Annotated in this window: 50 protein-coding genes; 49 read left to right on the forward strand and 1 reads right to left on the reverse strand. The window is 49.5% G+C overall.

Annotation, left to right across the window (positions count from 1 at the left end; translation table 11 throughout):
* Positions 1-238 precede the first annotated feature (238 nt).
* The 49 genes from cpaB (at position 239) to lysS (ending at position 41884) form a co-directional block, all read left to right on the forward strand.
* Positions 239-967, forward strand: a complete 729-nt coding sequence (cpaB, locus tag M2298_RS27280) for a Flp pilus assembly protein CpaB (RefSeq protein WP_173598172.1) — start codon at positions 239-241, stop codon at positions 965-967.
* A complete protein-coding gene (locus tag M2298_RS27285) occupies positions 964-2379 on the forward strand; it encodes an AAA family ATPase (protein ID WP_280649327.1) in 1416 nt (471 codons plus the stop codon). Before cpaB ends, M2298_RS27285 begins: the two co-directional genes overlap by 4 nt.
* A gap of 9 nt (positions 2380-2388) precedes the next feature.
* The gene (locus tag M2298_RS27290) at positions 2389-3882 is read left to right on the forward strand and encodes a TadA family conjugal transfer-associated ATPase (protein ID WP_280649328.1); all 1494 of its coding nucleotides are present in this window, start codon (positions 2389-2391) and stop codon (positions 3880-3882) included.
* A 12-nt stretch (positions 3883-3894) separates the two neighbouring features.
* Positions 3895-4794 (forward strand): type II secretion system F family protein, encoded by a 900-nt coding sequence (locus tag M2298_RS27295; protein WP_173598169.1) that lies wholly within the window; start codon positions 3895-3897, stop codon positions 4792-4794.
* A gap of 273 nt (positions 4795-5067) precedes the next feature.
* Positions 5068-5709: a type II secretion system F family protein gene (locus M2298_RS27300; RefSeq protein WP_280649329.1), complete on the forward strand. Its 642-nt coding sequence runs from the start codon at positions 5068-5070 to the stop codon at positions 5707-5709.
* A 67-nt stretch (positions 5710-5776) separates the two neighbouring features.
* The gene (locus M2298_RS27305) at positions 5777-5953 is read left to right on the forward strand and encodes a Flp family type IVb pilin (protein WP_063227516.1); all 177 of its coding nucleotides are present in this window, start codon (positions 5777-5779) and stop codon (positions 5951-5953) included.
* Positions 5950-6444, forward strand: a complete 495-nt coding sequence (locus M2298_RS27310) for an A24 family peptidase (RefSeq protein WP_122966756.1) — start codon at positions 5950-5952, stop codon at positions 6442-6444. Before M2298_RS27305 ends, M2298_RS27310 begins: the two co-directional genes overlap by 4 nt.
* Positions 6444-6863, forward strand: a complete 420-nt coding sequence (locus M2298_RS27315) for a TadE/TadG family type IV pilus assembly protein (RefSeq protein WP_173598166.1) — start codon at positions 6444-6446, stop codon at positions 6861-6863. The genes M2298_RS27310 and M2298_RS27315 overlap by 1 nt, the downstream gene beginning before the upstream one ends.
* Before the next feature lie 53 nt (positions 6864-6916).
* The gene (locus tag M2298_RS27320) at positions 6917-7369 is read left to right on the forward strand and encodes a hypothetical protein (RefSeq protein WP_280649330.1); all 453 of its coding nucleotides are present in this window, start codon (positions 6917-6919) and stop codon (positions 7367-7369) included.
* Positions 7370-7466: 97 nt separating this feature from the next.
* Positions 7467-8084, forward strand: a complete 618-nt coding sequence (locus tag M2298_RS27325; protein ID WP_122966753.1) for a DUF4046 domain-containing protein — start codon at positions 7467-7469, stop codon at positions 8082-8084.
* A gap of 108 nt (positions 8085-8192) precedes the next feature.
* Entirely contained in the window at positions 8193-8471 is a 279-nt protein-coding gene (locus M2298_RS27330; protein ID WP_122966752.1) for a hypothetical protein, read from the forward strand.
* A gap of 157 nt (positions 8472-8628) precedes the next feature.
* Positions 8629-9390 carry a hypothetical protein gene (locus tag M2298_RS27335; RefSeq protein ID WP_233454195.1) on the forward strand — a complete coding sequence of 254 codons (762 nt, stop codon included), beginning with the start codon at positions 8629-8631 and terminating at the stop codon, positions 9388-9390.
* A 2-nt stretch (positions 9391-9392) separates the two neighbouring features.
* Positions 9393-10265 (forward strand): CpaE/TadZ family protein, encoded by an 873-nt coding sequence (locus M2298_RS27340; protein WP_242773253.1) that lies wholly within the window; start codon positions 9393-9395, stop codon positions 10263-10265.
* Positions 10262-11050 (forward strand): SAF domain-containing protein, encoded by a 789-nt coding sequence (locus tag M2298_RS27345; protein WP_217023423.1) that lies wholly within the window; start codon positions 10262-10264, stop codon positions 11048-11050. The genes M2298_RS27340 and M2298_RS27345 overlap by 4 nt, the downstream gene beginning before the upstream one ends.
* Positions 11047-12165 carry a CpaE/TadZ family protein gene (locus tag M2298_RS27350; protein ID WP_242773250.1) on the forward strand — a complete coding sequence of 373 codons (1119 nt, stop codon included), beginning with the start codon at positions 11047-11049 and terminating at the stop codon, positions 12163-12165. The genes M2298_RS27345 and M2298_RS27350 overlap by 4 nt, the downstream gene beginning before the upstream one ends.
* On the forward strand, positions 12165-13514 hold the full coding sequence (locus tag M2298_RS27355) for an ATPase, T2SS/T4P/T4SS family (protein WP_242773247.1): 1350 nt from the start codon (positions 12165-12167) through the stop codon (positions 13512-13514). The genes M2298_RS27350 and M2298_RS27355 overlap by 1 nt, the downstream gene beginning before the upstream one ends.
* Positions 13511-14410, forward strand: coding sequence for a hypothetical protein (locus M2298_RS27360; protein WP_122966747.1), 900 nt, complete (start codon positions 13511-13513; stop codon positions 14408-14410). Before M2298_RS27355 ends, M2298_RS27360 begins: the two co-directional genes overlap by 4 nt.
* Positions 14410-15249: a hypothetical protein gene (locus M2298_RS27365; RefSeq protein WP_122966746.1), complete on the forward strand. Its 840-nt coding sequence runs from the start codon at positions 14410-14412 to the stop codon at positions 15247-15249. Before M2298_RS27360 ends, M2298_RS27365 begins: the two co-directional genes overlap by 1 nt.
* Positions 15250-15264: 15 nt before the next feature.
* The gene (locus M2298_RS27370) at positions 15265-15411 is read left to right on the forward strand and encodes a hypothetical protein (RefSeq protein WP_167470396.1); all 147 of its coding nucleotides are present in this window, start codon (positions 15265-15267) and stop codon (positions 15409-15411) included.
* Between the two features lie 37 nt (positions 15412-15448).
* A complete protein-coding gene (locus tag M2298_RS27375; protein ID WP_005831465.1) occupies positions 15449-15649 on the forward strand; it encodes a hypothetical protein in 201 nt (66 codons plus the stop codon).
* A gap of 252 nt (positions 15650-15901) precedes the next feature.
* On the forward strand, positions 15902-16225 hold the full coding sequence (locus M2298_RS27380) for a hypothetical protein (RefSeq protein ID WP_254223497.1): 324 nt from the start codon (positions 15902-15904) through the stop codon (positions 16223-16225).
* Between the two features lie 4 nt (positions 16226-16229).
* Positions 16230-16382 (forward strand): hypothetical protein, encoded by a 153-nt coding sequence (locus tag M2298_RS27385; protein WP_167470395.1) that lies wholly within the window; start codon positions 16230-16232, stop codon positions 16380-16382.
* A complete protein-coding gene (locus M2298_RS27390) occupies positions 16382-16798 on the forward strand; it encodes a hypothetical protein (RefSeq protein ID WP_217023429.1) in 417 nt (138 codons plus the stop codon). Before M2298_RS27385 ends, M2298_RS27390 begins: the two co-directional genes overlap by 1 nt.
* Positions 16799-16976: 178 nt before the next feature.
* On the forward strand, positions 16977-17489 hold the full coding sequence (locus M2298_RS27395; protein ID WP_254223494.1) for a hypothetical protein: 513 nt from the start codon (positions 16977-16979) through the stop codon (positions 17487-17489).
* Between the two features lie 231 nt (positions 17490-17720).
* Positions 17721-18062, forward strand: a complete 342-nt coding sequence (locus M2298_RS27400; RefSeq protein WP_063227500.1) for a DUF3870 domain-containing protein — start codon at positions 17721-17723, stop codon at positions 18060-18062.
* A 199-nt stretch (positions 18063-18261) separates the two neighbouring features.
* Positions 18262-19200: an ABC transporter permease gene (locus M2298_RS27405; protein ID WP_063227499.1), complete on the forward strand. Its 939-nt coding sequence runs from the start codon at positions 18262-18264 to the stop codon at positions 19198-19200.
* A gap of 26 nt (positions 19201-19226) precedes the next feature.
* The gene (locus tag M2298_RS27410) at positions 19227-20114 is read left to right on the forward strand and encodes an ABC transporter permease (protein ID WP_370641100.1); all 888 of its coding nucleotides are present in this window, start codon (positions 19227-19229) and stop codon (positions 20112-20114) included.
* A 5-nt stretch (positions 20115-20119) separates the two neighbouring features.
* The gene (locus M2298_RS27415) at positions 20120-21145 is read left to right on the forward strand and encodes an ABC transporter ATP-binding protein (RefSeq protein WP_122966741.1); all 1026 of its coding nucleotides are present in this window, start codon (positions 20120-20122) and stop codon (positions 21143-21145) included.
* A gap of 122 nt (positions 21146-21267) precedes the next feature.
* Positions 21268-22926 (forward strand): peptide ABC transporter substrate-binding protein, encoded by a 1659-nt coding sequence (locus M2298_RS27420; protein ID WP_280649331.1) that lies wholly within the window; start codon positions 21268-21270, stop codon positions 22924-22926.
* Between the two features lie 147 nt (positions 22927-23073).
* On the forward strand, positions 23074-24168 hold the full coding sequence (locus M2298_RS27425; protein WP_122966739.1) for a dipeptide epimerase: 1095 nt from the start codon (positions 23074-23076) through the stop codon (positions 24166-24168).
* 2 nt (positions 24169-24170) lie between these two features.
* Positions 24171-25088, forward strand: a complete 918-nt coding sequence (locus tag M2298_RS27430; RefSeq protein ID WP_280649332.1) for a C40 family peptidase — start codon at positions 24171-24173, stop codon at positions 25086-25088.
* Between the two features lie 25 nt (positions 25089-25113).
* Entirely contained in the window at positions 25114-26073 is a 960-nt protein-coding gene (locus tag M2298_RS27435) for an ABC transporter ATP-binding protein (RefSeq protein WP_122966737.1), read from the forward strand.
* A 252-nt stretch (positions 26074-26325) separates the two neighbouring features.
* The gene (locus M2298_RS27440) at positions 26326-27270 is read left to right on the forward strand and encodes a sigma-70 family RNA polymerase sigma factor (RefSeq protein ID WP_122966736.1); all 945 of its coding nucleotides are present in this window, start codon (positions 26326-26328) and stop codon (positions 27268-27270) included.
* A gap of 155 nt (positions 27271-27425) precedes the next feature.
* Complete coding sequence (gene hslO / locus M2298_RS27445) at positions 27426-28298, forward strand: Hsp33 family molecular chaperone HslO (RefSeq protein WP_122966735.1); 873 nt, start codon at positions 27426-27428, stop codon at positions 28296-28298.
* Positions 28299-28335: 37 nt separating this feature from the next.
* Positions 28336-29238 (forward strand): peptidyl-prolyl cis-trans isomerase, encoded by a 903-nt coding sequence (locus tag M2298_RS27450; RefSeq protein WP_280649333.1) that lies wholly within the window; start codon positions 28336-28338, stop codon positions 29236-29238.
* An 81-nt stretch (positions 29239-29319) separates the two neighbouring features.
* Positions 29320-30252, forward strand: a complete 933-nt coding sequence (gene cysK / locus M2298_RS27455; RefSeq protein WP_122966733.1) for a cysteine synthase A — start codon at positions 29320-29322, stop codon at positions 30250-30252.
* 122 nt (positions 30253-30374) lie between these two features.
* Complete coding sequence (locus M2298_RS27460) at positions 30375-31868, forward strand: anthranilate synthase component I family protein (RefSeq protein WP_280649336.1); 1494 nt, start codon at positions 30375-30377, stop codon at positions 31866-31868.
* A gap of 17 nt (positions 31869-31885) precedes the next feature.
* Positions 31886-32473, forward strand: coding sequence for an aminodeoxychorismate/anthranilate synthase component II (pabA, locus tag M2298_RS27465; protein ID WP_280649334.1), 588 nt, complete (start codon positions 31886-31888; stop codon positions 32471-32473).
* A gap of 131 nt (positions 32474-32604) precedes the next feature.
* On the forward strand, positions 32605-34248 hold the full coding sequence (locus M2298_RS27470) for a PhoX family protein (protein ID WP_242773227.1): 1644 nt from the start codon (positions 32605-32607) through the stop codon (positions 34246-34248).
* 20 nt (positions 34249-34268) lie between these two features.
* On the forward strand, positions 34269-34478 hold the full coding sequence (gene tatA / locus M2298_RS27475) for a twin-arginine translocase TatA/TatE family subunit (protein ID WP_173598161.1): 210 nt from the start codon (positions 34269-34271) through the stop codon (positions 34476-34478).
* Positions 34479-34554: 76 nt separating this feature from the next.
* Complete coding sequence (tatC, locus tag M2298_RS27480) at positions 34555-35289, forward strand: twin-arginine translocase subunit TatC (protein ID WP_122966729.1); 735 nt, start codon at positions 34555-34557, stop codon at positions 35287-35289.
* Between the two features lie 33 nt (positions 35290-35322).
* Entirely contained in the window at positions 35323-36168 is an 846-nt protein-coding gene (gene pabC, locus M2298_RS27485) for an aminodeoxychorismate lyase (protein WP_122966728.1), read from the forward strand.
* A 52-nt stretch (positions 36169-36220) separates the two neighbouring features.
* The gene (gene folP, locus M2298_RS27490) at positions 36221-37408 is read left to right on the forward strand and encodes a dihydropteroate synthase (RefSeq protein ID WP_254223495.1); all 1188 of its coding nucleotides are present in this window, start codon (positions 36221-36223) and stop codon (positions 37406-37408) included.
* 2 nt (positions 37409-37410) lie between these two features.
* Positions 37411-37782: a dihydroneopterin aldolase gene (gene folB / locus M2298_RS27495; protein WP_063227483.1), complete on the forward strand. Its 372-nt coding sequence runs from the start codon at positions 37411-37413 to the stop codon at positions 37780-37782.
* A complete protein-coding gene (gene folK, locus M2298_RS27500; RefSeq protein ID WP_173598158.1) occupies positions 37779-38309 on the forward strand; it encodes a 2-amino-4-hydroxy-6-hydroxymethyldihydropteridine diphosphokinase in 531 nt (176 codons plus the stop codon). The genes folB and folK overlap by 4 nt, the downstream gene beginning before the upstream one ends.
* A complete protein-coding gene (locus M2298_RS27505; protein ID WP_083955635.1) occupies positions 38261-38467 on the forward strand; it encodes a helix-turn-helix domain-containing protein in 207 nt (68 codons plus the stop codon). Before folK ends, M2298_RS27505 begins: the two co-directional genes overlap by 49 nt.
* 69 nt (positions 38468-38536) lie before the next feature.
* Positions 38537-39565 (forward strand): tRNA dihydrouridine synthase DusB, encoded by a 1029-nt coding sequence (gene dusB / locus M2298_RS27510; protein WP_122966726.1) that lies wholly within the window; start codon positions 38537-38539, stop codon positions 39563-39565.
* A gap of 218 nt (positions 39566-39783) precedes the next feature.
* Positions 39784-40260 carry a transcription elongation factor GreA gene (greA, locus tag M2298_RS27515; protein ID WP_063227480.1) on the forward strand — a complete coding sequence of 159 codons (477 nt, stop codon included), beginning with the start codon at positions 39784-39786 and terminating at the stop codon, positions 40258-40260.
* Positions 40261-40363: 103 nt separating this feature from the next.
* Positions 40364-41884: a lysine--tRNA ligase gene (gene lysS / locus M2298_RS27520; protein ID WP_122966725.1), complete on the forward strand. Its 1521-nt coding sequence runs from the start codon at positions 40364-40366 to the stop codon at positions 41882-41884.
* Positions 41885-42006: 122 nt separating this feature from the next.
* Here lysS and M2298_RS27525 read toward each other — a convergent pair.
* Positions 42007-42234 (reverse strand): hypothetical protein (locus M2298_RS27525; RefSeq protein WP_280649335.1); only part of this gene is annotated, 228 nt, incomplete at its 5' end.

The raw sequence follows: 42234 nt of genomic DNA on the forward strand, positions 1-42234 counted from the left end.
GAGCTGACGAATACTAATCGGTCGAGGACTTATCCACACATGCTTAGCAATCATGCGTATTCAGTTTTGAAGGAACAAGCAGAAAAGCTGTATTCCCGATTACTTTTGCGAGTAATGGAGAATGCAGCTTTTTTGTATGAGAAAACCGTGTAGGTAATCTACACGGTTTTTTTGTTGTTTCTTTTTTTGTCCCAGTTCCCTCCTTTACGCTTGTAGCAGGATTGAGAGGAGGGAGAAAATGTCTGTGCATCCACTGCGGTTATTGGCTCTGTTGCTATTGGCATCATGCATGGGGATCGGTGCCTACACGATTTTGAAACCGCATGAAATAACCTTTCTACAGTTGCGATCAACTGTAGAAAAAGAGAGTGGACAACTGCTGGAAGCAAAAGATGTGGAGCCGCTCACCTTGACATTGGGCGGACTTTTTCAAAAAACTTCTGATCCCATACCAGGGTTGATTCCATGGACAGAGGGCCAGCGGTTGATCGGGTTACCTTTTTCACGCTCGGTAAAGGGCGGCCGTCCTTTGCTGCTGGGTGATTTGGAGCTGGTTGATCAGACAGGAAAGGAGGCTTCGCCGAAAGATGTAAGAACAGGGATGAGCATTCCTGTTGATAATGTGGCAGGTGTCTCGCCACACATTTCGACAGGAGAAAGAGTGCATGTCTATGCTTCTTTCGAAGACGAAGCAGGGGCGCACTCCGGTATTCTCCTGCAAAATATGCCGATTTTAGCTGTTCAGCGTGAAATGGAGGGAGATCAACCGAAGCTGCAAGCGGTCACCGTGTCTCTTGGAAGAGAGGAAGCCATTTTATTAACACACGCATTGCATTACGGCAAGATCAGGTTGGGACTGGCTGGAATCATGGACGATCAGCAGTCAGGAATAGGAGATGCAGGATTTGCAGCTGAGCTCATGCGAACAAAAAAACGATGGGCGTTGGAAAAGGGGGAACGTGAGTGAAAAGACGATTGCTGATTGTAGACGATGATCGCGAAGCAACTCGCTCTTTAATCAGTCAGCTTGCGTGCAGTCATCTGATCGAAGTATGCGGCGAAGCGTCCAGCGTAGAGGAAGCATGGGCAAAACTTCACGCGACCCGGCCAGAGCTTGTTCTACTGGGCGGAATTAAAGATACGGAAAGAGGCATATTGAGTCAGCAGTTTCGTCTTGCTTTCCCGCATTTGTCTTTTATCGCGGCGTGCACAGCAAGTGAGCTGATGTGGGAACCGTTTTTTCGCAATCTCGGTATTTGGGTGATTGCAAAACCGATACAACTGGGACAAGTAGAAGCTCTAGCGATGATGGCTCAGGGCCAGATCGCAGCAACTGCCGATTCCAGGCAGCCACAACTGCAACACAATATTTTATCAGAGCATCACGATAACGTACGCGATCTGCCTGACTCCGAGCGACACTGGAAAGGATTGGCAGGATCCGAGCAAAATCCTCGCGTAAAGCCGAAGCATCTTATTACCGTGTACGGCCCAAAAGGTGGAGTGGGAAAAACGTTTATTTCCCGCGAATTGGCTATCTTCTTTTCCACACAAAAAAGGGAAGGTCAACCTTTGAAAGTGTTGGCAGTTGATTTCAATCTCGACCTAGGGACATTTGCGACCACACTAAACCTCCCACGAACACCGAACTTGTATACGTGGGTACAAGACCTTGACCGCCAGCTTCATGCTTACGCAGAGAGCAAAGGGCTCGACACATATTCAATCAAACCAGAAGAATGGCAAGAACTTGCCTCATCATTGCCGCTATTACCACAACAGATTGAACGGTATACCGTCGTTCATTCGGAGTCTGGCCTTGATGTGCTCACTTCCCCCAGAGATATACGCTACAGCTTTGAAATCCGCGACTATCATTTGTATCTCATTTTGGAGACACTCAAGCGCAGCAACTACGATGTCATCTTGATTGATACCGCTCCTGATACGACTGATGCTACCATTCAGGCGCTGTTTTTTGCCGAGCATGTCGTGATGGTGGGAAATCCGGTGGTAGACTCTATTGAAAATATTCAGCGCTTGTTAAAACTTCTCAGAGAAGCAGAGTATCCCGAAGAGCGCATTCAAGTGTGCATGAATCGTCTCCAGCGAAAAGAAATGTTTACGTTGGAGGAAATCAGAGCTTACTTTCAGCTTCACCCAAGCAAAAAAATCTTTTCGATCCCTGACGACAGCGAAGTCAAAAAGTCCATTAACACAGGAGTGCCAGTCATGCTGCAAACAGGGCGAAGTGCAGCCAGAGATGCGATTGAAACGTTGGGGAAAGCATTGTTTCCAGTTGATGAAGTAGCCAAAACACCTGCTGCAAAAGAGAAAAAGAATGAAAAAGCGTCACTTTTTCGCTGGCTGTGGGGATAGGAGGGCGAAATGTTCGATAAACGACAGTTGCTTGGCATATCCAATCACGTACAAAAAAGCCAAGAGTCGCGGCCGATGGGGCGTGATCATTCCAGTTCATCCGCTGCCTTTTTTGAAAAGCAATTAGAAAGTCCAGCTTCCCTAGAACGTTCACAAGAGCGTTGGATTGGCAGCGAGGCAGAGACATTTATTCGTACTCAAATCGTGGAGAAACACGGGAGGCGTCTATGGGAGGACAAACATTCGGCTACCTTCAAAGAAGAGCTGACAGCTGACATCAGAATGCTGTTAGAGTCGCAAATGCCGCTGTCGTCCATTCAGTTGGAGACGGAGGTCAAACGCTTGCTGCATTCCTTGACGGGGTGGGGAGCACTTGATGAACTATTAGAGGACCAAGATATTACGGAGATTATGTTCCATCGCCATAATTACCTGGTAGTTGAGCGGAAAAGTACGGGACGACTGGAAAAAAACGATGCAATCCTGTTTCGAAGCGAAGAAGAAATGCTGCACTTGCTGGAGCAAATGGCTGCGACAATGGGGCGCGAGTTCAATGAAACAAAAGCAGAGCTGCATACACAGCTTCCTGACGGCTCGCGGGTGGCTGCCACGCACCGATCGATTACGCCGGATGGACACACGCTGACCATTCGCAAGCATCGAGAGCTGCTGAGCGAAAGCGACTATTTGCGGTACGGATCGATTTGTGAGCCGATGCTGTTGTTTTTGCAAAGAGCTGTCGGCCTGTCCAGAGCATCCGGGATTGTCAGCGGCGGAACCGGCTCAGGCAAAACGCATATGTTGAACCTTATTTCTCAATACGTTCCTGCTCATTTGAGCATCATTACGATCGAGGATGTTTTGGAGATGAGACTCCAGCATCCGTTTGTGAGAAGGTTGCTGGCAAAGCCGGCTAACTACGAAGGAAAAGGAGGATTCTCTATCAAGGATTGTGTTCGCTTGTCATTGCGCAAACGGCCGGATGTCATTATGGTAGGCGAGACGCGTGGCGGAGAAATTGTCGACATGCTATGGGCGATGAACACCGATCACCCGGGAAGCTGGAGCACAGCTCATGCAAATTCACCACGTGCCTTGGTTGATTCTACATTGCCGATTTTGTTTGGCAAGGCTGATGAAGTGTACAGTGCCCAAGAACGCAATCTGATGATTGGCTCGGCACTGGACTTGATCGTTCAGGTAAAGCGGTTTGACGAAGATGGGAGTCGCAAAGTGGTTGCGATAACAGAAGTTGTCGGAACAGGCCAATCCCATGAAGAGTGGATCAAAAAGGCCTGCAACGTAAAACAGGTTTTGCCGGACAGAGTGTATTTGCAAGATATTTTTGTATTCGAGCCGATGGGTGTACATGACGGAAAAGTCAAAGGACACTTCAAATGGACAGGTTATCGGCCGGAACGGATGATCAAGCGGTGGCTGGAAAAGGGGATGTCACGCGAAGAGATCGAGCAGGTATTTTTTACAACGCCAATATCCGTCTAGGAGGGACTGACGTTGGGAGACATCAGCCTGCCTGTCGCTACGGGAATCGGTGTAGCGATATTGTTGCTCGTGATTCCGCCGAAGCTTTACACGCGGGGAAGATCGGGCAAGCATGCGATTGTGGGCGTACTTCAGCAAGACAGAAAAACGGTATGGAATCGCTTAGAGGAGCGCCTGGCGAAATCACACTCGGGTTTGGGAGTGAACCAGTATGTGACCCTGTGCTTTTTCTTCGGGGCCGTGTCTTTTGTTTTTAGCAGCCAAATCTTGCAATCATGGTGGCTGGCCGCGCCTGCGTTGTTTGCTGGTATTTTGTTTACAGAGCGAGTGGTTAGTGTTTGGGGAGCAAAGCGTCGAGACAAATTTGAGGCGGGGAATATAAAAGCCATTCGCTTGATGGCAAGCTCATTGCGGACGTCGCCATCGTATTTGCACGCTTTTGAGCAGGTGGTTGCAAGTCCTTTTTTGGAAGGGAGCATTACAACAGAGTACAAGAGAATTGTGGAGCTGCTTCGCGCACAGGTGCCGCTTGAGCATGTCATGAATGACTTTTCCCAGCGAACAGGCTCGGCTGATGTCAACTATTTGGCTACTATCGTACAAATTCAGCGAGAAATGGGTGGAGACATGGCGAAGACACTTGATTTGGCGGCTTCGGCCATCTTGCGCCGCAGACAGTCATTTCGTCGGCAAAAAGCAGCCATGGCGCAAATTGTAGCGCAAGTGAACCTTTTGAGTGTAATGCCCTTTGTCTTTATCGTGGCACTTTTCGCAAACAATCCGCATCATTTTGATTCGCTGACAGCGACACTTGGCGGCCGTTTGCTCATGTGGGTGTGCCTGGCGAGTATTTTGTTGGGGGGAGAAGCCATTCGCTACATCGCGCACAAAAGCATACACAGAGGGGGATGAAGAAGTGTGCTTCTGATTGGGCTATTGCTTGGATTGGCAGTGTTCCTCTACGGACTCCCTGCTTGCGTAAGCAAGGGAGACTCCTTTTTTTCCACCTTGTTCAGTCGAATTGAAATTGAGCAACAGGCGGAGCTTGATCAAGCTTTTGAACGGCGACAAGCTCGCTGGGCTTTGGTACGCATGCTAGAGCGAAACGTCCCACTTTTGCATCGATTATGCAGCTGGACAGGCATACAGCCTGTAAAAACGGAAGAAATCTTATTGAGGCTCCACATGCAAATGAGTTTGGCGGAGTTGGTAATCATGAGGCTGATCGGCGTATGCCTGGTCGCCTCTTCGCTTTTCAGCCTGCTATTGAAGCTGGCAGGAGGAGAGATGCTCGGAGTAAAAACGGGGTATCCATTGATCCTTAGCTTAGGGCTTTATTTGCTGCCTACATTGGCTCTTGATTGGGCAGACAAACGGGCCAAAGCCGAAATTCGCGAGCAAGTGCCGATCTTTTTTGGCATTGTCCAATCGTTGGTTGAGGCAGGCATGCCATTGCAAAGCGCGGTAAAACAGACAGCACGTCGTTTCAATGCCAGGCTTGGCAAGGAGCTTTCCTGGCTTGAGGTCGCAGAAAAGCGGCACGGATCGTGGAGAAAGGCGTTGGAAGAGCTGGCGTTTCGCTGGGAGGTCGATTCCTTGAGTACGATCGCTTTGGAGATGAACGAAGCAATAAGCAAAGGAGTTAGCATCTCACACATGTTGTCTGTGCAAATTGAAGAACAGGTAAGACAGCAGGAAGATGAAGCTGCCGCTCACATGAATCGCTTGAATATTCGCCTTCTCCCGCTTGTGATTGTGTTCATGGGCGTTCCTTTGCTATTTCTGGTAATCGGCCCGGCGCTTATGGGCATCGGAGAGCGTTTGTAAATATTTTTGCACCCCTGCACTGTCTTTTGGCAAAGTGAAAATACGATCTGAAAAAGGAGGGAAAGAGATGTCATTTGTCTCTGACTATTTGCGGCGCTTTTGGCGCGAGGAAGACGGTGTAACGATTGTGGAAATGGTCATCATCGTGGCGGTAATTCTCATCTTGATCATCCCGACGCTGGCTTCATTGGGGGAAGCGGAGGACGCCAAACTGAAGGAACTGCAAGAAAAGATCAGCAAATGATCCATGTGATTTTAACAGGTTTGCTGGTTACGTCGGCTTGGTATGACTGGAAGTATCGACGGATTCCTAATGCAGTCACGTTATCGGCAGTTTTGCTGGGGCTATGCTACCAGTGGCACATCGGCTCGCTATGGACAGCAACGATGGGCGTACTGGGAGCATTCGTGTTGACGGTTTTCCCTGTTGCTGCAAAGGGCATGGGGATGGGCGATCAAAAGCTGTTGATGGCTTTGGGTGCATGGACAAGCTGGATGGATGTGTACACGCTTTTTCTGCAATCGATGGGTATATGTCTGTTGAGTGTTTTATTTTTCCCGCGCAGTTGGTCCCGTCTTGCAAGGAACCTCCATGTGATGGCAGCGGGATGGAAGGCGCATCGGCAGCTCTGGCTTCCTGAAGTGGGGAGTTCAGGATTTTCGTTCCCGTATGCAGTGTTTTTGTTGTGCGCATTTTTGCTCCGCCAAGCCATGCGTATGCTGGGAGAAAGCTGATGAGAAACAAGTGCAAACAATGGTTGCGCGACGAACAAGGCAGTCAGTTGATTGAGTTTGTCTTGATCTTCCCTTTGGTTTGGTTATTGATCGTTTTTTCTTTCGATCAATTCACGATTTTGTACAACCGGCAAAAGGCTTTGGCAGCCGCGTACGAAGCAGGAAGAATCGCTGCTGTGCAACCGAATTTCGGCTTGGCCAAATACCACGCCAGAGAACGGGGAGCAGCCGAGCTTGATCAAGGGATGGAGGTTGCGGACAAAGAGGTTGTGCTTGAACTGGATGAAGGCGGCTGGAAAAAAGGGAACCATTTCAAATCAGAGGCGAAAATTACTTTTCGTCTGCTTGCTACCGGAGCTTTGTATGAGTTGTCCGAAAGCTATCACATGATGATAGAAAACGCGGAGGACAAAAAATGAACGGCTTGTGGCGGCGCATTGTGACAATCACAAGAGAAGAGAACGGAGCGACAATGATCACGATGCTCTTTTTTCTTTTTTGCTTGGGCGGTTTGTTGGCTCTGCTGTTGCTTTCGGAGCAGGCTGACTATCTGGAAATGAAAGTTCAACATACTGCTGATCTGATAACAAAAGGAGCACGAGCAGCAGGGATGTGGGAGTACGCCAATTCTGACGGCACATCAGAAAAAAGATTATATGCAACTACAGAGGAAGCCGAACAGGAAAATGCCAGGGTAATAAGGGGCGCGCGTGAAGAGGCAGCCATTTTATGGACAATGAACCAATCAGCATTGGCAAGAAGAGCAGAAGAGATTTCAGTCGTTCATCAAAAGGGAGAGCGCTCCCACTTGTACCGCCAAGGCATTTACCATCTGAAAATGGAGGTAGACCAGAGGATTCCTGCGTTTTGGGAGCAGCTCGATGTAAAAATAGAACGAGTGTCGCAGTCGGGAGTGTATGACTAAAGGCGCATTTTATGGCGACATCCCTGTTATTTTTGTCCCAATCACCCGTGGTAATTTAGGAGTATATTCCAAAAATGGGGATTGGAGTGAGGGGACAGTGCCGTCAAAAATCGTCGATCGGTACAAACGCATTCTTAACGGAGAGCAGAAACGTTTTTCCCCGTATGAATTTGAAGATGCGCAGTACCGCAAGCAGAAGGTCCAGTTAATCGTCCGTTACGCCATAGAAAATGTGAAGAAATGGACGCCAGAACAAGCTAGACGTGAGTTGAGCCTGGAAGATATCAAACAATTGAAGCTGCATTTGATACGAGAGTATATTGAGCCGCCGATCGAAGCCAAAGCGGAGGATGTGTATTATTTTGTCGAATTTGCCTATCCTTACTTGCCGCGGCTAACCGAAAAGCAACGTGCGCTTTGGGTCTATCAGGAGGTGCTATCAGGTATCCGGCGTCATTTTCCCCCGGCGTATTTTCAAAGTGTGAAAGGCGAGGAGCGGGCCAAAATATGCGTCGATTACATGTGCCAACATCTGTTGCAGCTTTCAGATTTGCGTGAACTCCCCAGGTTGTTTAGCAAGACAGAGCGGGCTTATTCGCTCTTGAAGCAATACAAATTGAAAATTCTCGTCGATACCTTGTACTTTTCTCCGTTTGATATGGTGACAGAGATGTATCCCGAGCTAAGTCATCCCTCCTACTGGGAAGAAGAGTAAAAATATTTGCAAACGCCCTCTGTCTTTTTTTACCGTAGAGATAGTTTCATTGGCTTATAAGCACATGAAACGGCCATACTCTACAGGTGAGAGAAGGAGGCGTTGCGCATGGCAACAGTAGAGGCTCACCACAAGTGCTCTGCATCCGTAGAGCAGCTTCTGGGGCGACAGGTACGCTATCAGAAGCACAAGCCCGGCAGGCATCTTTCACTGGAAAGACTCTCGCTGGGAAGTTTCCGAATCGAGACGGTACATCGATTTGGGGACAGAGTTGTACTCAATGACGGGCTGATTGTGATGGAGAATGCTCCGGCCGTCATGGAGCGAGGAGGTAGAATCGCACTTCTTTTCGCTACAGGTGAAGAGCTTTATCTGAACGCAGAATAGTGCGGGATATCGCCTTGCACGGTTGCGTGCAGGGCGATCCAAATATTCACAATACTGTTACAAAATGTGACAAAAAAGATTTGACGAGTGACGAGAGATATTACAAAATGTCTATTATTATAATAATTTGTAAAAAAATAGGGGGTAATTTAACGTGATGGCAAAGAGTGCAATCGAATTGGTCAACCGCTGCTATCAGGAGACAAACGGACTGAGTTTGGTGTCATTGGAAGAACTGAAAGAAGCTTTTATTAAGTATGTCTTTGGGGACTATCAGGAAGAGTTTACGGTTCACTACGATCTCGAAGAGTTTTATGAGCATTTGAATCAACTGCAATTGACCAACTGCCGCAGAGACTTTGATAAGGCGGTAGAGGAATGGTATATCGTCGAATACGGTAGCGGTTATAGCAACGCTAACTATCACGACATTTTGTTCACCTTGGTAAAAGAAGCGGTGGTTCAGTATCAATCACAAAATCGGACAGCACTCATTCGGGACGTAACCAAGCTTTTGACCATGCCAAGCGGATTTGTCGTCAGATGGAGGAGCGGGTTGCTGAAGGAGCGCTCATTGTCTCACTACTTTAAATACTTGATGAAGCTTGGGGTTCGAACTCAAGAAGACATCGAGACATTGGTAGATATGTGGCTGCTAGAATACCCGAATGCCTTTGACAAAAAACAGCAGGAGTTGTTTGCCAATCCTCCACGCAGAGGCAGGCCCAATAACGTAGAATTGGCACTGCTTATCGAGCTGGCTGCCAAAGTTAAGCCGGAAATGACTCAGCAAGAACGTGAGCGTTTGCGAAAAATTTACTACTACCATCGCAAGTCACTCACTGTCAGGGAAATGGTAGAGAAATTCGAGAAATACATCAGGGGAAAAAATAAATCAAACGATTCCCAGGTGGGATAGTCATGTTTCACCAAGTGAGCCGTTTCGTCTCCAAGTTCCGTGATTTGGAACAGCAGGATTTTACGAATACGACTGAGGAAGAACGGCAATGGAGGCTGCTCAAAGAAAAACTGACTTTACCCGATGTACCAGAACCATTAGAGACGGTCACTCGGAAATGTATTGCGGTAACAAGTTTATATCCGCAGGCAGGCGCCAGTTTTATCGCTGGCAACGTCGCTTACGCCTGGGCCGCAAAAGGAATACCCGTTACACTCTGCGAACTGCCCAACCATACTTCTTACTTTTACTTCGCTCTTGATTACGAACGCAGGGTTCGATCATTCAAGAATTTATCTCCGACATCATTGATCCTTATGCAAAATAATCAACTTCGCATCCAGATCGAAATTCCTTCTCATGTTCATCCAGAATCTTCTCAAATCGATATAGCCAGTTGGATACTCCGACTGAACAAAGAAAGCTCGATTGTTTTCATAGATGTATCTTCTAATTGGAATAAAAACGAGGCAAAACAGATTTTTGAGCTGGCCGATGAAATTTGGGTTGTTTTAGACGCGGATATTGCTCGTCTCACTCGGTTATTTCTGATCGAATCAGCTCCCGGCTGGTGGCTATCTGGAAAAAACAAAGTGAAAATCATCGCCAACAAATGGAACGCTCAACTCGCCCTTACCACTGTGTTGAAAAAAGTAGAGGGTACTCTGTCCCTCTGGGGTACAAGTTCTTCGCAAGTAGACTATCAAGTTCCGCTCATTGATCAGGAAAAGGCCGCTGCGGCACATGTAAAAGCCAATTTTTTACTAGAGCTTTTCCCGGAGGAGGAAAGTGAGTTTCAATCCCTGATGCATGTTCATAAAGGAAGGATGCTATGAAAAAGCAAACCATGATTGTGATATGCCTGATTTCATTACTCCTGGCAGGCTCGTCATTTTATGCAGCGACACAGTATATTGACGCGCTGGCGACAGAAAAACTGTTTGCGCCAGTTGTTAAAGTAGCTGCGGGAAAAGAAATTTCCCCTTTTGAGCCGATTACGGAGAATGATGTGGTGCTCGTACAAGAAGAAGTCGATGAAATTTTACCTGAATCTGCGCGTGCGTTGAGTGATGTGATTGGGAAAAAGAGCACGCAAACCATTTATCAAGGTGAACAATTGCTAACGAACAAATTGACTGATTCACAGCTTTTGCCCGGGAAAGGTGAAGCCCGTTATGAGTTTCCGTTGCTTTCTATCCAACCTCTTACAGAACTGCGTAAGGGGGACCGTGTGAAAATCTGGGTCAAATACAAGAATTTCGCCGAATTACAGGATTACCCTGAACCGGCCCAATTCAAAAAGACCAATGATACTGCAGACCTCCTTTTCGAAAGCCAATTAGCCAGCGTGAGGGATAGCAATGGTTCCGAAATCTATACTTTGAAGCCAAACTTGCTTCCCTCTCCGGATCAGATGGACGCCGTATTTCATGGAGCGGGGAAAAAGACTCAGCCTGCCAATGAAAAAAGATACTACGACTATCGCGTACAGCCTACATCACTGCCTGCCTTTCTAGGATTTAATTTGACGGATCAAGAGTACGTGATTCTGAATGAAGCAATGACATACGGCATGCTTCAGGTTGGACATATTATGGTTTCAAAGGAGCAAGCATCATGAAAATATTGGTTTGTTATCCAATGAAGTCGTTAGCCAAAACGTACATGCCAACATCAAGTGAGTTATTGGTGGCTGAATCAGCAGAGGAATTTCCTCGCCTCGCTCGTCTTTATCAGCCAGATGCAACAGTGGTTTTTTCCGAAATGTTTACGAGTCCATCCTGGGAATGGCTTCTATCCGTGAGAACCATGCTTCCTGCCGATTCCCCGCTAATCATCGTTCCGTTGTACCGGGATGAAGCAATCATTGCTAAAGTCTCGGAGGAGCTTGGACTTGAAAGGGTGTATCTCCTTTCTGCTCAGCTTTCACAGGAAGAGATTCGGGATAATATCAGCATGATTTTAGGTTTTATGAATGAAAGGCAGAAAAATGAGGATCAGGCAAGGTCAGGGCAAGTATTCGCTTTAATGAGTTTTGGGGCTTCTGGGATCACTACGTTTTGCATCAATTATCCGATTTTGCTAGCCAGACAAAACCCGACGAAAAGCATTGCTGTTCTGGACATGAATACCGAGAAGCCGGACTTAACCCGCTTTTTCAAGCTTCAACAGCATCAGCTGTCTTTGTTTCGACCAGACTTGATGGATCTGCAAACAGCGAAAAGGCGCAACTGGCGCACGGCTTGCAAGCAAAGCGTTCATTTGCCCAACTTGTACTACGCTCATGCCGCCAGCAGATGGAGGAGTGCTGAGGTAAGCAACATGATTGCGGCGTTTCGTGTGCAATTCGACTACGTTTATGTCGATTGGGGCTATTGCTTTCCAGAGTCGGAAGCCATGCAGCGGCTGCTTTATACGGCTGATCGGAATCTGTTATTTGTACGCGCAGACCCTTTCAGTATTGAGAACGCAAAAGAGTGGCTGAAACAATGGAGAGAAAAAGGAGTGCATTGCGAGGTGTTGTTGAGTCATCAAGAGCCTGGTCAGCCATTTCGAATCGGGGAGGATATCCCGGTCTACGGCGTAGTTCCTCACATATCTTCAAGCAGGCTGATGCAATCCCAGCGGAGCCGCAGCGTGCTCATTGAAGAGCTGTTTCCTCCGAAATCGTACGTAAGCAGCCTCAAAGAACTGGCAAAGGCTGACCACATTGAAAAAAGTGCGGTGTACAACTGATGAGCGCGATCGAATTAAACAGGGGGACGCAGAGTCTGCACAGCATAGAGGATATTAAGCAAGCAGCCCGGGATTACTTAAATCATTTTGGCAAAACTCGTGAAGAGAAGCTGGAAATGCAACATATTCTTTCTCTGGCCGAACAAGGAGATCGTGATAGCCATAACCATATTATTTTACGATTGCAGCATTATTTTGAAGAAGTAGTCAAACGGCCGATTGTTGAAGAAATTGTGCCGCATGTCAATGGATACGAAGGTCTTGTATTTGCAACTTACGGCTGGGGAATCTTGGATGCCGTTCTGCATCTGTCGCCGTGGGTAGAAGAGGTGCGAATATCTGCCAATCGAAAAGTCGCATATCTGGAGCAAGGGGTCAAAAAATTCCTTTCCTACACACCTACCTGGAAAGAAGTTGAGATGCTCCAACAAAAATTGACGAATGCCGCAGGGCTGTCATTTAACGAGAAAAAACCTCGTTTAAGCGGGTATCTCCAAGCTTTGCAAGCACGCCTGACCATGTTTACTTTTCCTTACTCCAGAGTGCCTACCATTCTTGTAAGACGCTTTACAACTCCTTCCTTCTCACTTGAGCAGCTACGCTTGCAGTCTCAACCCACCTTTGATGAACCTGTGCAATGGCTGCTCGAACAGCAAGTACGGGGGAGGGCAAACGTTCTCGTTATTGGTCCGATGGCTGCTGGAAAAACGACCTTGATGATGTGCATGTTGAAGCTGAAAGATCCGTCTACAGAGTACATCACTATTTTCGAAAGTGAGCATGAGATGCGGTTCGCTGATATATGGCCAGGAGAAGTAATTGAACTGCAAAACGTCGAGGAGATCGGCATTGATTTGGGTAGCTGCTTTAAAGACATGTATCGGTCCACAGCCAACACGATTTTAATTGGAGAAATACGAGAGCCGATAGAAGCCTACCACTTTGTTAATGCGGGAATTAGGGGCACAGATGCGACGATTGCAGCGATGCATGAACGTTTTCCTCATAAAGCTTTGCATGACTTGACTGACCTAGTGTATCAATACGGTGGTCGCAGTATCGAGTTGACGCAAGAGCGGATTAGCAGAGCCGTTAATTTTGTAAATTCACTTACCTACCGGAATAACGGTCATCGCTTCATTGATGCTATTCACGCCACTGATTGGAACGACACTTTCAATCGTGTAGAATCAATCCCTTTGGTCAGCCGCAATGTACATACGGGTGTCTACGAATGGACAGGAAGACAACTGAACCCTCATTTGGTCGAGTACATGTGCTGCGTAGGAAAAGCGGATTTGGGAGTATTGAAGGAACTACGTCTGACAGATATGGGCAGGATGCTATGACATATTTGCTGCTTGTGCCGATGGTCGTCTGCCTGTTTGTTGGATTTATGTTTATGGGCAACTATTTTTATCACACTTGGACTACTCCCCGGGTTTTATTCCCGCGTACGGTTGCAGTCTGGAGAGAAAAATTTATGCAACACGCAACCAGGCGGTTGTTGTATGAGCGGTATGACCGCTGGTGTCAAATCGGTGGGGGAACGCCAGAGGCTCATCTTGTACTTTCCTTGATTGGCAGTGTTGCAGGCTTTATGTCGGGTATTTTGTTGGGCAATCTGATTGTCTCTTTATCTTTGTTTCTCTTGTTTCTGTTGATGCCTACGCTGTTGCTGTACGCTCGCTATACAGTGCGAATCAATAAGAAAATAAAATCCTTTTGCCGATTTGTCGAGCTTTTTGCCCGCTATTACAACAGCCGTAAAAATATTGTTCTGACATTCCGGGAGATGATCGAAGAATGCCCCAAAGAACTGTTGCCGGAGTTACTCCTGCTGAATAACAATCTCGCAGATGGGGGCGATCCCATCTTGGCGATAGAACGTTTTGCACAAAGACTGAGTCATCCGTGGGCATTTGATTTTGCTATGTATATATCCAGTGGATTAGAAGGAGAGACAGAGGATATACAAATTCCGCTCAATCGATTGACGAATGAAATGTTCGTTCAACAGGACGAGAAGCACGAGCGGGACAGTGAAATTTACTCCATATGGATTAGTTTGATCATCGTTATTGCCATTTGTATCTGCCTGATTCCATACAACCAAAGCTTGCTGAAAGATTCGTACAGGCTCTATTTTTACACGCTTGATGGACAATCTATTTTAGCGCTTGCGGTAACAGTTTGGTCGTTCTCGATCCTGCTAGCATTCATATGGGGGAGGCGATACCGATAATGCAGCTGCTTGTCATGTACACATGGTTGGGGTCAGGCTCCATTTTTATGTTCCTTGCAGCGTTTTTCGTTGGAAAGTATTTGGTGCAAGGCACAAAACCAGCGCTATTCATCTCTGCAAAGTGGTGGCGAAGGTGGGAGAGCACGGTAGCGTCCAAGGAAGACGATGACTGGGAGCAACTGTTGAATCGCGCGGGCAGGCCATTTGGCTGGGGAAAAGCAGAGTGGTTGTTTGCACAATTAGTATGCGGGAGCGCTGTCTGCATGATGGTGCTTGTATGGGTCATTGTCTGCCGCGTAGAGTCATTCCCCTTTTTATCGATTTGTATTGCTTCAGGTTGTGGCTACTTGTTCCCATATCTGGCGTTGAAAATGTGGGCGGGGAATCGCGAGGATATGCTGAGTACCGATATTGCACGATTCATCAACCGTTATGTGACGTTGCTGGAGAATCAGGTGCCTATCTACAATGCCATGGTGAAAGCCGCAAGACCTACCCGGAAGTTGAAAGAGTATATACCGACATTGTCCGAGTGGAATAAAGACCCTGATGAAGCGCTGGAAAACTTCAAACGCCGATTAGGGGTCGACGATGGAATTATACTCGTCTCAAGCATGCGCACTATTGAGCAACTAAGCGCCGGACAAGTCAGTGTGACGATGCAGCGAATGGAGTGGGCTGTTGATCAGCGCAGAATGTTTCGCCATCGCAAAAAAATCAAATCGCTCGGTATCGGCTACAGTGTTATCGTCTATCCGGCTTTTTACATGGGGCTGTTAGTCGCGATGTTTCCCTGGTACAAGCTGCTTACGGAAATTTTAAGCAAGTATTTGCTCTAGAGGGAGGCTAAATGTTTGACCAAGCTGCTGTCCATTATCATGTGCATCGTATTCACTTTGGGAATCATTGTGTCGAGCCTCTCGCAGATTAATTCAGCGGTCGTTCAAGACGGCGGATTGCGCGATCGAGCTGTCCAGTGGATCGATAAAGCGATACCTTGATCATTTCATTTCTAGAAGAGAAAAGGAGAGTGCAATTATGTCAAAAATGTTTTTTATCTTTCTTGCATGCGTGATGGTTTTGGGGATTGGCGTCAGCTCTTACGGAAACGAATTGTCGCCCGCTGCCAATGATTCTGCCGAAAGCATCAACCGTTCCATTACCTCGCTTAATTACGATACGCGAAATGAAAACATCAACTTCAAGATGCAAAACGGCACGGCATATACGTCCAACTGATGCTGCACCATCATGTCTTTCTCGTCATTATTGTCATGGTAGGGAGTCTGTGCGCGTTCATCTGGAATCTGCATCCAGAAGAGCAGCTACATGAGACACAACAGGAAAGGGTGTATCGAGCTACGACGTTTATCTTTCATTAAAAGAAAAACGGTCGCCTCGGAAGAGATGGTCAAAGCTAAAGTATTTCTCGTATGTATGATAACGCTGCTTTTCGTGATTTCCGGCGTGGGAGCGTATCATTTGTACGCAATGGAGAGAGCCATTGCGCGCAGTATTTATGCAGATGTGCTTGACGATATGCAGGATATCGGCTACCTCAATCAAGCGTTGACCGACTATTATACCAATAAAATGGCTGGACTTGGCTGGGACGTTTCTACCGATGTGTTTGCGGGCAGTTGGCCGCGAGGGGAAGGAGAGCGGGCACGCAAAGAGAGAAAAGAGTCTGTCACACTCGCTATGAAAGTTACTCCGTCAACCGTGGCAAAGTGGTTGAATGCATTTGTAGAAGGAGATACAGCTTTTTCGTTTACAGGAAGCCGTCCCTCCGAATATTTTGACCCGGGGTGGTAGTCGCATGAACAAAATGATCAGTATGTTGGTGTTGCTTGTTCTCGTCTTGCCTTTGACGGTTGGAGTGCTTTTTACAGGGCCAGGCAATATCATGTCTGCTTGCCAACAGTTTTTCGGTGACTTGCTTGTGCAAGTGACGAGATTTGGTGCGACCTGATGGGACAGTTTGTTGCGGTTATTCTCAATATCATGCTGCTGTTGCTGGTGACGATTGGGTTGTTGCAGACTCATGTTGTCGTGCAGACGGAAAATGAATTGATGGAAGTCAGTGCTGCGGCGGTGAAGTACATTAGCAATCATGGAGGAAGCAATGAAGGAGCGCTTCAGGAAGAAGTGCGATCGATTATATCACGGGAGCTTGTGGAAAAGCGGTTCTCCTTGTCGGAACAGGAGATGTCTGTTCGTGTCACGCGCACTCATTCGACCGATCCTGTCTTATGGAGCCATGCAGACGAGTTTTCTCTGGTCTTGACCATTCCATATCCTGGTTTTACGTCATGGATTCCCGTGCCTGCCGATACTTTACAGGTCACACGTCAAGGGACGATTAACGTCATGGATTACGATTTGTAACGGGCTAGGGCACGTAGTCCAAGTCATAATCATCCACACAAAAAAAAGCTAAAGAAGTTAATGAAAAAAGAAAATAACAACGTAGGAGGATAATTGTACGGGCATCAATCTTTTATCTATATCAGCAATCCTGCTTTTTTTGCTGATGGGTACATATGTTGTCGATGCGGATTTGGCCATGCAGAAAAAAACAGAGGTCAAAATGCTTTTGGAGTTGGCGAATCACCACGCAACGTTTGCTGTTGACCCGGTACTCAAGACAGAGGGTGTAATCGATCTTGTCGAAGAAGAGGCAATGCAGCGGTTTGATCGCAGGATGAGCGAAAATGGCGGTTATGCGCGGCAGCAAAAAACATATGTTCCAGGGGAGCAAAGCGTGACGAACGCTCCGATTCATTTTGTGCGTCATTACGTTGATTTTCGTAACTGGCGGCAGGACTTGCATCTGTTGCTGCAATACAACGGAGAAAGCCTCGTGCCAGTGAGTGCAACTCCCGGGGCTGTCCGGCAGGGTGGCGGGCAACTGCTGATCACGGTCGTGACCGAACGCGGAGATCGTTTGCAAATGGCTCCGAAAACGATGATTGGACCGTCGCATATCATGGTGGCTTATGTGGATGAAAAGCCATTCTTGCCAATGCTTCCAGGGCATGCTTTTCCCGTCGTTTCTGTCGAAGAAGTAAAATTTTAACAAAATAGAAATTTATTAAAGGTAAAAAATAACCTCCGATTTTCAGTCTGGGTGCATTATACGAACATATCCACCAAACAAACGAAAGATTAGTCAGACTTATTTACAAATTGCGAATTTGTCTGGTACTATGTAAGAAAGTGCTTAGCCAGCTTGCGATTGTAAGGAGGTAGCACTCCAAACGTCCCGCATGGCCGGCCCGTTAAGCATAGTAAAAGCGGGGTTTTCCACTTGTTTGATAAGGATACCATTTATATCGTAGGTGACGCGCAATCTTCGTCCAACAATCCGATTACGCAGCAGTTCAGCGCCTTCTTTATTGGGCTTGTCGTTGACACTACCAACGACAAAATCGTAGATGCGGCTTGTTCGTCTACGGTGCAGCTGACGTCTGATTTTGCCCGATCCATTTTTATCGGTCATTCCATCTTTGCGTCGGAGGCGATTGGGGAAGAAATTCGCTATCGATATTTTGGATCTTCGCAAAAGACATTGATTGCTGCCTTCAAGGATGCACAGAAGAAGTACAAACAAGCTGTTTCCACGAGAAGTAAAGCAGAAGTCACCAAGTGAATTGAATACACACAAGCTGCTTTATTTATTCGTATGCACGGCATACACGTAAGTAAAACCCAGCAAATGCCATGATAATCGCGCATTTGCTGGGTTTTTTGCTTATACGGAAAGGAAAGACATTTTTCCGACCGGGATGCGAACGAGCTTTTTGCCCATCAAGCTTTTTGACGGATTTTTGATTAAAGGAGGAGATTCCTTGCTATCTTTTGTCTTCCGCAGATTCATCTCCATGATCGTTACGTTGTGGCTCATTATTACCGTTACTTTTTTTCTGATGCATGCTGTGCCCGGATCTCCTTTTGAAAAAGAGGGAAAAGCGCTGAACGAGACCGTGGCGCAAAATCTCAACGCTTACTACAACTTGGATAAGCCGCTCTTTGTCCAATACGGTCTGTATTTGCAAAAGCTGGTGCAATTTGATTTGGGGCCATCTACTGCGAACAGTGCGGATACCGTCAACAAAATGATTGCTCGCGGTTTTCCGGTTTCGTTTCAACTCGGACTGATTGCTGTTCTCTTTGCGATTATTTCAGGAGTAGGGCTGGGCGTGATTGCCGCATTGCGCCACAACCGTTTGATCGATTACGCAGCGATGATCATTGCGGTTCTCGGGATATCCATACCGAGCTTCGTAGTTGCGCCTTTGCTGATCAAGTATTTGGCGGTGGAGTGGAAGCTTCTCCCGACAGCGACCTGGGGCAGCTGGCAGCACGTAGTTATGCCGGCATTGGCGCTGGCGTTTGGCCCGATTGCGATTATTGCCCGCCTGACGCGTACGAACATGTTGGAGGTATTGACGCAGGAGTATATCGAGACGGCCAAAGCAAAAGGATTAAAGCCTGCGACAATCGTGATCAAGCATGCATTGCGCAACGCCATTTTGCCTGTCGTCACCTTGCTGGGGGCGCTGATCGCCAATGTTTTGACGGGGAGCTTTGTCATTGAAAAAATCTTTGCCATTCCCGGCATGGGCAAGTATTTCGTGGCGGGCATCATCAACCGCGACTATTCCGTGATCATGGGAACTACTGTGTTCTACAGCGCCCTCTTGATTTTCTTGATGTTCGTCGTCGATGTTTTGTACGGCATTATTGATCCGCGAATCAAGCTGCATCGAAAGGAGAGCGAAGGATGATCGTTTCTGACGACTTGTTTATTCCAATGCGCAAAGACAACCTCAATTCGGAAGCGATTGTGCGACCTCAATTGACATTTTGGCAGGGAGCCTGGCAGAGACTGAAAGGGAACAAGCTTGCGTTGATGGGACTCGTCATCATTATTGTTCTCGGGGTTATGGCAACGATCGGTCCGATGATTTCAGGACATGAATACTCCAAGCAATCGATAATCATGAAAAATAAAGCGCCATCTGGGACGTACTGGTTTGGTACGGACGATTTCGGGCGCGATGTGTTCACCCGCGTATGGTACGGGGCGCGCATTTCCTTGTTCGTTGGTTTCATGGCAGCACTGATCGACTTTTTTATCGGTGTCTTGTATGGCGGTATCGCTGGGTATATGGGTGGCCGGGTCGATAACATCATGATGCGCTTCGTCGATATCCTGTATGGATTGCCCTATTTGTTGGTCGTTATTTTGCTGATGGTCGTTATGGGACCTGGGCTTGGCACGATTATCATCGCTTTGAGCGCGACTGGCTGGATCGGGATGGCCCGTACCGTGCGCGGTCAGGTGCTTCAGATGAAAAACTCGGAGTATGTGCTGGCGGCAAAAACGATGGGAGCGAAGCCTTTTTACATCATTCGCAAACACCTTTTGCCGAATACAATAGGCATCATTATTGTCTATGTCACTTTGTCTGTCCCATCCGCGATCTTTGGGGAAGCGTTCCTCAGCTTTCTCGGCTTGGGCGTGCAGGCTCCGATGGCGAGTTGGGGCGTGATGGCCAATGACGGACTCTCGACGATTTTGTCAGGGCATTGGTGGAGGCTCTTTTTCCCGGCTTTCTTCATTTCATTGACGATGCTTGCGTTCAACGTGCTCGGTGATGGATTGCGCGATGCGTTCGATCCTAAGGCAAGGAGGTAGACGGCATGGACAAAACGGAAAAATTGCTGGAGGTAAGCGGTCTGCGTGTCACGTTCAAGACGCACGGCGGGGAAGTGAATGCGGTTCGTGATGTGAGCTTTTCCATGAACAAAGGGGAGACGCTTGCCATCGTCGGAGAGTCTGGCTGTGGCAAAAGCGTTACGGCCAAGAGCATCATGCGGCTGATACCGGAGCATATCGGAAAAATTGCTGGTGGCAGCGTCATGTTCAAAGGCAAAGATTTGGCAAAGCTGCCGGAAAAAGAAATGCGCGAGATACGCGGAAAAGAAATCTCCATGATCTTTCAGGATGCGATGACCTCGCTCAATCCGACCATTTCCATCGGCGAGCAGATCATGGAAGGAATCATTCGCCATCAAAAAGTCGGCAAGAGCGAAGCGCGGCGGCAAGCTGTCGAGATTTTGACGCTGGTGGGGATCGCCAACCCGGAAAGCCGTCTGAAGCAGTACCTGCATCAATTCAGCGGCGGGATGCGCCAGCGGATCATGATTGCCATAGCGCTTGTCTGTAGACCTTCTATTCTCATTGCGGATGAGCCTACGACCGCGCTCGACGTGACCATCCAGGCGCAAATCATTGACCTGTTCAAAAGCATTCAGCAAAAAACAGGTGTATCTATCATCATCATTACGCATGATCTGGGCGTAGTCGCCAAAATCGCGGATCGAGTCAACGTCATGTACGCGGGAAAAGTGGTCGAGTCTGGACCTGTGCAAGATATTTTCTACAATCCACAGCATCCGTACACAAAAGGACTGCTTGCTTCCATGCCGCGGCTGGACGCGGATCGCTCCATACCGCTCAGCCCAATTCCAGGAACGCCGCCCGATTTGTTTGCGCCGCCGCTCGGTTGTGCGTTTGCTGCTCGTTGCGACTATGCGCTGGAAGTTTGCCGGAATTATCAGCCAGCCGAGTCGAATGTCCACGGCAAGCACTCGGTATCCTGTTGGCTGCAAGATCCGCGAGCGAAAAAAATGCTGGCCGCCATGCAGGCTCCTACAGGAACCTAGCGGGCAAGGCTACAGGCATGGGTGCATGGGCAAAAGAGTTGGTCATCTGGTGTAAAAGAGGGTGTCGTCTATCGGCGCTATCCTTTTACGACATATAAAAAAATCATAAGGGGGAAGAAACAGTGAAAAAACTATCGACTATTTTGCTTTCCGCTTCGCTTGCTGTTTCCATGTTCGTAACCGGGTGTAGTTCGGGTCAAGCGCCAGCGAACAATGAATCGGCACCACCGGCGACCAACAACCAGCAGACTCCTGCACTGGGAGATCAGGCAGCCAAGCTTTTGCTTTTGAACAACATCAAGGAGCCTACCTCGCTCGACCCGCCAGTCGGCTTTGACGAGCCATCCTACAACATTTTGAACAACTTGATGGAAGGTTTGACGCGACTGGATGAGAACCAGAAGCCTCAGCCTGCCGCAGCTTCCGAGTGGAAAGTTTCCGAGGATGGCAAGACGTATACATTCACCTTGCGCGATAACAAATGGAGCAACGGCGAGCCGGTAAAGGCGCAAGACTTTGAATACGCCTGGAAACGCATGCTCGACCCGGCGCTGGCATCTCCAGCTGCCTTCCTCGCTTTCATTATCGAAGGGGCCGAAGCGTACAACAGCGGAAAAGGTCCTGTAGACGGTGTGAAAGTAAAAGCGTTGGATGATAAGACACTGGAAGTTGTTTTGGCACAGCCAGCTTCCTGGACATTGCTTCTCGCTTCTAACCCGGCGTTCTTCCCGGTTCACAAGGCGACAGTGGAAAAAGATCCAAAATGGGCTGCCGAAGCGAGCACTTTTGTGGGCAACGGGCCGTTCAAGCTGACCGAGTGGAAGCATGACAGCGAATTGAAAATGATGAAAAGCGAGAACTACTGGGATGCGGCAAACGTAACGTTGCCGGGCGCTGTCTGGAAAATGATCGATGATGAAAATACCGAGTACCAAATGTTCACGAATGAAGAGCTGCACAGAACCACAACCGTTCCGGCGGATATGGCTGACCAGTTGTTCAAAGATGGCAAAGTATACGTAAAAGATGGCGCAGGCACAGAGTTCTACCGTTTCAACGTGACAAAAGAGCCGTTTGACAACGTCAACATTCGCAAAGCGTTCAGCCTGGCAATTGATCGTCAAACATTGGTAGACCTCGTGTTGATGCGCCAGCAAAAACCGGGAACCGGATTCGTTTCCTTCGGCTTGCCAGACGCCAACGGTTCGGGCGATTTCCGTCAAGTGGGCGGAGACTTGGTGAAGTTCGATGCCGCTGAAGCGAAAAAGCTGCTGGAGCAAGGCATGAAGGAAAAAGGCTATACTCAGCTGCCAGAAGTAACGCTCACTTACCGCAGCGGAACAGCCAACGAAAAAACAGCTCAAGCAGCGCAAGAAATGTGGAAGCAAAATCTGGGCGTAGATGTGAAGCTGCAAAAAGTAGAAGGAAAAGTTTTGACCGATATGCAAAAACAGCTGCAATATCAAATTGCCCGTTCCTCCTGGTTGCCTGACTTTGGAGATGCGATCAACTTCCTGGACATCTTCCAGTCGAAGAACGGCAGCAACCGCACTGGATGGGGCAATCCTGAATACGACAAGCTGATTGAAGGTGCGTACAAAGAGCCAGACGATGCCAAACGTTTGCAAATGCTGCACGACGCCGAGAAAATCTTGCTGAACGAAGCGCCAGTAGCGCCGCTGTACTTCTACAACACATCGCTGCTCACCAGCGACAAAGTCAGCGGAATCCAAAGCTCGTCGCTCAGCTATACCGATTTGCGAAAAGCAGTCGTGAAGTAAAACATGCTTGCCGGGAGAAGTCATTTCAGGCGGATGAAATGACTCTCCCCCTTTTTTGCCGAATGTTTTAATAATGCTATAATTTAGTTTGATTCAACAAAAAAATAGATAAAGCAAGCATGCGTGCTAGAAAAGATGGAGGAAAACATGATTATTCAAGCCATCGAAGTGAAGAGAATCTCTGTACCTTTGAAAAAGCCTTTTAAAACAGCTTTGCGCACGGTGAACAGTCTGGAATCTGTCTTGGTGAAAATCACTTGCGACAACGGAATGGTAGGGTGGGGAGAGGCTTCTGCTACTGTCGTCATTACCGGCGACAGCATCGAAAGCATCGAATCTGCCATCATGAACACGATGAAGCCGCAATTGATCGGTCTGAATTTGCTTGCTTACGAACGAGTATTTCAAACTTTGCATCAATCGATGGTAGGGAATACAAGCGCGAAGGCAGCAGTTGATATTGCGCTGTACGATTTGATTTCCCAACGGGCGGGAATGCCGCTGTACCAGTTTCTCGGAGGCTATCGCGACCAGTTGGAAACGGACTATACCGTCAGCGTCAATTCGCCAAAAGAGATGGGCGAAGATGCGGCTGCTTATTTGAACCAAGGCTTTAACGTTTTGAAAATCAAGGTGGGTAAGGACAACATCGAGGATGATATTTTGCGCATCCAGGAGATTCGCAAATCCGTGGGCAATCAGGTGAAAATTCGTCTTGATGCCAACCAGGGATGGAATGTGAAAGAAGCGGTTCAATCCATTCGCAAAATGGAGGACATGGGGCTTGGCATCGAACTGATTGAACAGCCTGTAAAAGCTCACGATCTGGAAGGCTTGAAGCGGGTTACGGATTCGGTGGATACGCCGATCATGGCTGACGAAAGTGTATTTTCGCCGGCGCAGGCGTTGCAAGTTTTGCAAAACCGGGCAGCTGACATGATTAACATCAAGCTGATGAAGGCGGGCGGCATTTTCAAAGCGCAATTGATCAACCAATTGGCCGAAGAACACGGTATTCCATGCATGGTTGGCAGCATGATCGAATCGCGGTTGGCTGTTTCGGCGGCAGCGCATTTTGCAGCCAGCAAGAAAAATATTACCCGCTTTGACTTCGACGCACCGCTCATGCTTCTGCATGATGGCATCGATGGTGCTGTGACTTACGATGGCCGTGTGATGACGATGCCGGATGCGCCGGGGCTGGGCATTCGTTCGATCCGTTTGTGGGAAGGGGAAGAGTGAAAATGAAACCAGCAATCGTCTCCGTGTCCGTCGCAACTGTATGGACGAAGCCCGAATCTCCCCGTGACATCGACCAGGCTGCTCTCGCTGTTCCGGTTGATGCGCGCGGTTGGCTTGATTCGCTGACCGTTGAGGAAAAGCTCGGCTTTTATGACAACAACGCGATCCAGACGCAAGTTTTGTTCGGCACTCGCGTAGAAGTAGTGGAAGAGCAGGGCGATTGGGCGCACATTTTGATTCCTGACCAGACGACCAGCAAAAACGAAACGGGCTATCCCGGTTGGGTGCCATCGCGCCAGCTCAGGCCGTGGTCTGCCGCCTTTGCTGTGCAGGATGGACAAAATTTGGCGATGGTTACAGCGGCGTTTACCCATTTGCATTCCACAGAGCAGGAGCCGGGGATCGAGCTTGCTTTCTTGACGAAGCTGCCGCTCGTAGAAGACGGTTCCGAGTGGGTGAAAGTAGCAGTGCCGAACGGCGAAGCTCTTTTGCCAAAAGCGGATGTCGCCATTGTGCGGGCAAACGAGCCGATCGAACTGACCGGAAATCGCGGCGAGGCCATTGTGGAGTCGGGCAAGCGCTTCCTCGATCTGCATTATTTGTGGGGCGGCATGTCGTCATATGGATATGACTGCTCCGGCTTTGCCTACAATATGCACCGCTCTGTCGGCATTCAAATTCCGCGCGATGCTTCTGATCAGGCCAGAGCCGGGGAATTGATTGAAAAAGCCGATTTGCTTCCGGGTGACCTGCTGTTTTTTGCCTATGAAGAAGGAAGAGGCAGAGTCCATCACGTCGGCATTTATATCGGCAACGGGGAAATGATCCATTCACCGGATTCCCGAAGCGCCATCGAGATCGTCAAGCTCGACAGCTACAAGCTGAAAAAGGAACATGCGATCTCCAGACGATACTGGTAAAAGGATAACGGGGAGGAGTAGCCAGATGGAAAGAAAAAAGCTGGTCCAGGTAAGAAACCTGACAAAAACCTTTGCGCTTGGCAAAGGGCTCTCACTGAAGGCGGCTGACGACGTCTCCTTTGACATTTACGAAGGGGAGACGTTTGGACTGGTAGGCGAATCTGGCTGCGGAAAATCAACGACTGGCCGTACGATTATCGGCTTGTATCAACCGACCTCCGGCGAGGTGCTGTTTGACGGGCTGAACGTGCACAAAGCTTCTGCTGCCGATCGAGGCAAGATTACGAAAAACATTCAGATGATTTTTCAGGACCCGTACGCGTCGCTGAATCCGCGGATGAATATCGCCGAAATTATCGGAGAAGGTCTGCAATTGAACGGGCTTTACAAGGGGAAAGAGCGGATGAAGCGGGTAGTCGAGCTGCTGGAGATGGTGGGCCTGCAAAAGGAGCATGCGAACCGTTTTCCGCATGAGTTCAGCGGCGGGCAGCGCCAGCGGATCGGGATTGCCCGCGCACTTGCCGTCAATCCGAAGTTCGTTATCGCAGATGAGCCGATTTCGGCCCTCGATGTATCGGTTCAGGCACAGGTTGTGAATTTGATGAAAAATTTGCAGCGGGAGCAAAACTTGACGTATTTGTTTATCGCCCACGATCTTGCCATGGTTAAACATATCAGCGACAGGATCGGTGTGATGTACCTGGGCAACATGGTAGAAATGAGTACCAGCGAAAAGTTGTATGAGTCTCCCAAGCATCCGTATACGCAGGCGTTGCTGTCGGCTATTCCTGTTCCCGATCCAGACCTGGAGAAAAACCGCGAGCGGAAGATTATCGAAGGCGACGTGCCCAGTCCGATCAATCCGCCCAGCGGCTGTGTGTTCCGTACGCGTTGCCCTGTCGCGACAGAGGTTTGCGCCCAGAAAAAGCCTGTGTGGCAAGAAGTGGACACCAACCATTTTGCTGCCTGTCATCTTTATCAGTAAAGTACAGACTCCTTTTACACTATTCGACATGATTCTTCAGCCGTCCCGCATTCAGGGATGGCTTTTTTGTCGACCAGGCTCGCCTCTATATTAAGGAAGGTTTACAAACAACGCATAAAGGGGAGAACTGTTAATATTCTGTAAACTGGCAGGAATCAAACAAGTTTTGTCGAAATACGGTTACAGTAAACAACTTCGTAAACTCGCCTAACTTCATCGTGAACTCCCATTCCAGAGAAGTGAGGGTTGCATATGACTTTGAGTACCTCCTCATTCCATTCCACTCCCAGTCGTTGGCGGGAAGTAGAAACACAGCTGGGGATCGTGGTGCCCAGATCGCTTCGGTCTGACACGTCCGCCTTGCTGTTTTTGGAAAGCGTCGCTGCAACACCCATGTTGGACAAAGAAGAAGAGTTGGCTTGCCTGGTTCGCTATCAGAAGCATGGCGACATGGAGGCACGTGAAACGATTGTTCGCGCCTATTTGCGCTACGTTGTCAGTACAGCCTTGCGCCATTTGAGAAGAGGCATGCCGTTCCTGGACCTGATTCAGGAAGGTACGATTGGTTTGTTTACCGCCATAGACAAATTTGATGTGGGACGCGGCGTACGTCTCTATCATTACTCGCACTGGTGGATTTCCCAGGCGATCACCCGCGCAATCAATGACAAAGGTGCGTTGATTCGCATTCCTGTCCACATGCATGAGCAAATTCGCCAGTATCAAAAGCAAGTGTTGCATCTGATTCACGCGTTGAACCGGACGCCGGATCGACACGAAATTGCCGGACTGCTCGACATTCCACTGGAAAAGGTCGATGCAATCGAGCAGGCGTTGATGATGAAAATGGAGTCGATTGATGCCGAACTGGACAGCGAAAAATGGCTGGCGGAGCATGAGGACGAGTGTCTGAGCTACGCTGAAATCATGGACGATGGATTGTCCTCGCTGGATGACTGGATTGAAAAGGTGGACTTGCGTTCCCAGATGCATGCAGCGCTGGAGCGGCTTAGCCCGCGGGCACAAGAGATTATCTCCATGCGCTACGGTCTGTATGATGACCATGTGTACACGCTGGAGGAAGTAGGCAAAATGTTTGGCCTGACCCGCGAACGAATCCGCCAGATTGAAGCGACGACGATTGACCGATTGCGAACGCAAAAAGCGTCGAAAGTTCTGAAAGACTATCTGACTTGATGTCATTACCGACCCCTTCTACTACTGGAAGGGGTTTTGCTTTTGCGATCGTCTGCAAGTGTTCGTTTAGCCAGTGGAAAGCGCGTACGTCTGGCTTCTTGTGGTAAACTGATAAAGACCATTTGAACATTGGATGCAAGAAGGAGGATCGCCAGATGAGCGATTATTTGATAAGAGCAACCGGATTTGACGGACACGTACGTGCTTTTGCTGCACGGACGACAGATATTGTGGAAGAAGTGCGCCGCCGCCACGATATGTGGAACACGGCAACGGCAGCGACAGGACGTACTTTGACCGTCTCTCTGATGATGGGAGCCATGTTAAAAGGAAACGAGAGCCTCTCTGTCAAAATAAAAGGGGGAGGTCCGATTGGGCAGATCGTCGCTGAGGCCAATGCCGATGGCGAAGGGATTGCTTACGCTACCAACCCGCAAGTGCACTTCGAGCTGAATGAAAAAGGCAAGCTGGATGTAGCGCGTGCCGTTGGAACGGAAGGCTTTGTGTACGTGACAAAAGATCTGGGACTGAAAGAGCCTTATCAAGGCAGCTCGCCGATTGTCTCAGGTGAAATCGGGGAAGATCTCACTTACTATTTTGTCGTGTCCGAGCAAACGCCGTCAGCGGTAGGCGTAGGTGTGCTGGTAAACCCGGATGACCGCTCCGTCTTGGCGGCTGGCGGCTTTATTCTTCAGCTTTTGCCGAACACGCCTGAAGAGGTCGTGGCAAAAATCGAAGAACGCTTGGGACAGCTGCCGCAAGTTTCCCGCATGATTGGCGAGGGCTTGTCGCCGGAGGAAATTTTGGCGCGTGTATTGGATGAGCCTAAGTATCTGAGCCGCACAGACATTGTATTCCACTGCAAGTGCAACGAGGACAAGGTGGTTCAGGCTCTGATCAGCATGGGACGCGAAGAGATGGAGAGTCTTCTTGAAGAGCAGGGCGAAGCGGAAGTTCACTGTCATTTTTGCAATGAACGTTATCACTATGACAGAGCCGCGTTAGAGAACATCATGAAAGACATGTAAGGACAATCGCGCGGCGTCAACTAAGGGAGAGGATGGCATGACCAATGTAAAAGGGTTGTGGGCATTCATTGGGGCGCTCGTGTTGCTGTTGCTTGCCGTGACCTGGGCCTGGTTCCAGTCGTCAGGCAAGCTGCAGCCTGCGGCTATCGTCGGAGATGTGAAAATCAGTGAAGCCGAGTATGTATCGGCGCTCAAACAGAAGTTCGGGGAGCAGGTTCTGAACGATCTCATCAATCGGGAGGTCGTTTTTCAGGAGGCGAAGCGCTTGGGTGTCAGCGCCGATCCGAAACAGGTTGAGCAGGAACTGGAACAAATTCGCGACAGCTATGGCAGCCGTACGGACAGCGAGTTTCAGCAAGCGCTGCAAAAGCAGGCTGGAACGAGCCTTGATGCGGTGAAGCGGGAGATTACTTATCAAATTTTGCTGCAAACATTGGCTACCAAAGATATCTCGGTTAGTGACGACGAAGTGATGAAAGTATATGAAAGCCGGGCAGATCGGTATACGCGCCCGATGCAGGTGCGACTGTATCAAATTGCCGTTGCATCCCAAAAAGAAGCGGAGCAGGTAGCGGCCGAATTAAAGCAGGGGGCCAATTTCCAGACTCTCGCCAAGGAACGCTCGATCGACCAAAAAACGGCGACCACAGGCGGAGATTTAGGGTGGGTATCCTTGCGCGATCCGAAGCTGCCTGATGAAGCGTGGAGCGAAATAGAAAGCTTGAAGGCAAAAGACAATAGCCGAGCGGTCAAAACCGGGGATCAATACGTCATCTATCACCTGGAGCAGAAGCGGGATGCGACACAGAGAACTTTTGCCGAGGTAAAAGAGGAATTGCGCCGGGAAATTGCCTTTGCGCAAGTGGAATCTCTCGATGTGGTTTTGGAGCGGATGCGCGAGTCCGTAGGTGTTCAGATTTCTGGGCAAATGCCTCATTGACCAAATGGGCGACCGTTGATATAATTATGACAATAAATCCTAGCGTTTTACTCGGCTTATTAATATAAGGGGGCAGGACATATGCGCGTGGCTAATTCCATTACTGATTTGATTGGATTTACTCCGCTTGTGAAGCTGAATCGTGTTGTCACCGAAGATATCGCAGATGTTTACTTGAAGCTTGAGTTTTTCAACCCGGGAAGCAGCGTGAAAGATCGGATCGCGCTTGCGATGATTGAGGCAGCCGAAGCGGATGGCAGCCTGAAGCCAGGGGATACGATTATTGAACCGACGAGCGGAAATACAGGAATCGGCCTGGCGATGGTCGCTGCTGCAAAAGGCTATCGCGCCATTCTGGTCATGCCGGAGACGATGAGTATCGAGCGCCGCAACTTGCTGCGCGCGTATGGTGCGGAACTGGTGCTCACTCCAGGTGCCGAAGGAATGGGCGGAGCGATTCGCAAAGCGGAAGAGCTTGCAAAAGAAGACAGCACCTACTTTATTCCGCAACAATTCAAAAACAAAGCCAACCCTGCTGTGCACCGCGATACGACAGCGCGTGAGCTGTTGGAGCAGGCAAAGGAAATTGGCGGCGTTGATGCTTTTATTTCCGGGATCGGAACAGGCGGAACGATCACAGGTGTCGGTCAAGTCTTGCGCGAGCACTACCCAGACGTGCGGATCGTTGCCGTAGAGCCGGCAGCATCCCCAGTATTGTCCGGCGGCAAGCCAGGACCGCACAAAATTCAAGGAATCGGAGCAGGCTTTGTTCCGGAAATTCTTGATACGCAAATTTACGACGAAATCATCAAGGTAGAGAACGAGGAAGCTTTTGAAACAGCTCGCCAAGTAGCTCGCAAGGAAGGCATTCTCGGCGGCATTTCTTCGGGGGCAGCGATCCATGCGGCTTTGCAAGTAGCTGCCAAGCTGGGCAAAGGCAAAAAAGTCATCGCTATCATCCCATCCAACGGCGAACGCTACCTGTCTACTCCTCTGTACCAATTCGAGGATTGATTGGCAAAAAATACAGGAGGCCACGGTATGCCATTTTGGCTGCGTGGTCTTTTCTTTTTGCCTGGGACGACTATATAATGAACGGATAAATAGTGAAAAAACCGGAGCGTGAAGCGAAATTGATGTTCCCTACCTTTGCCCAGTGCCAGTCGTACGCATTGACATATCCTTTTGTTCCTCTTACTCTTCGCGGTAAATGGTCTTCCGAAATCGATCCTTGGCAGGTGCTGACTGCCTTGCAGCCGTCCATGCAGGATGCTGTTCTTTTGGAAAGCGGCCGAGTGGGAAGGTACACGTTTTTGGCTTATCAGCCTGTAGCTACCTTGCGCAGTCAGCGAGGGGAAACGATCGCTGTCTACCCCGATGGTCAGGTAGAAAATGTGGAAGCGGACCAACCGCTTGATGCATTGCGAAAATTGCTTGCCCGCTATCGCACGCCAGTCGTTCCAGATATGCCTGATTTTTCCGGTGGCGCAGTGGGGTATCTCAGCTATGATATGAATCGCTTTTTTGAGCCTACGCTCCCCGAGATCGCAACGGACGACTTACAGTTGCCAGACCTGTATGTTATGATAATGCAAGACCTTGTTGTCTTTGATCATCAGACGCGAGAGATCGTCTGTCTGACTCATTTGTCTGCAAAAGAGTTGAGCGAAGAGACTTATCGCCGAGCGGAGGAACGCCTTGCAAAAAGGCTGAATTCACTGGAAAATCTTGTGGTGAAGACGGATGCCGAAGACTGGGAGCAATTGCGCAAAAGACCGCTGGTTCATGAGACGCCAGCAGCGGTGTCTTTTGCCAAAGATCAGTTCGAGGATGCCGTCCGTCGGGTTCAGGAGTATATCGCCCAAGGCGACGTTTTCCAGGTGAACCTGTCTGTGCGGCAAAGCAAACCAATGCAGGTGACGGCGCCGGATGTGTATCAGGTGCTGCGCAAGCTGAATCCGTCTCCTTACATGGGCTACCTCAGCTTCCCGGAGTTTCAGCTGGTCAGCGCTTCCCCTGAGCTGTTGGTGAAGGTAAAGGGCGGGGAAGTTCATACACGCCCGATCGCAGGGACGCGTCCGCGCGGGCAAACCGATGAGCAGGATGAGGCATTGGCGCGTGAGCTGATCGACAACGAAAAGGAGCGCGCAGAGCACGTGATGCTGGTCGATTTGGAACGCAATGACCTGGGCCGCGTCTGTCGTTTTGGCAGCGTGGAGGTCAGCGAGTTCATGGTCGTGGAGAAATACTCGCACGTGATGCATATCGTCTCCCATGTAAAAGGAGAGCTGGCCCAGGGCAAAGATGCTTTCGATGCGGTAGCGGCCACTTTTCCGGGCGGAACGATTACCGGAGCGCCAAAAGTTCGGACGATGGAAATCATCGAGGAGCTGGAGCCGGTCAAACGTGGCGTGTACACAGGATCAATCGGCTGGTTTGGCTTTAACGGCGATGTAGAGGTCAATATTGCCATCCGGACGATGGTCGTCAAGGATGGAATGGCTCATGTGCAGGCAGGAGCAGGCATTGTGATCGACTCTGTCCCCGAGGCGGAGTACGCCGAGTCTTTGAAAAAGGCAGAAGCGTTGTGGAAGGCCCTAGAGATTAGCGAGCAGAGAACGATGAGTTGAGAGGAGATGAGAGTAAGATGATTTTAATGATCGATAACTATGATTCCTTTACGTACAACCTGGTGCAGTACGTAGGTGAGCTTGGCGAAGAGCTGCAAGTGTACCGCAACGACAAAATCACGCTGGAAGAAATCGAGCGGCTGGCTCCCGATTACTTGATGATCTCGCCTGGCCCGTGCACGCCAAACGAAGCGGGGATCAGCATGGAGGCCATTCGCCACTTTGCGGGGAAAATCCCGATTTTGGGAGTGTGCCTGGGACACCAGTCGATTGGACAAGTGTTTGGAGCAAAAGTCATTCGCGCCGAACGGTTGATGCACGGCAAAACGTCTGAGGTCATTCACGACGGGCAGACGATTTTTCAGGGCATTCCTTCCCCTTTTACAGCGGCACGTTATCACTCCTTGATTGTGGAGGAAGCGTCCATCCCGAGTGAGCTGGAAATTACGGCGCGAACCGCTGAAGGCGAGATCATGGCATTGCGCCATCGGGAATATCCGATTGAGGGCGTGCAGTTCCACCCCGAATCGATTATTACCGAGCACGGCAAACAGCTACTGCAAAACTTCCTCACCACCTACGCCCGACATACGACAGGATCATGAATGCATACACGACAAAAATCGCCTGATTTCAGGCGGTTTTTTCATTTACAGACTCTTTATACAGCGTTTACTCTCTCTCGACATTCGGCTTGTACAATGAAGCGAAAGATGGCGAAAAAGGAGAGAGTGAAATGGATGTAAATCGTCGACAGTTTTTGACTTATCTAGGAGCAGGTACAGCAGCACTGGCATCGATGGCAACCGGAATCCCTGCCTTGGCAGCAGGCAGTACCTTGTCTGGAAAAACAGCCGATCATCTGTTTGGCCTCGAAACAAAAAACCACCATTTCAACCCGAAGTTCAAGGAAATCCATCCGACAACGAAAGACGACGTCGTCCTGCCAGAGGGATTCAAGTACGATGTGATCGCTTCCTATGGAGACAAGATCAACGCGGCTGGCGACACTTTTGGCTTCAACAATGACTTCACCTGTTTTCTGCCCATCGAGGGCAAATCAGACCATGGACTGCTTTGGGTAAATCACGAATATTTAGGTGAGTTGGAATATTATGTGAACGGATACGATTACTTGAAAGCGGACGCAGAAGACAACAAGCGCACTCCCGAGCAAATCAAAAAGTATTTGTACGCGCTGGGCGGCTCTGTCATCGAAATCAAAAAGGAACAAGGCAAGTGGAAGCTGGTTGCGGACTCCAAGTACGGCCGTCGTGTCAGCGGGCTGACCAAACACGTACTGACAGGGCCGGCAGCTTCGATCGCCAAAGAAGTAACCGGGACGTTTGCCAACTGCTCTGGCGGCGTGACGTTGTGGAATACAGTTCTTTCCTGTGAGGAAAACTACATGGACGTCGTAGGCGATTGCAAGCTGCCTGAGGCAAACCATTATGGCTGGGTTATTGAAGTAGATCCGTTTGATCCGAAGTCGACTCCGAAAAAGCATACAGCGCTCGGCCGCTTCTCCCACGAGAATACTGCCATGGTGCTGGCGCCATCAGGTCAACTGGTCGTATACATGGGCGATGATGCCAAAGACCAGTACGTGTACAAATACGTTTCCAAAGCGAAGTTCGATCCGAAGGCGGGGAAAGGCAATTCCCGGCTGCTGGAGGAAGGGACGCTTTATGTCGCCAACTTTGGCAAAGGCAAATGGGTCGCGCTGGATTTGGCCACCAATGACGCTTTGAAAAAAGCTGTGAATGCGGAAGGCAAGCCGCTGTTTGCTTCCCAGGCTGACGTTTTGGTCAATTGCCGCGAAGCTTCCAAAGCGGTTGGAGCTACTCCGATGGATCGCCCTGAAGATCTGGAAGTCCATCCGATTGACGGTTCCGTGTTCATCGCCCTGACGAACAACGACAAGCATGGCAACTTCTACGGGCAAATCGTGCGTTTGTTCGAAAAAGACAACAACCATGCAGGCGGCGAGTTCACGTTTGAGATTTTTGCCGCAGGCGGCCCGCAAAGCGGTTTTGCTGCGCCGGACAACATGGCGTTTGACAGCGCAGGCAACCTGTGGGTCGTTACGGACATCTCTTCTTCCTCCATGAACAGCGGGATTTACAAATCGTTTGGGAACAACGGGGTATTTTTCATTCCGACTACGGGCAACAACAAAGGGCAGGCTGCACAGTTTGCCTCTGCTCCGGTAGGCGCGGAAATGACAGGACCTTGGTTTACGCCTGATGAAACAACGCTGTTTTTGTCGGTACAGCATCCGGGCGAAAACCTCAAGGACTACAGCCAGCCAACCAGCCATTGGCCAAAAGGCGGAAATGCAGCAGCTTTGCCGAGCGTGATTGCCATTACTGGTTTCTAGGACAAGGAGTGTAGCGCACCATGCTATCGAGCATCGGGATTCCTGGACTGATCTTGATTTTGATCATCGCACTGATCGTTTTCGGGCCGAGCAAGCTGCCGGAGATCGGTCGCGCTTTTGGTCGTACGCTGACAGAGTTTAAAACGGCTGCCAGAGATTTGACCAAGGACGACGATGAAGGCAAAGACAAAGGCGCGGTCGGAGAAGAAGCGGTAAAACGAAGCAACTAATTCCGGCGTGGGAAAAGGCGGTGCGTTCATTTGGCGCACTGCCTTTTTGCAGCGCAGCGCGTAAGGAGGAGAGCTTGTGAATCAGGAGATGCCTGTTTTGGAGCATCTGAGTGATCTGCGCCGCAGACTGCTGATCGTGGCTGCGACACTGGTCATCGGCATGATCATCTGTTTTTTGTTTGTCGATCACATTTACCTGGCGTTGTCGAATCATTCCGGCGAAAAACTGGCTATCCTCGGCCCGGGTGATATTTTGTCAATCTATGTAAAGTTGTCTGCGGTTGGCGCGGTAGCTGTCACAATTCCTGTGGCTGCCTATCAGACGTGGCGATTCGTCGTTCCGGCATTGGAGGAGCGGGAGAGAAAAGTGGCGCTGATGTACATCCCGGCGCTGTTTCTGTTGTTCTTGTTCGGGCTGTCTTTTGCCTACTTTGTCTTGTTTCCGATGATGTACCAATTCGTGCTGGGGCTGTCAAACGGGAATTTTGAACTGGTGATTACGGCAAATGACTACTTTAGCTTTATGTTGAATTTGTGCCTGCCGTTTGGACTTTTGTTTGAGCTGCCTGTCGTCGTGCTGTTTTTGAGCCATCTGGGCATTTTGAATCCGCATCGATTGGCCAAAATGCGCAAGCCTGCCTACCTGGTGCTGGCGATCATTTCGATTACGATTACTCCGCCCGACTTTTTGTCCGATATTATGGTGATTGTTCCATTGATCGTTTTGTACGAAATCTCGATCACAATCTCGCGCTTTGTTCATGGCAAGCGTGCTTCCGAATCTGCGCTCTCCCCGGAAAATATGGTATGATGCTCTCGACAATAGTATCGGGAGAGTGCGCAGATGCACATTTATGCAAACGGGACAATTTGTCCGGCTCATGAGGCGAGTGTATCGATTTTGGATCACGGTTTTTTGTATGGCATCGGTCTGTTTGAAACGTTGCGCGTATACGATGGCAAACTGTTTCTGTGGGACGACCATTTTGCCCGGCTGAGTTCCGGGCTTTTGGCGTTGCAAATCAAGCTTGTCTGGTCAAAAGAAGAGCTGGCGGATGCCATCAGGCAAACCGTCGAAGCGAACGGACTGAGGGACGCGTATGTACGTCTCAGCGTCACGGCGGGGCCGGAAGGGGTAGGCTTGGTAGCTGGCGGCTACGAGCGCCCATCTTTGTTTGTATTTGCCAAGCCGGTTGCCGCGCTTGAGGTGCCGCCCAAGCCGAAGCGTCTCCAGACGTTGGCATTGCCGCGCCAGACGGCGGAGGGGCACCAGCGGTTTAAATCGCACAACTACCTCAACAACGCATTGGCTCGCCAGGAGCTGGGGGCGCGCACGGATACGGAAGGGCTGTTTTTGACGCACGACGGTTTTCTCGCGGAAGGCATCGTCAGCAATCTTTTCTGGGTCAGGGACGGGCATCTGTTCACCCCTTCTCTGGATACGGGCATTCTCGATGGGGTGACTCGCCGCCATGTTTTGCGCTTGGCCGAGCAATTGGCGATCCCGACAGCAGAAGGACGGTATCGGCTGGAAGACCTGCTTGCGGCGGATGAAGTATTTACGACCAACTCTGTGCAGGAAATCGTGCCTGTGCTGGAGGTGGACGGGACTTTCGTTCCAGCGGTCTACGGGAAATACACGAACGAACTGCACCTCGCCTACCGTCAGTCTGTAGCGACCTTCATGTAAATTATGGTATGCTACTAATCAACATGCGAAGACGGAAAAAGGGAGTAGGTCCATGAAGTACAATCCATTTCGAATCCATGCGGCAACCGTCGACGAAATGATTGCGGAGCTTGCCGATCGGGGCGTTTTTGGCCATTTGGCTGAACAGTTGGCTGAGTGGCGAGCAGGTTTGATGATCCATGTGGAAAACATGAGCAGCGAGCTTGCCGAACAAGTGCGGCAGAACATGCTCGCGACCGGGGCCGAGGCGGTTGTGTCTGGGCAACCGGGTACGATTGAGCGAAAACGGATGCTTTTGCTCGCGGGCCACAAGCAGTTGGAGCAGGCCCTGCAACAGCTGGAAAAAAGCGCTGGCGAGTCTGGCGCGGTGGCGGCAGAGGTACGGGAGATTTTGGCGCTGCCGTCTCGCCTTCGAGCCAGACAAAAGCTGGACTGCGGACAGTACACACTTCCGCTTGGCGAGCGCACATTGGTGATGGGGATTTTGAATGTAACGCCCGACTCCTTTTCCGACGGCGGCCGTTTTGTGGATGTGGAGCAAGCTTTGTCGCAGGCGCGCGCCATGGTGGAGGCAGGGGCGGATGTCATTGACATCGGCGGCGAATCGACACGCCCGGGAGCGATGCCTGTAGAAGAGGCTGAGGAGCTGGATCGGGTGCTGCCTGTCATTCGGCTTTTGACAAAGGAGCTGTCGGTTCCTCTTTCGATTGATACATACAAGGCGGCGGTGGCGGAGCGCGCACTGGACGCTGGGGCGCATATCATCAACGACGTTTGGGGAGCAAAGCGCGATCCGCGCATGGCCGAAGTAGCTGCGAAGAGCGGCGTGCCAATCATTTTGATGCACAACCGCCCTGACACCGACTACCAGCACTTTTTCTCCGATTATGTCAGAGATTTGCGAGAATCCGTACAGATTGCCTTGCGCGCGGGTGTGCGTGAGGAACAGATTATTCTCGATCCGGGGATCGGCTTTGTCAAAACGGTCGAGCAAAACCTTGAAACCATGCGCAGACTCGATGATCTGGTTGCTCTCGGTTATCCGGTTCTGCTCGCGACCTCGCGCAAGCGGATGATCGGACATGTCCTCGACTTGCCAGTAGAGGAACGGGTAGAGGGCACGGCAGCGACTGTTGCTCTGGGCGTAGCCAAAGGCTGCCATATGGTTCGGGTGCACGATGTAAAAGAGATGAAACGGGTCACCAAGATGATGGATGCGATGATGAAGGGGGGCATTTAACGATGGACAAAATTTATTTTAATGGCATGTCGTTTTATGGCTATCATGGTGTCTTTGGCGCAGAAGCCGAGCTGGGTCAGCGTTTTTATGTCGATTTGGAGCTTCTTGTCGACTTGTCGCAGGCAGGGGCAAGCGATGATCTGCAGCATACCGTCAATTACGCCGATATTTTTACTTGTGTGCAAAAAATTGTCGAGGGCGAGCGGTTCAATCTGGTTGAAAAGCTGACTGCTGTAATTGCCGAGCAGCTTTTGACGACTTTTCCGTTGCAAGAAGCCAAAGTAAAGGTGACCAAGCCCAATCCTCCGATCAACGGCCACTATGAGTCGGTTGCCATTGAAATGACGCGCAGAAGAGAGGATTTTGCTTCATGAGTGTGGTAGCGTATCTGGGGCTTGGATCAAACCAGGGCCATCGTGCGGAAAATTTGCGTCAGGCGATCCAGAAGCTGAACGAGCAGCCGGGAATCCGGGTTTTGCGCGCATCAGCCGTTTATGAGACAGAGCCGTTCGGCTACGTCGAGCAAGAGGCGTTTTTGAATATGGCTGTGGCGATAGAGACAGACCTTTCTCCCGAGCAGCTATTGGATGCGGCTTTGTCGGTAGAACGCGTTCTGGGTCGCGTTCGAACCATTCGTTGGGGGCCGCGTACGATTGATATTGACCTTCTTTTGTATGGCACCTCCAGTGTGTCGCTGGAGCATCTGGTTATCCCGCACCCTGGTTTGAGCGAGCGCGCTTTTGTGCTGGTTCCGTTGCGAGACATTTGGGAGGGCGATGCTTTGCCTGGTTACAGCCAGACCATTGACCATTATCTTTCCTTATTGGCAGAAGATCACAAGGGGGTACGAGAGTGGGGAGCAATCAACTGGGAAATCGGATCAGATCCTTTCGGAAGTTAAAAGGGTATACACAGCAGTCCCTTTCGGAAAAGCTGGGAGTGTCGCTGTCGTTCGTCGGATCGCTGGAGCGGGGGACTCGCACGCCGACAGAACCTGTACTGCGCAAGATCGCCAGCACTTTACAGGTCGACTATGAAGAATTATGTGCTATAAAATAAAGGATAGGCAGTTTGGATGAGTCTCACCTCTCCAAGACCCCGCATATCGGGAATAGGAGGTCGAAATAGATGAAAATCGGAAATATTGAACTGAAAAATAACGTGGTTCTCGCCCCGATGGCAGGTGTTTGCAACCCTGCTTTTCGTTTGATTGCGAAAGAATTTGGGACGGGGCTTGTCTGTGCGGAGATGGTCAGCGACAAAGGCATCGTGCACGGCAATAAAAAGACCATCGACATGCTGTATGTCGACGAACGCGAGAAACCGCTGAGCCTGCAGATTTTTGGCGGTGACAAGGAAACGCTCGTTCCAGCGGCGAAGTATGTAGATCAACATACGAACGCAGACATTATCGACATCAACATGGGGTGTCCTGTTCCGAAAATTACGAGCTGTGATGCAGGTGCTCGCCTGTTGCTTGACCCGGACAAAATTTACGAGGTAGTATCGGCTGTTGTCGATGCTGTCGAAAAGCCGGTTACGGTCAAAATGCGACTGGGCTGGGATGAAGAGCACTTGTATGTCCTGGAAAACGCCAAGGCGGTTGAGCGTGCAGGCGGCAAAGCCATCGCCGTCCACGGTCGGACTCGCGTGCAAATGTACAAGGGTCAGGCGGACTGGAGCTGGATCGGACGAGTGAAGGAAGCTGTTTCCATCCCGGTTATCGGCAACGGTGATGTGGCGACACCAGAGGACGCTCGCCGCATGCTCGATACGACGGGTTGCGACGGCGTCATGATCGGACGCGCTGCACTCGGCAATCCGTGGATGCTGTACCGAACCATCCAGTACCTGACGACAGGAGAACTGGTTGCGGAGCCGTCCGTGCGTGAAAAGATCGACATCTGTCTGTTGCACGCGGAGCGTTTGATTGCATTGAAGGGGCCGCGAGTAGGTGTGCTGGAAATGCGCAAACACGCAGCATGGTATTTGAAGGGGCTGCGCGGTTCGACCCATACGAAAAACCTGGTAAACTCTGTGGAGACGGAAGAAGAGCTGCGTCGGGTTTTGACTGACTATGTCGACTGGGTGGAGAACTATGATGGAGACCTTGAAGAGCCTTTGGAATCGACTCGTGACGAGGCGGTCAGTTACTAAACTGGTTGTTTATTCCAGACATTGACAAGGGTTCCTTCATATCCTATAATACTCCGTAATATTGGGAGCCAAGCTGCCAGTCAACTCTGGCAGCTTTACCTTTGAACCCTCAAAGTTGGTTGTGTTCTGCTGTATATTGTATAGAACAACTACATATAATCCTTTGTACTTTACCCAGTACAAATGGAATCATTTTTTAATAACGGGGGAATTGAACCATGTCTGAAAAAGAAGTTTTCCTGACACCAGAAGGTTTAACAAAGCTGGAGCAAGAGCTTGAAGATTTGAAAACGGTTAAACGAAAAGAAGTAGCAGCAAGGATTAAAGAAGCGATCAGCTTTGGAGATATCAGTGAGAACTCTGAATACGAAGAAGCAAAGAATGAGCAGGCGTTCATTGAGGGCCGCATTCTGACGCTGGAAAAAATGCTGCGCAAGGCTACGATCATCACGAATGATGACGTGGACACAGGCGTAGTAAGCGTAGGTTCCAGAGTAAAGCTGAAAGACCTGGAGTTTGGCGACATCGTGGACTACACGATTGTAGGTTCGGCTGAATCCGACCCGATGAACAACAAGATTTCCAATGAATCTCCTGTAGGTCAAGCGCTTTTGGGCAAATCCAAAGGTGCTGTGGTAGACGTGAACGTACCAGCAGGCGTGATCCAGTACGAGATTCTCGATATTAACCTGTAAGCAGTTTATCCATGGCGTACCTTATGTGAGGTACGCCGTATCACTATTTTAGTGCCCTGTACAATACTGTTAAATCAGGCATTTTTTAGAGGAGTGAACAAAAATGGCAAACGAGCAAGACCTACAGCAGGAAGATCAGCAACAGGAAGGGCTGCACGAGCTTCTTCAAGTGCGCCACGACAAAATGAATCAAATTCGCGAGTGGGGCTTCGATCCATTTGGGAAAAAGTTCGAGCAAACCCACCACGCTGCTGATATTGTGAAGGCATTTGGCGACAAGACCAAGGAAGAACTGGAAGCCGAAGAAAACGTCGTTACAATCGCCGGTCGCCTGATGGCAAAACGCGCGATGGGTAAGGCGAGCTTCGCCCAGCTTTTGGACCGTTCCGGCCAAATTCAAATCTACGTGCGCCAGGACACGATTGGCGATGAAGCGCACAAAGTGTTCGACATCAGCGATATTGGCGATTTGATCGGAATCCGTGGTGTTGTTTTCAAAACAAAAACAGGCGAGCTTAGTGTGAAAGCCAAAGATTTCACGTACCTGTCCAAGTCGCTTCGTCCACTCCCTGAGAAATACCATGGTTTAAAAGATATCGAGACGCGCTACCGCAAGCGCTATGTCGACTTGATCGTAAATCCGGAAGTGCGCGATACGTTTATTACGCGCAGCCGCATTTTGACTTCCATGCGCCGTTATTTGGACAGCCTTGGCTATCTGGAAGTGGAGACGCCAACTCTTCACGCGATTGCCGGCGGTGCTTCTGCGCGTCCGTTCATTACGCACCACAATGCGTTGGACATGCAGTTGTACATGCGTATTGCGATTGAGCTGCATTTGAAACGACTGATCGTGGGCGGACTGGAAAAAGTGTATGAAATCGGCCGCGTATACCGGAACGAGGGTATTTCTACACGACACAACCCAGAGTTCACCATGATTGAATTGTACGAGGCATATGCCGACTACCAGGATATCATGACCCTGACAGAAGAGCTGATCGCGCACATTGCGCAAGAAGTATTGGGCACGACCAAAATTGAATACCAAGGCAACGAGATTGATCTGACGCCAAAATGGCGCCGTGTGCACATGGTTGATTTGATCAAGGAAAATCTCGGCGTAGATTTCTGGAAGGAAATGAGCGACGACGAAGCGCGTGCACTGGCAAAAGAGCACGGAGTAGCTGTCGAGCCGCATCATACTTTTGGACACGTTGTGAATGAGTTCTTTGAACAAAAGCTGGAGCATACGCTGATTCAGCCTACGTTTGTGTATGGTCACCCTGTAGCGATTTCCCCATTGGCGAAAAAGAACGATGAGGACCCTCGCTTTACAGACCGTTTTGAGCTGTTTATCGTCGCGCGTGAGCATGCCAATGCGTTTACAGAGTTGAATGATCCGATCGATCAGCGCGAGCGTTTTGAAGCTCAGCTTCTGGAAAAAGCGGCAGGCAACGACGAAGCGCATGAAATGGATGACGATTTCATCGAAGCGCTGGAGTACGGCATGCCGCCAACAGGTGGTTTGGGTATCGGAATCGACCGTTTGGTTATGCTTTTGACCAATTCTCCTTCTATTCGCGATGTATTGCTGTTCCCGCATATGCGTGCGCGTGATTAATCGAGAATCGAGAGTAGTACAAAGCCGTTTGAATTTTGTTCAAACGGCTTTTATTTTTTACTTGCATTTAAAAAAGTATAGTGGTAAAGTAGTCAATGTTCTTCTTTTTCCTACATAATCGATTACGGCCTGAACAAAAAAAGCACTTGCTTTTGTTGCGAGGTATGTGGTAGATTAGTGAAGTCGCCGTTAAACAACTTTAAAAAAGTGGTTGACACGACTTGGACAACCTGATAAGATGAAATGGTTGTTGCGAAAATGCTCTTTGAAAACTGAACAGCGAAAGCGTTGATGAGTCTATCATTAAATGATTTGCCAGCTTTGAACCAGTAACAAACTTTATTGGAGAG

Source organism: Brevibacillus sp. 1238, from assembly GCF_029892995.1.
Taxonomy (GTDB): Bacteria; Bacillota; Bacilli; order Brevibacillales; family Brevibacillaceae; genus Brevibacillus; species Brevibacillus parabrevis.

Excerpts from the sequence above, each read along its gene's own strand:
- M2298_RS27300 (WP_280649329.1), top strand. The coding sequence starts at position 5,068 with ATGCAAATGAGTTTGGCGGAGTTGGTAATCATGAGGCTGATCGGCGTA.
- M2298_RS27330 (WP_122966752.1), top strand. The coding sequence starts at position 8,193 with ATGGCAACAGTAGAGGCTCACCACAAGTGCTCTGCATCCGTAGAGCAG.
- M2298_RS27375 (WP_005831465.1), top strand. The coding sequence starts at position 15,449 with ATGTCAAAAATGTTTTTTATCTTTCTTGCATGCGTGATGGTTTTGGGG.
- M2298_RS27470 (WP_242773227.1), top strand. The coding sequence starts at position 32,605 with ATGGATGTAAATCGTCGACAGTTTTTGACTTATCTAGGAGCAGGTACA.
- M2298_RS27385 (WP_167470395.1), top strand. The coding sequence starts at position 16,230 with ATGAACAAAATGATCAGTATGTTGGTGTTGCTTGTTCTCGTCTTGCCT.
- M2298_RS27315 (WP_173598166.1), top strand. The coding sequence starts at position 6,444 with ATGAGAAACAAGTGCAAACAATGGTTGCGCGACGAACAAGGCAGTCAG.
- M2298_RS27350 (WP_242773250.1), top strand. The coding sequence starts at position 11,047 with ATGAAAATATTGGTTTGTTATCCAATGAAGTCGTTAGCCAAAACGTAC.
- hslO (WP_122966735.1), top strand. The coding sequence starts at position 27,426 with ATGAGCGATTATTTGATAAGAGCAACCGGATTTGACGGACACGTACGT.
- M2298_RS27305 (WP_063227516.1), top strand. The coding sequence starts at position 5,777 with ATGTCATTTGTCTCTGACTATTTGCGGCGCTTTTGGCGCGAGGAAGAC.
- M2298_RS27410 (WP_370641100.1), top strand. The coding sequence starts at position 19,227 with ATGCGCAAAGACAACCTCAATTCGGAAGCGATTGTGCGACCTCAATTG.
- M2298_RS27360 (WP_122966747.1), top strand. The coding sequence starts at position 13,511 with ATGACATATTTGCTGCTTGTGCCGATGGTCGTCTGCCTGTTTGTTGGA.
- M2298_RS27425 (WP_122966739.1), top strand. The coding sequence starts at position 23,074 with ATGATTATTCAAGCCATCGAAGTGAAGAGAATCTCTGTACCTTTGAAA.
- M2298_RS27430 (WP_280649332.1), top strand. The coding sequence starts at position 24,171 with ATGAAACCAGCAATCGTCTCCGTGTCCGTCGCAACTGTATGGACGAAG.
- pabC (WP_122966728.1), top strand. The coding sequence starts at position 35,323 with ATGCACATTTATGCAAACGGGACAATTTGTCCGGCTCATGAGGCGAGT.
- M2298_RS27335 (WP_233454195.1), top strand. The coding sequence starts at position 8,629 with ATGGCAAAGAGTGCAATCGAATTGGTCAACCGCTGCTATCAGGAGACA.
- dusB (WP_122966726.1), top strand. The coding sequence starts at position 38,537 with ATGAAAATCGGAAATATTGAACTGAAAAATAACGTGGTTCTCGCCCCG.
- tatA (WP_173598161.1), top strand. The coding sequence starts at position 34,269 with ATGCTATCGAGCATCGGGATTCCTGGACTGATCTTGATTTTGATCATC.
- M2298_RS27340 (WP_242773253.1), top strand. The coding sequence starts at position 9,393 with ATGTTTCACCAAGTGAGCCGTTTCGTCTCCAAGTTCCGTGATTTGGAA.
- M2298_RS27395 (WP_254223494.1), top strand. The coding sequence starts at position 16,977 with ATGCAGAAAAAAACAGAGGTCAAAATGCTTTTGGAGTTGGCGAATCAC.
- M2298_RS27435 (WP_122966737.1), top strand. The coding sequence starts at position 25,114 with ATGGAAAGAAAAAAGCTGGTCCAGGTAAGAAACCTGACAAAAACCTTT.
- M2298_RS27380 (WP_254223497.1), top strand. The coding sequence starts at position 15,902 with ATGGAGAGAGCCATTGCGCGCAGTATTTATGCAGATGTGCTTGACGAT.
- lysS (WP_122966725.1), top strand. The coding sequence starts at position 40,364 with ATGGCAAACGAGCAAGACCTACAGCAGGAAGATCAGCAACAGGAAGGG.
- M2298_RS27290 (WP_280649328.1), top strand. The coding sequence starts at position 2,389 with ATGTTCGATAAACGACAGTTGCTTGGCATATCCAATCACGTACAAAAA.
- cysK (WP_122966733.1), top strand. The coding sequence starts at position 29,320 with ATGCGCGTGGCTAATTCCATTACTGATTTGATTGGATTTACTCCGCTT.
- M2298_RS27440 (WP_122966736.1), top strand. The coding sequence starts at position 26,326 with ATGACTTTGAGTACCTCCTCATTCCATTCCACTCCCAGTCGTTGGCGG.
- M2298_RS27320 (WP_280649330.1), top strand. The coding sequence starts at position 6,917 with ATGATCACGATGCTCTTTTTTCTTTTTTGCTTGGGCGGTTTGTTGGCT.
- M2298_RS27450 (WP_280649333.1), top strand. The coding sequence starts at position 28,336 with ATGACCAATGTAAAAGGGTTGTGGGCATTCATTGGGGCGCTCGTGTTG.
- M2298_RS27310 (WP_122966756.1), top strand. The coding sequence starts at position 5,950 with ATGATCCATGTGATTTTAACAGGTTTGCTGGTTACGTCGGCTTGGTAT.
- M2298_RS27460 (WP_280649336.1), top strand. The coding sequence starts at position 30,375 with ATGTTCCCTACCTTTGCCCAGTGCCAGTCGTACGCATTGACATATCCT.
- folK (WP_173598158.1), top strand. The coding sequence starts at position 37,779 with ATGAGTGTGGTAGCGTATCTGGGGCTTGGATCAAACCAGGGCCATCGT.
- M2298_RS27345 (WP_217023423.1), top strand. The coding sequence starts at position 10,262 with ATGAAAAAGCAAACCATGATTGTGATATGCCTGATTTCATTACTCCTG.
- M2298_RS27390 (WP_217023429.1), top strand. The coding sequence starts at position 16,382 with ATGGGACAGTTTGTTGCGGTTATTCTCAATATCATGCTGCTGTTGCTG.
- cpaB (WP_173598172.1), top strand. The coding sequence starts at position 239 with ATGTCTGTGCATCCACTGCGGTTATTGGCTCTGTTGCTATTGGCATCA.
- greA (WP_063227480.1), top strand. The coding sequence starts at position 39,784 with ATGTCTGAAAAAGAAGTTTTCCTGACACCAGAAGGTTTAACAAAGCTG.
- folP (WP_254223495.1), top strand. The coding sequence starts at position 36,221 with ATGAAGTACAATCCATTTCGAATCCATGCGGCAACCGTCGACGAAATG.
- pabA (WP_280649334.1), top strand. The coding sequence starts at position 31,886 with ATGATTTTAATGATCGATAACTATGATTCCTTTACGTACAACCTGGTG.
- M2298_RS27415 (WP_122966741.1), top strand. The coding sequence starts at position 20,120 with ATGGACAAAACGGAAAAATTGCTGGAGGTAAGCGGTCTGCGTGTCACG.
- folB (WP_063227483.1), top strand. The coding sequence starts at position 37,411 with ATGGACAAAATTTATTTTAATGGCATGTCGTTTTATGGCTATCATGGT.
- M2298_RS27365 (WP_122966746.1), top strand. The coding sequence starts at position 14,410 with ATGCAGCTGCTTGTCATGTACACATGGTTGGGGTCAGGCTCCATTTTT.
- M2298_RS27355 (WP_242773247.1), top strand. The coding sequence starts at position 12,165 with ATGAGCGCGATCGAATTAAACAGGGGGACGCAGAGTCTGCACAGCATA.